Annotated in this window: 28 protein-coding genes, 1 tRNA gene and 3 pseudogenes (1 of these 32 running past the window's edge); 14 read left to right on the top strand and 18 right to left on the bottom strand. The window is 62.0% G+C overall.

Annotation, left to right across the window (positions count from 1 at the left end; genetic code table 11):
- Together KIH75_RS03045 and KIH75_RS03040 are read right to left on the bottom strand one after the other, a co-directional pair.
- Positions 1 to 1,439, bottom strand: a pseudogene (locus tag KIH75_RS03045) (acyl-CoA dehydratase activase-related protein); its annotated part reaches 1,807 nt to the left of the window's first position; the annotation flags it as partial.
- 351 nt (positions 1,440 to 1,790) lie between these two features.
- Positions 1,791 to 2,159, bottom strand: a complete 369-nt coding sequence (locus KIH75_RS03040; protein WP_219055338.1) for a metallopeptidase family protein — start codon at positions 2,157 to 2,159, stop codon at positions 1,791 to 1,793.
- Between the two features lie 167 nt (positions 2,160 to 2,326).
- On the opposite strand from KIH75_RS03040, the gene KIH75_RS10065 reads away from it, so the two are divergent.
- Complete coding sequence (locus KIH75_RS10065; protein ID WP_236027988.1) at positions 2,327 to 3,544, top strand: hypothetical protein; 1,218 nt, start codon at positions 2,327 to 2,329, stop codon at positions 3,542 to 3,544.
- 194 nt (positions 3,545 to 3,738) lie between these two features.
- Here the strand turns inward: KIH75_RS10065 and nrdG are convergent, their stop codons facing one another.
- Positions 3,739 to 4,539 (bottom strand): anaerobic ribonucleoside-triphosphate reductase activating protein, encoded by an 801-nt coding sequence (gene nrdG, locus KIH75_RS03030; RefSeq protein WP_236027987.1) that lies wholly within the window; start codon positions 4,537 to 4,539, stop codon positions 3,739 to 3,741.
- 211 nt (positions 4,540 to 4,750) lie between these two features.
- Positions 4,751 to 7,141, bottom strand: coding sequence for an anaerobic ribonucleoside-triphosphate reductase (nrdD, locus tag KIH75_RS03025; protein WP_219055337.1), 2,391 nt, complete (start codon positions 7,139 to 7,141; stop codon positions 4,751 to 4,753).
- A gap of 471 nt (positions 7,142 to 7,612) precedes the next feature.
- Here nrdD and xseA point away from each other — a divergent pair, with 471 nt between their 5' ends.
- Both xseA and KIH75_RS03015 read left to right on the top strand, forming a co-directional pair.
- On the top strand, positions 7,613 to 8,905 hold the full coding sequence (xseA, locus tag KIH75_RS03020; protein WP_219055336.1) for an exodeoxyribonuclease VII large subunit: 1,293 nt from the start codon (positions 7,613 to 7,615) through the stop codon (positions 8,903 to 8,905).
- A gap of 91 nt (positions 8,906 to 8,996) precedes the next feature.
- Entirely contained in the window at positions 8,997 to 9,281 is a 285-nt protein-coding gene (locus KIH75_RS03015) for an exodeoxyribonuclease VII small subunit (RefSeq protein ID WP_219055335.1), read from the top strand.
- 869 nt (positions 9,282 to 10,150) lie between these two features.
- Here KIH75_RS03015 and KIH75_RS03010 read toward each other — a convergent pair.
- The gene (locus KIH75_RS03010; RefSeq protein WP_219055349.1) at positions 10,151 to 11,107 is read right to left on the bottom strand and encodes an endonuclease/exonuclease/phosphatase family protein; all 957 of its coding nucleotides are present in this window, start codon (positions 11,105 to 11,107) and stop codon (positions 10,151 to 10,153) included.
- A gap of 508 nt (positions 11,108 to 11,615) precedes the next feature.
- On the opposite strand from KIH75_RS03010, the gene KIH75_RS03005 reads away from it, so the two are divergent.
- A tRNA-Arg gene (locus KIH75_RS03005) sits at positions 11,616 to 11,688 on the top strand.
- A gap of 676 nt (positions 11,689 to 12,364) precedes the next feature.
- Here KIH75_RS03005 and KIH75_RS03000 read toward each other — a convergent pair.
- Entirely contained in the window at positions 12,365 to 13,408 is a 1,044-nt protein-coding gene (locus tag KIH75_RS03000) for a LacI family DNA-binding transcriptional regulator (RefSeq protein ID WP_219055334.1), read from the bottom strand.
- A 240-nt stretch (positions 13,409 to 13,648) separates the two neighbouring features.
- On the opposite strand from KIH75_RS03000, the gene KIH75_RS02995 reads away from it, so the two are divergent.
- Both KIH75_RS02995 and KIH75_RS02990 read left to right on the top strand, forming a co-directional pair.
- Positions 13,649 to 15,439: a glycoside hydrolase family 13 protein gene (locus KIH75_RS02995; protein WP_219055333.1), complete on the top strand. Its 1,791-nt coding sequence runs from the start codon at positions 13,649 to 13,651 to the stop codon at positions 15,437 to 15,439.
- A gap of 196 nt (positions 15,440 to 15,635) precedes the next feature.
- Entirely contained in the window at positions 15,636 to 16,997 is a 1,362-nt protein-coding gene (locus tag KIH75_RS02990; RefSeq protein WP_219055332.1) for an ABC transporter substrate-binding protein, read from the top strand.
- 717 nt (positions 16,998 to 17,714) lie between these two features.
- Here the strand turns inward: KIH75_RS02990 and KIH75_RS02985 are convergent.
- The 3 genes from KIH75_RS02985 to KIH75_RS02975 all read right to left on the bottom strand — a co-directional run bounded on the left by KIH75_RS02985 (position 17,715) and on the right by KIH75_RS02975 (position 20,369).
- A complete protein-coding gene (locus KIH75_RS02985; protein ID WP_219055331.1) occupies positions 17,715 to 18,095 on the bottom strand; it encodes a YxeA family protein in 381 nt (126 codons plus the stop codon).
- Between the two features lie 503 nt (positions 18,096 to 18,598).
- Entirely contained in the window at positions 18,599 to 19,009 is a 411-nt protein-coding gene (locus tag KIH75_RS02980) for a YxeA family protein (protein ID WP_219055330.1), read from the bottom strand.
- Positions 19,010 to 19,196: 187 nt separating this feature from the next.
- Complete coding sequence (locus KIH75_RS02975) at positions 19,197 to 20,369, bottom strand: pyridoxal phosphate-dependent aminotransferase (protein WP_219055348.1); 1,173 nt, start codon at positions 20,367 to 20,369, stop codon at positions 19,197 to 19,199.
- 349 nt (positions 20,370 to 20,718) lie between these two features.
- Here KIH75_RS02975 and KIH75_RS02970 point away from each other — a divergent pair, with 349 nt between their 5' ends.
- On the top strand, positions 20,719 to 21,795 hold the full coding sequence (locus KIH75_RS02970) for a Gfo/Idh/MocA family protein (RefSeq protein ID WP_219055329.1): 1,077 nt from the start codon (positions 20,719 to 20,721) through the stop codon (positions 21,793 to 21,795).
- A gap of 871 nt (positions 21,796 to 22,666) precedes the next feature.
- Here KIH75_RS02970 and KIH75_RS02965 read toward each other — a convergent pair.
- Together KIH75_RS02965 and KIH75_RS02960 are read right to left on the bottom strand one after the other, a co-directional pair.
- The gene (locus KIH75_RS02965; RefSeq protein ID WP_219055347.1) at positions 22,667 to 26,494 is read right to left on the bottom strand and encodes an ATP-dependent DNA helicase; all 3,828 of its coding nucleotides are present in this window, start codon (positions 26,492 to 26,494) and stop codon (positions 22,667 to 22,669) included.
- Between the two features lie 5 nt (positions 26,495 to 26,499).
- Positions 26,500 to 30,834 carry a PD-(D/E)XK nuclease family protein gene (locus KIH75_RS02960; protein WP_338024274.1) on the bottom strand — a complete coding sequence of 1,445 codons (4,335 nt, stop codon included), beginning with the start codon at positions 30,832 to 30,834 and terminating at the stop codon, positions 26,500 to 26,502.
- A gap of 7 nt (positions 30,835 to 30,841) precedes the next feature.
- On the opposite strand from KIH75_RS02960, the gene KIH75_RS02955 reads away from it, so the two are divergent.
- The 5 genes from KIH75_RS02955 to KIH75_RS10290 all read left to right on the top strand — a co-directional run bounded on the left by KIH75_RS02955 (position 30,842) and on the right by KIH75_RS10290 (position 44,065).
- Complete coding sequence (locus KIH75_RS02955) at positions 30,842 to 32,176, top strand: serine/threonine-protein kinase (protein ID WP_219055327.1); 1,335 nt, start codon at positions 30,842 to 30,844, stop codon at positions 32,174 to 32,176.
- Between the two features lie 568 nt (positions 32,177 to 32,744).
- Positions 32,745 to 38,621: an Ig-like domain-containing protein gene (locus tag KIH75_RS02950; protein ID WP_219055326.1), complete on the top strand. Its 5,877-nt coding sequence runs from the start codon at positions 32,745 to 32,747 to the stop codon at positions 38,619 to 38,621.
- The gene (locus KIH75_RS02945; RefSeq protein ID WP_219055325.1) at positions 38,596 to 39,867 is read left to right on the top strand and encodes an AAA family ATPase; all 1,272 of its coding nucleotides are present in this window, start codon (positions 38,596 to 38,598) and stop codon (positions 39,865 to 39,867) included. The genes KIH75_RS02950 and KIH75_RS02945 overlap by 26 nt, the downstream gene beginning before the upstream one ends.
- A 131-nt stretch (positions 39,868 to 39,998) precedes the next feature.
- On the top strand, positions 39,999 to 41,276 hold the full coding sequence (locus tag KIH75_RS02940) for a DUF58 domain-containing protein (RefSeq protein WP_219055324.1): 1,278 nt from the start codon (positions 39,999 to 40,001) through the stop codon (positions 41,274 to 41,276).
- A 329-nt stretch (positions 41,277 to 41,605) separates the two neighbouring features.
- Positions 41,606 to 44,065, top strand: a complete 2,460-nt coding sequence (locus KIH75_RS10290) for a transglutaminase-like domain-containing protein (protein WP_219055323.1) — start codon at positions 41,606 to 41,608, stop codon at positions 44,063 to 44,065.
- A gap of 1,017 nt (positions 44,066 to 45,082) precedes the next feature.
- Here KIH75_RS10290 and KIH75_RS02930 read toward each other — a convergent pair.
- The 4 genes from KIH75_RS02930 to KIH75_RS02915 form a co-directional block, all read right to left on the bottom strand.
- Positions 45,083 to 49,129, bottom strand: coding sequence for a DNA-directed RNA polymerase subunit beta' (locus KIH75_RS02930; protein ID WP_219055322.1), 4,047 nt, complete (start codon positions 49,127 to 49,129; stop codon positions 45,083 to 45,085).
- 26 nt (positions 49,130 to 49,155) lie between these two features.
- Positions 49,156 to 52,722: a DNA-directed RNA polymerase subunit beta gene (gene rpoB / locus KIH75_RS02925; RefSeq protein WP_219055321.1), complete on the bottom strand. Its 3,567-nt coding sequence runs from the start codon at positions 52,720 to 52,722 to the stop codon at positions 49,156 to 49,158.
- A 199-nt stretch (positions 52,723 to 52,921) separates the two neighbouring features.
- A complete protein-coding gene (locus tag KIH75_RS02920; RefSeq protein WP_219055320.1) occupies positions 52,922 to 53,554 on the bottom strand; it encodes a hypothetical protein in 633 nt (210 codons plus the stop codon).
- Between the two features lie 17 nt (positions 53,555 to 53,571).
- On the bottom strand, positions 53,572 to 54,465 hold the full coding sequence (locus KIH75_RS02915) for an HhH-GPD family protein (protein ID WP_420829167.1): 894 nt from the start codon (positions 54,463 to 54,465) through the stop codon (positions 53,572 to 53,574).
- 17 nt (positions 54,466 to 54,482) lie between these two features.
- Between KIH75_RS02915 and KIH75_RS02910 the strand changes: the two genes are divergently transcribed.
- Positions 54,483 to 55,124 carry a tRNA (cytidine(34)-2'-O)-methyltransferase gene (locus KIH75_RS02910; protein WP_219055319.1) on the top strand — a complete coding sequence of 214 codons (642 nt, stop codon included), beginning with the start codon at positions 54,483 to 54,485 and terminating at the stop codon, positions 55,122 to 55,124.
- Positions 55,125 to 55,543: 419 nt separating this feature from the next.
- Here the strand turns inward: KIH75_RS02910 and KIH75_RS02905 are convergent, their stop codons facing one another.
- Both KIH75_RS02905 and relB read right to left on the bottom strand, forming a co-directional pair.
- On the bottom strand, positions 55,544 to 55,813 hold the full coding sequence (locus tag KIH75_RS02905) for a type II toxin-antitoxin system RelE family toxin (protein WP_169080545.1): 270 nt from the start codon (positions 55,811 to 55,813) through the stop codon (positions 55,544 to 55,546).
- Complete coding sequence (gene relB / locus KIH75_RS02900) at positions 55,797 to 56,033, bottom strand: type II toxin-antitoxin system RelB family antitoxin (RefSeq protein ID WP_044280333.1); 237 nt, start codon at positions 56,031 to 56,033, stop codon at positions 55,797 to 55,799. The genes KIH75_RS02905 and relB overlap by 17 nt, the downstream gene beginning before the upstream one ends.
- A gap of 143 nt (positions 56,034 to 56,176) precedes the next feature.
- Between relB and KIH75_RS02895 the strand changes: the two are divergent.
- Positions 56,177 to 57,254, top strand: a pseudogene (locus tag KIH75_RS02895) (IS30 family transposase).
- Positions 57,255 to 57,488: 234 nt separating this feature from the next.
- On the opposite strand, the pseudogene KIH75_RS02890 reads toward KIH75_RS02895, so the two are convergent.
- Positions 57,489 to 57,671, bottom strand: a pseudogene (locus KIH75_RS02890) (hypothetical protein); the annotation flags it as partial.

The raw sequence follows: 57,671 nt of genomic DNA, 5'->3' as shown, positions 1-57,671 counted from the left end.
CAACCGGAGGAACATGCCTCGTTCACGGCGATGGAGTCGATCACGCCATCGGTGATGGCAAGGTACTTCATGTCCTGGCCGCCGATGTCGATGACGGCGGTGACGCCAGGGCTGACCATTTCGGCGCCACGGTAGTGGGCCATGGTTTCGACCACGCCCTCGTCGAGGTGCAGGCCGGTGGCGATCAGGCCTTCGCCGTAACCGGTGGCGCAGGATCGCGCGATCCACGCTCCTTCGGGCAGGTCGGCCTGGATGCGTTTGGCGATGTTGATGGCCGCGGTGAGTGGGCTGCCCTCATTGTTGGCATAGCTGGACCAGACGATTTCGCGGTCGTCGTTCACCAGCGTGGCCTTGATGGTGGTCGAACCGGCGTCGATGCCGAGGAAGTGCGGGCCCTTCGCGCCTTCGAGCGTGCCGATGTGCACATGCTCGCGATGGTGACGCTCGTTGAACGCCTTGCGATCCTCCTCGGTGGGGAACAGCGGAGGCATGGTGGGCGTGTTGGACGGCAGGTTCTCCAGCTCCTCCAAACGCTTGAGGATGACGTTCACCGGCTTGGCTTCGAAATGGTTGCCTTCGTCGTCAACGTCCTGTTCGGCCTGCAACGCCGCGCCGTACGCCACGTACAGGTGGGCGTCGGTGGGGACGATGAACTCGTCGACCTTGCCGTCGAGCGCACGCTTGAACGCCGCACGCAGTTCGGACATGAAGAACAGCGGACCGCCGAGGAAGATGACGGTGCCGTGGATCGGGCGGCCGGATGCGAGACCGGCGATGGTCTGGGTGGCGACGGCGGTGAAGATGGAGGCCGCCAGATCGGGTTTCGCCGCGCCGTCGTTGATCAGCGGCTGCAGATCGGTTTTGGCGAACACGCCGCATCGCGACGCGATCGGGTACAGGTTCTCGTAATCCTTCGCCAGCTCGTTCAGACCGGAGGGGTCGGTGTCGAGCAGCGTGGACATCTGGTCGATGAACGCGCCGGTGCCGCCCGCGCACGAACCGTTCATGCGCTGTTCCGGCGTGGGCTTCAGATAGGTGATCTTGGCGTCCTCGCCGCCGAGCTCGATGATCACGTCGGCCTGCGGGTATTCCTTGTCGATGGCTTCGGTTTCGGCGATGACCTCCTGCACGAACGGCACATGCAGGCTGTCGGCGAGCGCAAGGCCGCCGGAACCGGTGATGGCGAGACGGATCGGCTCGTCGCCGCGCCCCTGCTCTTCGAGCATCGTGTGGATGTCGGCGAGCAGTCCGGCCACGGTGGCGCGGACGTTGGCGTGGTGGCGACGGTAGTCGGAGAACAACGTTTCCGACAGCGTGTCGGACTGGTCGAGGACAACGGCCTTGACGGTGGTCGATCCGATATCCAATCCGACGCGCAACGGTTTCGCATCTGGGTTCGCGGACTGCGGTGTGCTCACGATGGGTGCGGTGTCAGCCATGTATTCCTCTACAACTCGGTTTTCGGCTCCATGCCGCCCTTCGTTCCCTTCAATCACCCGTCCGAATGCGCGGGTGCCGGTGACGGCGGCGCCGACTTGCTGGAGAACTAGCTTAGTCCGACCACTCACCTAACACATTCGGCGTCAAGTGATTTTGCTCACGGAATACCCGCCCGGCAATGTCGGCACCATTTGGCCCATAGCGAATTCCGCGGCAGGCGAACGGCCCGCCATGGGCGCGACACACGGCGCGATTCTCCGGGTATACGTACTACATCCAAGAAGGTGGCGTGGCGGCCGTACCTGCTGCTCCCGCTTCTCCCCGCTTCTCCCCACGGTCCGCTTTCCCGCTCAGTACCCGTGCGCGTGGAGGTAGTCGTCGTCGAAACCGAAGTAGTGGCCGATCTCGTGGATGACGGTTTTGCCGATCTGGTCGACCATCTCCTGATGCGTGGCGCAGACGCGCTCGTGCGGTCCTTTGAAAATGGTGATGATGTCGGGCATAACGCCGCTGTATGACGTGGTGCGTTGCGTGATGGGCACGCCCGTGTACAGGCCGAGCAGTTCGCCGTCCGAACAGTGCAGTCCGCCGAGTTCGCCTGCGGTGGGCTCGTAGTCCCAGGCGATGGCGATATTGTGCAACGCTTCGGTAAACCGCGCGGGAATCGCGGCCAAGGCCTCTTCGATGACGCCTTCGAATTCCTGATCGCTCATATGCATGGTTCGAGACTACCTGATTGTTCCGGCATCGCGGCGCGAAACGAACTTGCGAACAGCGGGCGTGCGGCGGATGGGGCGATACGCAGGCGCGGAATATGGCCGCATAGGTAGGATGGACGGTACGGCACGGGAAGCCGGGAACACATACAGGTAAGGAGAGCCAGCCCATGGACGAGCAGGACGATCAGAGGACGCAGCCGTTGGAGACGCCCGCCCCCGCATCGGAACCTTCGTGGGGAACCACAGGCGGCGGATGGGGCGACATGCAGGCGCAGGATGATGCGCGGACGATAGCGGATACCCAGGCGATACCGACCACGCAGGCGATGCCCGCCGCGCAACCCACACAACCCGCGCAGCCCGCACCGACGCAGCGGGTCGTGTACGGCGACACCCGCAGAGCCTCGGGGTATAACGGCACGCAGCAGGACGCGCAATACCCGACCGAACAGTACGCGACCGAACAGTACGCAGCCGCGCAATACCGGACCTCGCAATACGCCGATACCCCGCAACCGCAGTATGGCGATACCCCGCAATACGCGCAATACGGCGGTGATTCCAACCAATACCCGCCTTATCAGGGCGATTCCGGCAATCCCCGGAAACGCCCCCGGCGCTGGCCCATCGTGGTCGCGATCATCGCGGTGATCGCCATCGTCGCCGGCGCGGTCGGCATCTACGTCTACCACGACCGCCATGAGCAGGCGCTCACCGCATGCCGCGACGCCGTCAGCTCATTCTCCGAAGCCCGCAAGGAACTGCTGGACACCGGAAGCTCCTCGTCGCAGATCCAGAAACTGCTGCGCGAAGTGCTGGGCGTGGACGGCATTCTGGACGCCGCGGCCGACGCCTCATCCGAGGCCGAGAAAACGGTGAGTTCCGAAGGATGCTCGGCGAAGGCGACGATCACGCAGCTCAATCTGGTCAAGGACACGCTGAACAGCGCCACCGCGTCGTTGCGCAAATCCGTTGCCAAGATCAAGAAGGATGCGGCGAAACTCGAACAGGACGGCAGCTCGTCAAGCAACGGCAGCTCGTCGGAGAACGACAGTTCGTCGGGCAATGATTCCACCAACGGCAACGATTCGGAGAACAGCGGCGATTCCACGAACGGCGACACGTTGGAACAGCAGAAGCAGGAACTGCAGAACACCATCGATTCCGCACGCGGACTGCTCGACCAGCTCAAGAACAGCGAAACGACCAACACGTTGAAACAGCTCGCCGGCAATGCGCTCGAGCAGGCCATCGACGGCGCACAGAAGCTCGCCGACAACCCCGATATCAAGAATTCGCAGACCCTTGAAGCCGCCAAGAACGCGCTGGCGCAGGCGATCGACACGGCCCAGCAATGGTTCAGCGAACAGTCCAACGGGCAGTGACCGGTGCCGGACGGCAGCGGTTAGCAATGGTTGGCAATGGTTGGCAATGGTTAGCAACGATTAGACAGCCCACCTAGCCACACTCCCCCATCCGCCGAACACGGCATATGACGAGCGGGCGGTGGCTCCCGGTTTCCCGGAACCACCGCCCGCTCATCGTATTTGTCTGAACGAAACGCGCCCGGCGCAACGAATCAGGATGCCTGCGCACCCTCACCCGCGCCGCGATCCTTGAGATAGATCTCGGACACCTGACGTTCCTGATCGTGCAGCCTGGCCCATATCACCGGCCCGCCCGCGGCAAGCGATTTCGGCACGTCGAGAATGCGCTGGTTACGCGACCCGCGGAACTGCAGCAGCGAATCATGCTGATCCTTGAGATACCGCCCGTCCACAAGCACATCAATCAGTTCCAGCAGCTCACGCTTGTCGGGCGTCTCCCCCGGCCGCATAAGCTCCTCCCACGTGTAGCCTGTCCAGCTCCAAATATCCTTGCTATGCCCGAATTCGCGCCTGATGCGCTGCGCCAGGGGAATCAGCACCGGCGTGGCGAGCATCGGTTCGCCGCCCAGAAACGTGATGCCCTGCACCCACGGCGCGCGCAGATCATCGATGATCTTGTCCTCCAAACGCTGCGTGTACTCGTGGCCCGCCTGGAAATCCCAGATGGAGGAGTTGAAGCATTCGACGCAATGGAACGGGCAGCCGGATACGTAAATGGAATTGCGTACGCCCTCGCCGTCGGTGACGATGAAGGTCTTATAGTCGGCGATCATCCGCTTGGACATCCGCCTGCCGTCCCACTGGCCGGCACGCGGATCGTTGGCCAAGCCATGCGAAGGGATCGACGGGCCGCGCCCGGTCTCCCCCGCGGCGAAATCATGACGTTTGGGCTCGTTTGCCGCCTTGGAACCGGTTGCGGTCTCCGCTTTGGTCTCCGCTTTGACTTCCGCCTGAGGCTCCGCCTTGCGAAATCCGCCCATATCCTCTGCCATATCCACTCCGAACATTCCCTACCGGCCACTTACGGCCCTCGGCACAGCTACCGCCGCCCGATATCAACCACCACACGCATGAGGGCGGTCGGCGATGCACAACCGACCGCCCTCATCCCGCGATCACAGGCAACCATGCGCATCCACACGTTCACGCGCACCGCATGGCACCCGGTTGGCCGCCAAGGCACAGCCCGGACGGCGGCTCATACTACCTGGTCTCCTCGAACCATTCGCGCTCGGAACCATCCTTCAGCGTCACATGACCGGTCTCGCCGCTCATATGCTTCACGCGATGCGCGATCTCCTCATGACGGCCATGCACCATCGGGCGCTGCACCGGATTACCCAGATAGCCGCAGGTACGCTTGGTCACATTACACTTATCCGGATCGGAATTACCGCACTCCGGGCACTTGAAGCCCTCGTCGGTCGGCTCGAAATCGCCCTGGAAACCGCACACGAAGCAGTGGTCGATCGGCGTGTTCGTACCGAGATAGCCAATGCCGATGTTGTAGGCGTAATCCCACACCGCTTCCAGCGCCTTCGGATTGTCCTGCAGGCACGGGTACTCGCAGTAGTTGATGAAACCGCCGGACGCGTAGTACGGGAAGTCCTTCTCGAAGGTGAGCTTCTCCATCGGCGTCGGCTGCAGCCACACCGGGTAGTGGAAGGAGTTGGTGTAGAAGTCGTGGTCGGTCACGCCGTCGACCTTGCCGAACTTCTCACGATCCATGCGGTTGAAACGATCCGTCAACGACTCGGCAGGCGTGGAATACACCGAATAATGGTAGCCTTCGGCCTTGCTCCACTGCTTGCACAGCTCGTTCATGCGCTTGACGATGGACAGGGCGAATTCCTTGCCCTCCGGGTCCCAGCCGTGGTCGCGGATCCAGTTCTTGCCGTAGAACACGGCGGTCGCCTCGGCCAGGCCGATGTAGCCCAGCGACACGGTGGCACGCTCGTTCTTGAACAGCGCGTCGACGTTATCGTTGGCACCCAAGCGGCCGAACGCGCCGTAGCGGAACAGCGTGGGGGCGTTCACCGGCGTGGCCTGCTTGCAGCGCATGATGCGGAACTGCAGCGCCTGATGGGCCACTTCCATACGCTCGTCGAACAGCTTCCAGAAACGATTCTTATCGCCATGCGATTCCAGCGCGATACGCGGAACGTTGACGGAGACGACGCCGAGATTCATACGGCCGTCCTCCTCGTCCTTGCCGGTCTCCGGGTTGACCCAGCCCTGCAGGAAGGAACGGCAGCCCATCGGCGCCTTGAAGGAACCGGTGATTTTGACGATGTTCTCGTAGAACACCACGTCCGGGTACATGCGCTTGGTGGCGCATTCCAACGCAAGCTGCTTGAGATCGTAGTTCGGATCCTCCGGATCGCAGTTCACGCCATGCTTGATGGTGAACACGAGCTTCGGGAAGATGGCCGTGTGATGATCCTTGCCGAGGCCACGAATACGATTCAGCAGAATCGCACGCTGCACCTCACGGGCGAACCAGTCGGTACCCAAGCCGAAGCCGACCGTGACGAACGGCGTCTGGCCGTTGGACACACGGTTCGAATTGATCTGGTATTCCATGGTCTGCATGGCGTCGTAAATGGCCTTACGCGTACGGATCTTGGCCAGGATCTCACGCTCCTGCTCCAGCTCATCCACATCGTCATGGAACGGGGTATCCATGGGCAACGGCTCGCGGGAGCCGAAATGCAGCTTGCTCGGCTCGTTCTTCTTGGCGTTCTCCACCTGGCGGCGGGCGAATTCCACCGGCATGCCGTCGGGGATGTTCTCGCGCGCCTCCTCAAGGAACTTCTCGTAATCCTTACGCGCATAACGGGCGAGATGCTCGTCGGCGCGGTTCGCGGTCTGGCCGCCGTACTGGCTGGACGCCACGTCCTTCATGATCTGGGTGATCTGCGTGGCCGCGATGGCGATGGACTTCGGGGACGCCATCGGCGCGTTGCCCAGGGTGAAGCCGTTCGCCAGCATGTCCCAGAAGTTCGGCAGGGAACAGTTCGACTGCGCGGTGAACGGCGAATAATCGGCGTCGTGGAAGTGGATATCGCCCTTCATATGGGCGTTGGCGACCGCCGGGGGCAGCATGTTCAGCGCCGCCGCCTTGCTGACGGCACCCGCGAGCAGATCACGCTGGGTGGCGTAGACGTTGGAATCCTTGTTGGCGTTCTCGTGGATCAGCGTGGGATCGTTGTTGATGAAACGGGACACCGCCTCGTTCACATCCGTGGCCTTGGCGCGCTGGATGTCCTTGTCGAGACGGTAGTTCGTGTAGTTACGGGCCACGTCGTACAGATGATCCTCGATAAGCGCATGCTCGACGAGATTCTGAATATCCTCGATCTTGGCCGGGCCCGCGTAACGCTCCTTGATCTCGCCCTCCACCTGATTGGCGAGGTCACGGATCAGCGCTTCCTCCTCGGGGCCGATCTTCTTGTCAAGGTCGGCGAACGCGGACTTCACTGCGGCGATGATGTTGATCGGATCGAAATCCACGATACGACCGTCGCGCTTCTCCACCTGCACCGTGCTGGTGGAGGTTTTGTGCGTTGTCGTGCCGACTGTTTCCATCGTCATCTTTCTGCCTCTTCCTGGGCGCCCAAGCGCCGGTTCCACGCCTTGCTCACAAGGGTTTCGTTTTTGTTGCCTCATGTACTGTACCCCTACATATAGTTTCGCCACGCCGACCAAACACTAGGGGTAGTGTTTTTTGGCGTAATACCGCCGAAAAAGAGGATTGTGTGATTCACGTAACAATCCGCCGTCGAACCCCTCCGACAGCCCCAATCGCAAGGCGCCGGAACGCGACACGCGGTACGGCGGCGGAGCGTCGTCGGCATGTCGGGCGACGTGCCGACCCGGCTGGGCGACCCGGCTGGGCGACCCGGCACATATCCGGCTCACATCCGACTCATATCCGACATGCCAATCGGCACACCAATCCGGTTCGCCAGCAGGCAAGCCAACCCGGCATAATACTCCTTCCCGACCCAACACAGCCACCCCGCACGCCCCATCCGATTCGACCCAGCACCTATAGTGGAGCCCATGAGCGAAGACCAGAACACGACGGGTATGCAAATACCGCGCCCATTCGACCAACTGCCGCGGCTGGCACGCGAAACCACCGCAGACAACCCCTGGCCGGTAAGCGTACTCAGCCAGAAATTCCACACAGCCGTGGAAAAATGGCCGGCAGCATGGATCTGCGGCCAAATCACCGAAATCAACACGCGCCGCGCCGGATCCGCCTACCTCACCGTGCGCGACGACTTCGAAGACATCGCCATCTCTGTCTCCGGATGGCGCGCATTCGCAGCCGCAGCCTCGCAATTCCGCCAAGGCGACCGCGTCGTCATCCACGGACACGCCGACATCTGGGTCAAACAGACACGACTCAGCTTCATCGGCGACGACATCCGCAAAATCGGCGCCGGCGGACTCAAAGAACAAATCGACGAACTGCGCAAGAAGCTCAAAGGCGAAGGGCTCTTCGACGCCGACCGCAAAAAACCGCTCCCCGAATTCCCCGCATGCATCGGCCTCATCTGCGCACCCCAAGCACGCGCCGAAGGCGACATCATCACCAACGTCAACCTACGCTGGCCGGCCGTGCGCTTCAAAGTCCTCCACGCACACGTGCAAGGCACGCAATGCCCACCCGACATCATCGCCGCCATCCGCCAACTCGACGCCGACCCCGAAGTGGACGTGATCATCGTGGCCCGCGGCGGCGGCGCATTCGAAGACCTCGTCGGATTCTCGGACGAAGGCGTAGTACGCGCGGCCGCAGCATGCCGCACGCCGCTCATCTCCGCCATCGGACACGAAGACGACTGGACGCTCATCGACCTGGCAGCCGACCTGCGCGCCTCCACGCCAACCGACGCCGCCAAAAAAGTCGTTCCGGACGTGCGCGAACAATGGCAGCTCATCAGCAACGCCATCCGGCAAATGCGCATGCGCATCTCCGGACGCGTCGACGCCGAACTCCGCCTCGTCGAAGGCTATGCGAACCGCCCCAGCCTCACCCAGCCGCACACCATGCTCGAACCGCACCAGCGACTGATCGACGAAGCGCGCAACCGCATGGACATCGGCATGCGCCGCATCATCGACGACGCCTCCCTCACCATCGAAAAAGCGCACGCCTCCCTCACCGCGCTCAGCCCGCAATCCACCCTGAACCGCGGCTACGCCGTCATACAGGACGCGGACGGGCACGTGCTCGACGACGCCTCGCGCATCGCCACCGGAGACAAGCTCACCCTCACCCTGAAGAAGGGCGTGGTCACCGCCACCGCGGATGAAATTCTGCCGGGCGGAGGCGAAAGCGCATAGCGGGCGCAGCCAGCCGGACACAGCCGGACACAGCCAAAACAGCCAAAACAGCCAAAAACACAGCCAGGACAACACAGCAAAGGAACACACCATGGCAGACCAGAACACCGCAGCATCCACCCTCACCGACGACGAGCGCAAGGCCATCGCGCAGATGCCCTATGAGGAGGCGCGCGACAAGCTCATCGAAGCCGTGCAGGCGCTCGAAGCCGGCGGCCTGAACCTCGACCAGTCCATGAGGCAGTGGGAAATCGGCGAAGCGCTGGCCCAGCGTGCGCAGACGCTGCTGAACGAAGTGCGAGCCAAGCTCGACGCCGCCCAGAACGCGCAGGCCGCCACGGCGGACACCGCCGGCACGCAGTCCAACCTGGACTAAGGACCGAAGCTCGCCCCGGCGTAGGCAAACGGCGATGGGATTACCGTTTGTCTACGCCAAGCGCCCGCCAGCGTGGACAAACGGAGACGACATCGTCATCTGTCTACGCCGAGCGCCCGCCAGCGTAGACAGATGGCGACAGCCCCCCCCAACTTCCCAATCCCCCATTACCGGAATCAGACAAAATCCGCCCCATTCTGTCCGATTCCGGTAAAGCGCATCCGGTTCCCGTGAAGCATGCCAGACCCCGTCTCCCCCCATTACCGTTTTCAGACAAAAACGGCCCAATTCTGTCCGATTCCGGTAAAGCGCGTCCGGTTCCAGCGGAGCATGCCGGACCCCCATTACCGTTTTCAGACAAAATCCGCCCCATTCTGTCCGATTCCGGACACAGACTCCCCAATCCCCGACAGTGGCCGGACGGCATGGAGCGCGTTCGACACACTCAAGGCCGTTTGGCCAAGCTTACAGTCTCACACGCCCCACGCCGTCCTCTCAATCCCGGCCCAGCGCAGCTTGGCAGAGACGGCATCGCCATCCCCATTCCCATCCCCCATTACCGAAATCAGACAAAATCCCGCCAATTCTGTCCGATTCCGGTAAAGCGCACCCGGTTCCAGCGAAGCGTGCCAGACCCCGTCTCCCCCATTACCGTTTTCAGACAAAATCCGCCCCATTCTGTCCGATTCCGGTAAAGCGCATCCGGTTCCAGCGGAGCATGCCGGACTCCTGTCTCCCCCATTACCGAAATCAGACAAAAACGGCCCAATTCTGTCCGATTCCGGTAAAGAAACTCACAAACCCGATAGCAGCCGGGCGGCGTAAAACTGTTTGGGGACCGCGCTGCGGGCGCGAAGGGACGGATAAGGTCAGCGACCTACGTCGATGGTGGCGAGAAGGGCGGCGTGATCGGAGCCGCTGATGCGTTTAATCTGCACCTGACCGGCGGTCATATCGGAATCGACCACCACATGATCGACGGCAGCCGCAGCCGGTACTGCGAACAGGTTCGTCGGACTGGTGAACGCGAACCCATGCCCGGACCCGTAGGCGGCGTCACGGAACCTTGATCCCAAAAACTCACGCATCGACGCGTGATCCATCGTCGCATTGAAATCGCCCATAAACACGTACCGCGTGCCCTCGTCGCCCCGCTTCAACCCCAGCTCATCCAGCGAGCGCTTCCACTGCCGCCAATCGCCTTGCCTTGGCGACGTGGTGTGCACGGAAACGAACCGCACCTCGCGCTGCCCGTCGGAGAACCGCACCGTGCCGCCCGGCATGAACGACGCGCTCGAATTCACCGCATCATCCACCGGATTGCCCAACGGGGTCGCCGACCACAATCCGTTCCCATACGCACCATCCATCGTGGAAACCTGCGAATACGGCAAATACGTTTCGATATGCGCGTTCTTCAGCTCCTCCACGAAATCGTTCGTCGTCTCCTGCAACGCCAACACTTCGACACGCTCCTCGCGCACCAGGTCGACGATGGACTGCGCGTCGGCCTCGCCCTTATACACGTTCAACGTCATCACGCGCGCATACTGATCATCCGTATCCGCAATGGAATGCGCCACCGCGGAAGTCGCCGCCACCGGCAGCGGATGCGTGGGCGAAAAGAACGGGTACTGCCACCAGCAGTTCACGCACAGGCAGGCGAGCGCAAGCAGCGACACCACAAGCCGTCGCGAGAACACCGCGAGACCGAACGCGAGCGCACCGACGAGAATGAACCAGGGGACGAACAGCAGAATAATCGGAATATACGGCAGCGCCTGCAGGTCGGCGGGCAGCAGACGCAACACGATTTCGACCATCATGGCGACCGTCAGCAATCCAGCCAACGCGCCGGTCAGCCTGCGCTTCTTCCGCAACGTTTTGGCACTCACACTCCCGGCCTTGCCTCCGCCACCACCGGCGCTCCTTGTTTTGCCGCCTGCGCTCTTCCCCTTTTTGACGCTTGTGCCCTTCGGCCTGGATCCGGCACTCCCCGTTTTGGCACCGGTTTTCCGCCCGGTCGGCTTTCCGCCACTTTTCCTGCTGTTCTGAGAGGAGGCCATGCTTCCCTTTCGCTCCGACGCTGCTCATCCTTCGTCCGGTACGCGCGTAGCGCCCCGCACCGCGTAGACACTTTACCCGCGCCAACGGTCGGGAACCGCGCCACGCCGGTCATTCCCACCAACGATTCACGCGCGCCCATCGCCCCATTACGCCCTGAGCGCAATGATTTCGCACCGATTTTCGCGGGAACGGTTTTGGGAACCGCCCGAAGAAAAACACGAAACGGCACCGAACCCGCCGCGATGCGTGTACAATGTAAACGCTGTTGCCCCAGTAGCTCAGTGGATAGAGCACTTCTCTCCTAAAGAAGGTGTCGTAGGTTCGATTCCTATCTGGGGCACTTTTTATGCCCGTTTGCGCCCTGTTCCTATCTCCTGTTTGCGCCCTGTTCCTATCTCCTGTTTGCGCCCTGTTCCTATCTATTTGCACCCGTTCTCGCCTATTCGTATCTCTTTATCTCTCGCACTCTTCACAATCGGCCGGGCCGAACCGAAATCAGACAAAATAGGCCGGATTCTGTCCGATTCCGGTAGCGGGGAATCGAAGGGAATCTATGTTCGAAATCGGACAGAATAGGCCGGAATTTGTCCGATTCCGGTAATGAAGGTCGAGGGAATCTATGTTCGAAATCGGACAGAATAGGCCGGAATTTGTCCGATTCCGGTAATAGGAGGTCGAGGGAATCTATGTTCGGAATCGGACAGAATAGGCCGGAATTTGTCCGATTCCGGTAATAGGAGGTCGGGTGCCCTCGACCGTTTTCAGACAAAATAGGCCGGAAAATGTCTGATTTCGGTAGTGAGGATCGAGGGAATCTATGTTCGAAATCGGACAGAATAGGCGGGAATTTGTCTGAAAACGGAGATGGGGATGGCGCGGCCATGACCGCTGCGCTCCACCGGAAACGGACACATTTCACCGGAATCGGACAGAATTGGCGGGAATTTGTCTGGAAACGGGGACAGAGAGGACCAAGGGAAGAGAGTCCGATGCGCTTCTCTGGAACCGGCCAGGGGCTATGGCTCGATCTGCGGGGCCCTGCCGGTGGTGTCGCGCAGTACGAGCACCGGTTCCTGCGATTCGTGCCGATCGTCCAGCGGCTCGCCCTTCAGCAGCTGCAACGTTTTGCGCGCGGCGGACCGACCGAGTTCGAGCGGATTCTGACGGATGGTCGTCAGATCGGCGACTTCGGCGATCTCCGCATCATCAAAGCCGATAACCGACATATCCTCCGGCACGCGCAGATGTTGACGCTTCAATTCCTTGATGAGTGCGATTGCCACCTGATCGGTCTCCACGCACACGGCGGTCGGACGTTGCGGCAGCGACAGCAGTTTGGCGACCAGTTCGGCGGCGAGCTGCGGTCTGGCCATCGATTCCGGATGCTCGTCGGCGGAGACGATGGTGACCTCATCCTCGCCGTACCCGTTCTGTTCGACGGCTTCAAGGAACGCTTCGGTACGCTGGCTCGTGTTGTAGACCATGTCCTGCGGAATGTAGTCGATGGCGAACGCGATGCGCTCGTGCCCCAGTGATTTCAGTAGTCGCACGGCTTTGGACATGCCGTCGAAGTTGTCGATGCCGACGGACGCGTCGCAGGAGGATTCCGAGGGGATGTTCACGCCGATGGTGGGCATGTCGATGGCTTTGAGTTGTTCGCGCATGGCTCCGTCGAGCTGGAAGGACGAAATGATGATCGCGTCCGCATTGCGGTTCTTGGGCAGTTCGGCGAAGTAGCGGTCCACCTGTTCCTTGCCGATGATGAACGCCGGGGAAACGTCGTAGCCTTCGGGGGTCAGCACCTCGTACGCGCCTTGCAGCACGTTGGCGTTGAACCATTCGTTGAGCCTGCCGGAGCTGAGCAGGATGATGCGCATGGTTTTGCCGGAGGCCAGAGCCGAAGCGCTTTTGAGCAGCGTGAAGTTGAGACGGTCCGCCGCGTCCAGCACTTTCCTGCGCGTCGCCGGCGTCACCTTGTCGACCCCACGCAGCGCGCGGGATACCGTCGCCTGGGACACTCCCGCCAGTTTGGCCACATCCGCGATCGTAGCCCGTGCCATACTGTCACCTCCTGCAAAATTGTTTACCGCTTCCATAATAACGGAAACGTTGATTTCATTGGAAAACACGCCGAGCGAGGAACGAATTGCATGCAAAAATGTAAGCGCTATCATTTATACCATCAAGAAAAACGCAACGGCGCATCACTTAACCACCAGCATGCACCGATTCAACAAGTTCGCAACACGAATGTAAGCGTTGTCATAAACATGCATCGAAGCATGGGAAAGGAACCGACGATGGCAAACACCGATCAGAGAGTCCAAAGCGCGGCCGATCCGTCACTGTGGTGGAAGCAGGCCGTGGTCTACCAGGTCTACCCGCGTTCCTTCAAGGACACCACCGGTTCCGGTCTCGGCGATATCGCCGGCGTGACCGAGAAGGTCCCCTACCTGAAGAAGCTCGGCGTGGACGCCATCTGGCTGAGCCCCTTCTACCCCTCCCAGCTCGCCGACGGCGGCTACGATGTGGACGACTACCGCAACGTGGATCCCAAGCTCGGCACCATGGATGATTTCGACAAGCTCGCCCGCACCGCGCACGCCCACGGCATCAAGGTCGTCGTCGACATCGTCCCCAACCACTCCTCGAACCAGCATGAATGGTTCAAAGCCGCCCTGGCCGCCGGGCCCGGTTCCCCCGAACGCGACCGCTACATCTTCCGCGACGGCAAGGGCCCGAACGGCGACCAGCCGCCGACCGATTGGATCGCGAGCTTCGGCGGTTCCGCCTGGACCCGCGTGCCCGACGGCCAGTGGTACCTGCACATGTTCACCGTCGAGCAGCCGGATTGGAACTGGAAGAACCCCGACGTGCGCGCCGACTTCATCAAGACCCTGCGCTTCTGGCTCGACCACGGCGCGGACGGCTTCCGTGTGGACGTGGCGCACGGTCTGGCCAAGGATCTCGACCGCGACGACCTCGACGATTTCAAAATCATCGGCGACGAAATGTCCGTGACGAACGGCACCCACCCGCTGTACGACCGCAACGAGGTGCACGACATCTACCGCGAATGGCGCAAGGTCTTCAACGAGTACAACCCGCCGGCATTCGCCGTGGCCGAAGCTTGGGTGCATCCGGACCGCCAGTACCTGTACGCTTCGCCGGACGAGCTCGGTCAGGTGTTCAACTTCGAGTTCGCGAAGAAGGATTGGATCCGCGACGACATGCACCTCGCCATCGAGGAGGGTCTCGCCGCCGCCGAACGTTCCGGCTCCACCTCGACGTGGGTGATGAGCAACCATGATGTTCCCCGCCATGCGTCCCGTTACGGCCTGCCGCAGGTGCCCGCATCGTCGCACCACCAGCTTGCCAAGGACTGGCTGCTGCGCGACGGCACGAGCTACACCGAGGACAGGGAGAGGGGTTCTCGTCGTGCGCGCGCCGCGATCCTGATGGAGCTCGCGCTGCCCGGATCCGCCTACGTGTATCAGGGCGAGGAACTCGGACTCCCCGAAGTGGCCGACATTCCGTGGGATCAGCTGGAGGACCCGACCGCGTTCCACCGCGTCCGCAATCAGACGGAGAAGGGCCGTGACGGCTGCCGCGTCCCGCTGCCGTGGGTCGCCGCGGACAAGGCCGAGGATGGCGGATCCTTCGGATTCTCCCCCGCGACCAAGCGCATCGGTGCTGGCGTGCCGGAATCCGACGCCGGCTCCCCCGCCGAAAAGCCGCATCTGCCGCAGCCCGCATGGTTCGCCGATTATGCCGCCGACGTGGAGGACGCCGACCCGAACTCCATGCTCAACCTGTACCGCGAGGCACTGGAACTGCGCCACAAGCTGATGCCCGCCGACACGACGCTGACCTGGCTTGACGAGGATCGCCCCTCCGGCCTTCCAGACGGCGCCGACGGCCAGCATGGCGGCGTGATCGCCTACCGTCGTTCCAACGGTTGGGCGTCCATCACCAACTTCGGCGCGGAGCCCATCGACCTGCCGAACGGCGACATCCTGCTCATGTCCGCACCGCTCACCGAAGACGGCAAGCTGCCTCAGGACGCCACCGTCTGGCTGATGCTCGACTGACGTTCGACTGACGTTCGACTGACGTTCGACCGACTCACCATCTGACTTACCATCCCCGCCCCGCAACCCTCCGCGCGGGGCGGCCACACAACCCCACAGGAGGGAACCGAGGTCGAGGCATCGCAATGATGCGAACCCCGATCTCACCCGAAAGGGACGCACCCGCATCCCATCCGGAAAGGAAAAGGAGACAACAATGAACCGCAACATCACCAGGATCGTCGCCGTGGCGGCATCCCTCGCCATGGGCTTCTCGCTCGCCGGATGCGGCAGCAACAGCGCCGACTCCGACAAAGGCCACGTGTACTTCATGAACAACAAGGCCGAAGTCGTGGACCAGTACAAGGAACTCGCCTCGATGTACACCAAGAAGACCGGCGTGAAGGTCGACATCCAGACCGGCGCGGCGGGCACCTACGACGCGACCATGACCTCCGAACTGGCCAAGTCCAACGCCCCGACCATGTTCAACGTGTCCGGCTTCGACCAGTTCGCCAAGTATCAGAAGTACGTCGAGCCGCTGCAGGACACCGAAGTATTCAAAATGCTCAACGATGAAGGCAAGGCCTACTCCTACACCATCGACGGCAACTCCTACACGCTGCCGTACGCGGCCGAATGGTACGGCATCATCTACAACAAGAAGATCATCAACGATTACGCCTCCAAGGATTACGCGGTGATCAAGAGCGCCGACGACATCAAGGATTACAAGACCCTGAAGGCCGTCGCCCAGTCCATCCAGCAGCATAAGGACGATCTCGGCCTCGACGGCGCCTTCGCCACCCCCGGTCTCGACTCGTCCGACACCTACCGTTTCACCGCGCACATGGGCCGCATTCCGCTGTACTACGAGTACAAGGACATGAACACCACGTTCTCCAAGACCATCAAGGGCAAGTATCTCGACCAGTACAAGGACCTGTTCGACCTTGAACTGAACAACAGCCCGACCGACGCCGGCCTGATCAGCTCCAAGACCTACGACGACGTCACCTCCGAATTCGCGCTCGGCAAGGTCGCCTTCTACCCGAACGGCGTGTGGGCGTACTCGCAGATCAAGGGCAATGATGTGGCCGACGACGATCTCGGTATGCTCCCCTACTACATGGGCATCAAGGGCGAGGAGAACAGCGGCCCCGCAGGCGTGTATGACGCCAGCTGGGCGGTGAACAAGAACGCCTCCGAGAAGGACAAGAAGGCCACGCTCGACTTCATCAAGTGGATGGTGACCGACGATTCCGCCAAGAAGATCCTCTCCCAGGACATGGGCTTCTCCGTTCCGTTCACCACCTTCACCGACAAGTACCAGCCGGACAACCCGCTGACCGCCGCGGCCCGCGCCTACTCCGAGGCCGGCAAGACCGAGGTTCGCAGCTTCACGATCCCGGACCAGCAGTGGCAGGACGATCTCTCCTCCGCGCTCATCGAATACGCGCAGGGCACCGGCAAGTGGGACAAGGTCAAGTCCGCGTTCGTGGACGGCTGGGCCACCGAATGGGCGAACAACGAATCCTCGCTGGGATCCGTGCCCGAAGCGCAGAAGTTCGATGCGTGAGGCCGGGGTTCGCTGAGTGGCTGGGATTCGCTGAGTGGCCGGGATTCGCTGAACGGCTGAACGGCTGAACGGCTGAACGGCTTGGCAGCTTGGCGACGCGACTTAGCCGCTGTTGCAGCCGTGACGACTGCAACAGCAATCGCAACCACAACCGCACAACCGCAACCGCCGTGGGGCGTGTGATGGGAAACCGTCACACGCCCCGCGGCGTTTTGCGTAAGCAGGACCATGTTCTTGTTCACCGAAATCAGACAAAATAGGCCCGAATTTGTCTGAAAACGGTAATGGAGTAACGGAACCCCATGCCGTCCCCATCCTTGCCGCCCCTTTTACCGAAATCAGACAAAAATGGCCCAGATTTGTCCGAAAACGGTAATGGGGTGACGGAAATCCCTGCCACCCCCACCCATACCTTCCCCTTTCATACCTTCCCCTTTACCGGAATCAGACAAAAATGGCCCAAATTTGTCTGAAAACGGTAACAGAGACCGCCCAGCTTTACCGGAATCAGACAAAATAAGCCGGAATTTGTCTGAAAACGGTTGGGGAGGGTACCGGCGAGTGGGCGAAAACGCAAGAAAAGGCTCCCGATGAGGTGATGCATCGGGAGCCTCTGATGTGGGCGGCGGGACCAAGGCTGTGGCGCCACCCGAATCCGCTGGGCGGACGGCCAAGCGGACGACTGAACGAACAGCTGTCCGCCCGCACTGGAACCGACTACTTACCGGAGTCGGCGTTCAGTTTCTGCACGGCGGTGGCGGGAATGTCGCTCTTCTGCACTTCCTGCCACGACACGACGCCACGGTTCTTGTTGTAGGTCACGGCGATGTACCTGTCCTTGGTCATCGGGCTGTCGACCTTCATCAGGTCGTATTCCTTCCGGTTGCCGTCCTTGTCATAACCGTGGAAGGTGTACTCGTATTCCGTGATCTGACTGCCGTCATTGGTTTTCACGACCTTCTTCTTGCCGTCGCCCTGGGTGTGCGTGTAGTAGACGGTACCGCCGAAACGGTCCTGCACCACCAGGTAGCCGATGCCGCCCAGCGCGGCGATGATCGCGAAGATGATGATCAGGATGAACGTCGTTTTCTTCTGCATAGCAACCTCAATTCGGTTCACGTGTATTCGTGTGTATCGGTGTATTCGTTGTCGTCTTGTTCGGCCTATGGTCGCGGATCGAACGCCGCGCGGCCTGATACTTGCATGCTATGGGAATACGATTCGGCTTTTCATCGGCCCATGGGACGATTTGGGATGGATGATAGGGCGCGTTTGCCATCCTTGGGGATGATGGGGGGATTGAGCGGGATGCGAGGAGTCGTCGTTCGACCGCATCGCCGACCGCATCATCGACCGCACGTCGATCACATCGTCGACCGGCAGCAACCGATCGTACCAACTACGCCAATCGCACCCGATCGCACCCGGCTGCGCGAAGAATCGCGAACCCACAGGTCGAAACAGCGAGGGCCGCGCACCCATATCAGGTGCACGGCCCTCACAACCCACAAAACCCGCAAAACACAACAACGGCATATCAGCCGAGTGCAGCTAGACACAACTAGACACAACTAAACACAGCCAGCCCCAATCAGCCCCAATCAGACGCGCAGCCTACGCAACGCCTCCTGCGGCACGGCGTTCTTCTGCACGCTCCTCAGAATCAGCCCGTGACGGCTCTTCACCAAGGAAATATAGCTGCCCTTCCGCAACACCTTGTTCGCCCTGAGATTCATCTGAATCGTGCAGACCTCCTTACGGCCGTTCTTATCGTAGGCGACCAGATCGCGCACGGGCGCGGGCTTGCCGGCAGCGGAATCGGACGCCGCGTTCCCCGGCTTCCCTGGCTTCCCCGGCTTCCCTGGCTGCGCGGCCGCCTCGGCCTTGCCCTCACCGACCACGGCGTAATACGTTTCGCCGCCATACTGGTATTTCACCCACTGGTACCCGGCGATCGTGACGCCCAGGATAATCGTCAAAGCGATCAACAGCGCGGAAAGAGCCTTCTTCATGATGCCTCAGTTCGTCCATGGGAGCGCCGGAAGCACTCCCCTACCATCGTTACCGCCGTTTCCGGCGTTCTGATGTGAACATTACCGAGGCGACAAAGCACACATCATCGGTCAACGGGACGATTCGCCATACGCATATCATCCCGCGGAACGATACCCGCGCGGCGATACCCGTATACCGCCACGTTCACAAGGTCCGCAGCCAGCGCCCCAAACGGTCGAGGCCCTCCGTCAACGCCTCCCGGGACGCCGCATAGCTCAGGCGCACATGCGTATCCGCGGTCGCCGCACCGAAATCACGCCCCGGCGTCAACGCCACATGCGCTTCATCCAGCGCGCGCTCGCAGAACGTCCACGCATCCAAACCGGTGGATTCGATGTTGAAATACGCGTAGAACGCACCGTTCGGCTCCACTTCCACCGGCAGGCCGATACGCGCCAAACCGTCAAGCACGATATTGCGACGGGCCAGCAGCTCCTGACGACGACGCTCGCATTCGGCAAGGCTTTCCGGGGTGAAGCAGGCGAGCGCGGCATGCTGCGTCGGCGTGTGCGCGCACAGGTAATAGTTGGTGGCCAGCTTATCCACCGCCTTGAGCACGTCGTCATCGTCGGGCATGACAGCCCAGCCGAGTCTCCAGCCGGTCATGCCGAAGAATTTGGAGAAGCTGTTGCAGACAATCGCGCCGTCATCGCATTCGAGCACGGACCGGACCTCGCTGCCGTCCGGTTCGCGGTCGGCCAGATCGATGTAGGTTTCGTCCACGATGCGCCACATGCCATGGTCGCGCGCATACTCGCATACGCCGTTGAGCACGTCGAAGCTGATGGTGGTGCCAGTGGGATTGCACGGCGAGGTGATCATGACCGCCTTGGTGCGGTCGGTGCAGTATTCGCTGACGAGTTCGGGGGTGAGGTGGAAGCGGGTGGCCACGGTTGTGGGCACGTCCACCACGGTTCCGCCGAAGGTTTTCACCAGTTCGCGATTGCACGGGTATGAGGGGTCGGCGACGATCACCTCATCGCCCGGATCGACGGCGAGCGCGGTGGCGAGCAGCAACGCCGCGGAACCGCCTGACGTGATGACGATGCGCTTGGGATCGATGTCCAGATGATGGCGTTCCCGGTAGAAGCCGGCGATGGCGGCGCGCAGCTCGGGCAGACCCATGGCCGCGGTGTAGGGCAGGGCGCGGCCGTCGCACTGTTCGCGCATGGCGTCGCGTACTGCGGGCGGGGCGCCGAAGTCGGGTTCGCCGAGGCTGAGTTTGACGACATCGATGCCTTCGGCGATCATCCGGTCGGCTTGCTCGCCGAACACCATGGCGCGGAACGGTTGCACCTCGCGGGCACGACGGGACATAACAGGCTGCGTTGCTTCGTTCATACTCTCGTTGTATCCACACCATCAGACACCATTGCCTGCCCCTTTGCGTCCTTTCCGATTCCGTTCCATGCTCCTTGTTCCGCGGTTTTCCGCGCCTCATGGCTTCCCGTGCCGCTTCTGCATTTCCCCGTTTCGCCCCCGTATCACCCCCGTATCGTTCTCGCGCCGTTCCCTGTTTCACCACGTGCTACCCCCGTTTCGCCCCCGTTTCGCCCCCGTTTCGCTGATTCGCCACGGGGGAACTCGCCGTGCGGAAGTCGCCTCTACAATGAGACGAACATCGAATCGCATTCGAACGAATCATCCATTCGCTGGAGGAGAAGCAATGAGCAGACTCAACGGCAGACGCGCCGAAGCATTATCCAATGGGGAAATCAATGGGCTGGCCAATGGGGAGAAGGTGAACGTCGCCATTCTGGGCGCCGGTTCCATCGCCAACACCATGGCACGAACGCTGGTGGCTATGGCCGCCGACGAGCGGTATGCCGGTCTGATTCATCCTTATGCCGTGGCTGCGCGTGACGGCGATCGCGCCGAGGCGTTCGCCGCGAAGTACGGTTTCGACAAGGCGTACGGTTCCTATGAGGATATGGTGGCCGACGAGAACGTCGACCTTGTGTATATCGCCACGCCGCACAGTTTCCACGCCGAGCAGGCGATCATGTGCCTCAAGGCCGGCAGGAACGTGCTGGTGGAGAAGTCGTTCACGGCGAATGCCGCACAGGCGTGGCAGCTGTTGAACGTCGCCGCGGAGACGAAACTGTTGGCGACCGAGGCGATCTGGATACGCTACCAGCCGAGTCGCGATCTCATCAACGAGCTGGTGAGCGGCGGCGAGCTGGGCACGATCAGGTCGGTGCGCGCCGATCTGAGTTATGAGCCGCACGGGCGCGACCGTATCACGAATCCTGATCTGGCCGGCGGCGCGCTGCTTGACGTGGGCGTGTATGCGTTGAACTTCATCGATATGGCCGTGGGGGCCGATCATGGGCGTACCGTCACGGATTTCGTCACCACGATGGTGCCGTACAGCACCGGCGTGGATGCGACGAACGCGATCGTGCTGACGTATGACGATGGCTTGTTGGCCACCGCGACGAGCTCCAGGGCCGTGGCGTCGGAGCGTTCCAGCGTGATCTGCGGCGATAAGGGGTATGCGGTTGTGACGAATATCAACAATCCGGAACGCATCGACGTGTTCAACCTGGATCATTCGTTGCGGTACAGCATCGCCGTACCCGATCAGCTGACCGGGTACGAATATGAGGTGGCTGCGGCGGCGAACGCGATTCTCGACGGCAGGACGGAATGCCCGGAGATGCCTCATGCCGACACGTTGCGCATGATGGAGCTGATGGATGGGATTCGCGCCCGCTGGGGCTTGCGGTATCCGTTCGAATGATGGTCGTCCGGTCAGCGGTTATGTTGGTCGCGTTGGTTGCGCTGACCGGATCGGCGGAATCGGTTGAGCGGATCGAATGAGTTGGATGAGCGGCCAACTGACCGCCCGATCACCCGCCAAAACGCGAATCCGAGGGCGGCGGCCCGGAATGTTCGTCTCATTCCGGACTGCCGCCCTCATTGCTTTGCCCTCATTGCTTTGCCCTCATTGCTTTGCCCTCATGTTTTGCCCTCATTGCCTTTAATGGGCCGTCGGTCACCCAGCCCCTCGCTTTCGACTCCCCTTCTCCGAAATCGGACAAAACAGGCCGGAATCTGTCCGAAAACGGTAATGAGGGACGCTCGGCTTTACCGAAATCAGACAAAATACGCCTAATTCTGTCTGAAAACGGTAATGGGGAATGCTCGGCTTTACCGAAATCAGACAAAACAGGCCGGATTCCGTCCGAAAACGGTAATGAGGGACGCTCGGCTTTACCGAAATCAGACAAAATACGCCTAATTCTGTCCGAAAACGGTAATGAGGGACGCTCGGCTTTACCGAAATCAGACAAAATACGCCTAATTCTGTCCGAAAACGGTAATGAGGGACGCCCAGCATTACCGAAATCAGACAAAACAGGCCGGATTCTGTCTGAAAACGGTAACGGGAGACGCCCCGCCTTACCGAAATCAGACAGAATAAGCCGGATTCTGTCCGAAAACGGTAATGAGGGACGCTCGGCTTTACCGAAATCAGACAAAACAGGCCGGATTCCGTCCGAAAACGGTAATGGGGATTGCTTTGCTTTATCGAAATCAGGTGGGACTCAAGCGACTCAAGCGACTCAAGCGCCCCAGTCGAATCAGTCGAATCCGCCGGCTCAAGCGGCTCAGTCGTCGTCGGAATGATCGGGGATGCCGACGCTCAGTTCGGCGATGATATCCTCCCTGCTTTTCGCTTCGGCTCGCAGCTCGCGTCTCGTCTCATCGGCTTCGCTCACGTAATACAGCTCGGCGTCGATCGACTCCAGCGGTATGCCTTCGACTTCGGCGAGCAGCAACCGGTACAAGTCGAGCTGGATGAGCTTGCGTGCCACTTCCTCCCGCTTGTAAGGCCTGTGCCCGGTTTTCCAATCGACGATGGTGAACCGCTTCGACTCGTCCTGCGGGTCGAATCCGCCGAAGAACACGGCATCCAATTTGCCGTTCACCACCTGACCACCCAAGTCACGAACCGACACGACGATCTGGCGTTCCGCCCACGCGGGCGCACGCTTGGCCCACGGCGATTCGGCGAGGCGACGCTCCCATTCGAGAACAGCCGCCGTATCGGCATCCTGCGTTCCCGAGGCAAGACCGTCGCGCAACGCATCGAGCATGCCGTCTCGCGATTCGCCGCTTTCTTCCGGGTGCAGGGCGTTCATGAACCGTTCCGCCCACGCATGGAATCGCGTACCGGTGGACGCCGCCGGCGACGCCACGGACGGAATCGGGCGTATCACGCCACGCCAATACTTGGCCTCGTCACGCTTGTTCAAGCCTCCCGCAATCGCCTGCAATCCGGTCACGCTCTGGCGGGAACCTGCCATAATGCGCTGGGCTTTCCGTTTCACCGCGGTATCCAACGCATCGCCGGTGAGCGCACCGGTCATCAGATCGCCATCCGACACCAACATGCGAGCCTTGTTGTACAGCACACCGGTTCCGGCATCCACGTCGGTTTCACCACGTTCCGCAGCTGCGATGGCGCGACGCACCTGATCCGCGCCCAGCCTGAGTCTGGTGGCGATATCATCACTCAGATGCGCAGGCCAAGCGAACCCGGCACCCTCATCATCATTAGCCTCCGGCTCGTCGAGCCATGCCTGACCGACCACCGCATCCTCGTATTCGCGGGCATGATCGCCCACGAAATACCCGTCCGGCAGCGGAATATCCAGCTCGTCGACATCGGGAAGATTGGACGGCGTGTCCGCGATATCGTTGTGGACGCGCAGAGACTCACGCACCTCCTGCCAGAACACCGAAGGCTTGTTTTTCCGGGCATTGCCCGCTGCGCGCGGGTCACGGCTTTCCACGCCGGTCTGACTGTAGGTGAGCAGCAGATCGGTGCGGGCCCGCGTCAACGCCACATAGGCCAGACGACGTTCGTCGGCATGGTAGCGCCTGCCGTATTCCTCGCTTTGCGTGAGATACAGTGTGTCCGGATCGATGCTGTTGGTTTCGTCGTCGAACGCGCGCAGCGTACCGAATGCCTCATCGTCGACGGTTTCCGGCGCGTCCAGCAGTTCCAGCGATGCGATGGGGTCGGCATCGACCGGGGCGTCATGCGGGAACCTCGGCAGAATGCCCGCGTCCGCACGCACCGGCGCCGGCACCGCACCACTGTTCGACAGCCAGGATCTGGCGTTCTCCTGGTATTCCGGGGCACGCCACACGCCGTCTTCCCAACCGCCTTCATGCCTTTCGTCGGGGCTGATTTTCAGCAAATCGCCCTGCTTGCTGGGGAACTTGCCTTCCTCCAAACCGACCACGGCCACCGCATCCCATTCCAAACCCTTGGACTGGTGGATCGTCATAAGCTCCACATCGGCTTCGCCGCTGACGTTCAGCGTGGAGGTTTCGTCCTCGATGCTGCGCAGATCGTCGACCCATGCCATGAAACCGCGCACCGTGGGGGTCTGCCCGGCTGAAATCTCCGACGTATAGGTGTCGACCAGATCGATGACCGCTTCCATTGGAATGCGGGCGATGGTCGGATTCACGTCCATGTTGCCGCGCATCCCCTGCGCGACCACGGTATCGACGTCCAGTTCCAACGCCTGCACCGCCGCACGCACCACGTCGGGCAATGGCCTGCCGACCGCCCCGCACACCGCGTGCAGCAGTCCGCCGGCACGCAGGATGATCCGCGCATCCGTGTCGTCGATGCCGTCGCATTGCGCCAGCTGTTCGTCCAAATCGTCACGCAGCAGCAGGTCGGCCAGGAATACGGAGCTGCCCACCTTGTCGCGATGCTGCCTGACCAGCGCATCCCAGTTTTCGCGCGGTTCGTCGATCGGCACCAAACCGGCTGCGGCCAGCGCACGATATTGGGTTTCCAGGTTCAGGCCGTTCGCAATGCCGGCGAGCGCCGTCAACGTTTTGCTGCCAAGGCCGAATCGCGGGGTGGCCAGCAGTCGCATGAGTGACTTGCTGTCGCTGTGGTCGCAGGCCACGCGCAGCAGTGCGAACATGTCGCGCACTTCCGGGCGTTCGAGCATGGCGGAGTAGCCGACCGTCACGCAGGAGAGCCCGCATTGTTCCAACGCTTGTTGGAATAACGGCATGAGGTTTTTCGCGCGGAATAGGATGGCGACGCTTCCCTTATGCCCGTCGCTCGTACGGGTGTTGCGTTCGATCGCTTCGCGGCAGAATCGTGCGACGCCGTCGATTTCCTGCCCGAGCGTGTCGTATCCGAGCACGCCCACGGTGCCGGCGGGCGCGGTTTCCAACGGTTCCAGTTCGTTCACGTCCACTTCGCGCATTGGCGAACTGCCTGGGCGGCTGGGGGCGTTGCGCAGCAGCATGGTGAGATTGTTCGCGGCTTCGAGCACCAGCTTCGAGTTGCGTCGGGTGACGCTCAACGAATACGGCTTGTATTCGGCGGGCATGTGGAAGTCCTGCTGGAACATACGGAACGCGCCCGGACTGGCGCCTCGCCATGCGTAGATCGACTGGAACGGATCACCCACGGCGCTCACCACGGTGCCATCGCCGTTGAACAGGGTGGCGATGAGCGCCGCCTGCGTGGTGGAGGTGTCCTGATATTCGTCGAGCAGCACATGGCTGAACCGATTGCGATACCGGGCTCCGATGGAGGGGAAGCGTGTGACGAGCTGGTAGGCCGCGATGGTGAAATCGCTGAATTCCGCCATGTTGAGCCGTCGTTTCTCCGCGTCGTATGCTTCGACCAGGTCGAGCAGGAGGTTACGGCGTTCGGCCGTGTCGGCGAGCGACGCGCACGTGTATACGCAGGCGTCGTGCGCGGCTTGCTGGAATTCCTCCAGTTTCCGCTCCCAGATGTCGTCCGTGTCCTTTTTGGTGCGTTTCGGAGGCTTGAGTTTTATCGCGTTTTCGGGAATGTTCTCCCCTTCGATGAGGCGACGGGTTCGTTCGATGAAGGCATCATCCCATTCGCGCACTCTCGCGATGGCCGTATGCATGTCGGTGACGTCGCCGCCGATCATGGAACTGGCGATGGCGTCGCTGAGTTCGAGCACGCTTGTCGTGGCGTTCGAGAACGATTCGAATCCTTGGCCTCGCAGCGAATCCATATGCTGTTCGACCGTGTTGGCCGCCAGTTGCCGTGCGCCGGCCTCGCTCAACGGCTGCGTGTTCTGATCGAAGCCGACCAGCAGACCGTATTGGCGCACGATGGATTGGAAGAACGCATCGTAGGTGAAGACCGCGGGTTTGAGGAACATGCGATCCGCGTCCCCTTTCCCTTCGCCGATCACCGCCGCGGAGACCCTGGAAAGCAGTTCGCCGGCGGCCTTGCGCGTGAAGGTGAGGCCGAGGATGCGCTCGGGCGCCACGCCGTGTTCGATCAGCGATACGATGCGGCGGGTCATGGTGTAGGTTTTGCCGGAACCTGCGCCCGCTACGACGAGCACGTTATCGCCGACCGGCGCGTTGATGACCTTGGCCTGTTCCGGGCTGTCCGTGAATGTGCTCATGGTGCTCATGCCTGCCTCGTTTCGTATACGGTGACAATCTGCCCCGCGCATGCCGGGCATACGTCCTTCATGCGGCATTTGTCCTTATGCTGACTGTTGGGATGCGCGACGAGTACACGCGACCGGCTTGCGGCGGCCGCGTAGAACACGCGCGCGATCATGACCAGCGACCACATGGCTTGCGTGCCGTTCCAGTGCAGGAAGTCCTGCCATGCCTCGTCGTCGACCTGGTCCAGCGCGTGCGGCCTGTCCTGTGGGAATGCCGGAATGTCGATGAATCTGGCGAGTTTCGGGTAATGGTCGCGAGGCTCGAACCCTTCGGGATTGAGCACCCCGTCGACGAACAGCGGCGGCTGGAAAGCGCCTTCCGGTGAAAAACTGAGTGCCGGCGCGGCATCATCCTGCACGTAGAACAGTCCGCTTTGCGCGATATGCACCGGCTTGCGGCGCCTGCCACGTTCGGGGAACACGAGTCCCAGCTGGTAGCAGACCAGCTGCAGGTCGCTGAAAATCTCGCCGAGATGACGTTTCGCACCCGTCTTGTAATCGATGAGACGGATGGTCGTGCTGCCGTCCGGTAGCACGCGCGTCTCCTTGCGGTCGATTCTGCCGGTCAGCCGGACCGTCATATCCTCACGCATGCCTTCCGGCCATCCGCCGACCAGTGCGCCCATGAGCTGCATGAGCGTCGCCCTGCCGATGGGTTTCATGCCGGGCAACGCATTGTATGCGGCGAGAATGTCGTCGAGGGTGAAACGTGCGGAGAATTCCGTTTCGCATTCGGCGGACCGCAACGTGCCGATGCTGAATTTTCCGGCGTTCTTGCCGAGATAATCGCTTTCGTTGCTGGTCGCGAAATATGACGCCAGATTGCGCAACAACGTCTCGGCCTTCTCGTCCTTGCACATGGCGGCGTACCGTTCCTGGGCTTTGGTGATGTCCGCAATGTCGGGCTTGAGTTCGTCATAGATGTCGATGAGTCGTTTGGCGACCGTGTCGGTGCGCGTTTGCGCCGACGTTCCGGCCACCGCGCCCGGCATGTCGAGGCCTTCCTCACTGCCGCGTTGCGCGACGGCGTGGATGAGCGTGCCGAATCGCGTGGATGCCGAACCAAGGCGCGGTCCGGCGAACCGGTTCTCCATCAGCCAGCACACCGGGCAGGCCCACAGGTTGTCCACTGCGGAAGGCGACAGGGTGACGATGGGCGCGCCTTCGGCGTCCTCGTCGAATTCGATGCCGCGACGGCTCAGTTCCTTCGGATCCGCGACGGTACGGGTCACGGTCGCGTTGTCGCGCTCCGATCCGGGCTCGCCGTCTCGGTCTTCCTTTTCCGGACACTCCGCGTTCTCCGTGGATTCCACGCCTTCCGAGGCCGCGTCGATTTCGAGGAACGGCCAATCATCCGGATCGGCGATGTCGACGCCGTTGCGTGCCAGCAGAGCCAGGGTCGCCGCGGCGTCCCGCGCCTGCGGCGAGCCTTCAGGGTGGCGTGCGAGCATCACGCGGGCTTGGGCCACCAATCCGCGCGGGTCGGCGTCAAGGCCTGCGAATTCGTCGCTTTCCCCGGCAGAACCGACCGCGGTGAATTCCATCGCCTCGATATCACGCGGGCAGTGTTCGGGCATGTAGCCGTACATGAAATCGGATGGTGTGGCGTCGTCGCTGAGTACCGCACTGACCATCGCGGTTTCCGTGGCTCGGGTGAGCGCCACGAGGAAGCTTTTCTTCTCGCTCGACAGCACCGCTTCGAGACGTTCGTCATGCGTGGAATCGCCATGCTTCGTATGTCCGTCCCCGTGCAGGACCACGTCGGCCAGATCCTCGCCGCCGAACAATGTCGCGCGTTCCGCGAGATTCGGCCACACATCCTGCTGCATCTGCGGTATCCACACATGCCTCCAATGCCGACCCGCGGCACCGGCCGGCGTGGTCAGCTCCACGGCCTGTTCCACCGGTCCGACCTTCGCCAGGGAATCCGCTTCGATCTCCATGGACCGCACCTGTTCGATGAAGTCCACGATGTCCGCTCCCCCGGCACCGCCCTGCGCGTATTGGAACAGTCGCATGGCCGTATCGAGCCGATCGTTGGCGGCACGCCCTTCCGGAGTGTTCGCCAAGGCCATGCGCTGCCAGGTTTCGGCCACATCGACGGTATCCCAGGCGAGCGCCAGCACGAACTGCGGCTCCTTCGACGGCAAGGCGCGCAACCCTTGCGCCACGCCGTCGATCAGACGGAACACGCGCTGGAACGCGTTGAGCTGACGTCCGCCGCCGACCACGCTTCCGATCACGGCCAGCACGTCGGCGGCCGGGGCGTCGGCTTCATCAAGCGCCAGCATGGCGTATTGCGACAGCACGCCGAAGGCTTCGGGGGTTCCTGCGACGCCGACGGTCGCCTCGTCCACCTGCGCGTGGGCTGATTCCTTGCGCCGTCGTTCGGTTTCGACCAGCATCTTCCATGCGCGCACGATCCGGGCAAGGTCGCTGCCGTTACCGCCTTCGTCGGATTCCGACGAAGCGTCGGTGATGTTCGTGGCATCCTTGGCGTTCTCGGTATCCGCGGCAATCCTCGCATGTGAAGCATCCGAGGTATCCGCGGCGTCTCCCGCGATGTCATCGAGCCCGGCCAACGATTCCAGCGCCGACATGGCCGATTCGATGGGCTCGATGCGGGCTGGCGCCCCTTCACCGGGTTTCGCGCCGACGGTGACCAGCGGGCTTTCCATCAGCGCCACGACCCGCGCCCTGGAGAACGCCCCGATCTGTTCCAAGGTCATGTCCGTCTGTTCGAGTCCGCGCACGCGCAGGTTCGCCAGTTCGATGAGTGCGAACAATCCCCGCACGAAAGGCTCGCTTTTCAACGGTCGCGTAACCGACGAGTATCGTACCGGCACGCCGTCGCGTCTGAGCCGTTCGCCGAACCGACGAACCGTGGCGTTGTCATGCGCGATGACGGCCATGTCGTTCCATTCGGTTCCATGGTCGAGGTGGGCTCGTTTGATACGCCACACCACGTCGTCGAGCTCCTCACGCGGGCTGCGGTAGATGGCGCAGGCCAGCGAATCGTCGGTGAGCTTGGTTTTGGCGATTGGCCATGCTCCCGGCCGGACGGGCATTTTACCTGGTCGCAGTTGCACCGGCAACGGCGAGGGTTCGGTGGAGGTGATGGACAACGATACGCGTGAGGCGACGAGATCGAGATAGTCGTGTTTTCTCGCGGATGTTGCGGATTCCAAGGTTCCGGAGGATGCCGTGGACGCTGCGGATTCGGCGGGCTGCGGGTCTTCCGTCTCGTCCACGCCGGAACCGATGTCGATCAGACGGGCTTGCAGTGCGCCCTGAATCGCCCGGTCGAACAGGTATTCGGGGTAGGATCCGCGGAAGGTCTGCACGGATTCATCGGGATTGCCGTCGAGCACGACGGCGACGCCATGCCCATGCAACGCTTCGATGAAGCGCAATCCGGCGAGCGTGGTGTCCTGGTAATCGTCGACGAGCAGCATGCGCGGCAGCACACCAGCGAATCGTGCATCATCCGCGTCATTGCCGCCCTCGCCCAATACTGCGGCGCCTTCGACCAGCAGTCTGGACGCGTCCAGACGGTATTCACCCGGGTATGCGGCGGCGAGCGCCTGCTCGTATTCGCCACGCAACGCGAAGACGAGCCGCCATTGCACGGTCAGACGTTCGGCGTCACGCCAATCATCGTGTTCCGCACGCCGTAGCGTGCCGATGAGCTCCTGCTCCCTGCCGGGCGTCGCGCCAAGCTCGTCCATACGTGCCAGCATGTCTCGCAACTGGCTTACGAACGAGGCGGATATACCGTTCTCCAGCATTGCCGCGGTGGTGGTTGCCGCGTCGCCGCCGTCTGCATCCAGCGAGGGGATCACCGCGCCCGCCCAATCATCCTGCGCGAAATACAGGCGCAGCAGCTTGCAGGTGTCGCACAGGTCGCCGCCCACCGCATGGTTCAGATGCACGGCGAGCACTTGCCGGAGCAGCGAGTCCTGTTCGGCGCCGTTGAGCAGTTTCGGCATGGGGAGTTTGAGGAAGGATCTGCTGGCGGCTATGACGCGGAATGCGAGCGCCGACAGCGTGGTGACGGGTCTTGCCTGTGCGAGCGCCCCGAGTTCGCGTATGGCGTTGTCGGAAAGCATGCTGCCGAGGTTTCGGTTGGGCACGCACATGATCGCGCCGTTGTCGCCGTGCGCGCGCAACGCCGACACGAGGGACCGGTATGCGAGCCCGGTTTTCCCGCTGCCCGGCATACCTACGATCAGCAGCGGTTCCGCTGCTTCGCCCTTGATCAGCCGTTCTATCGCCTTTGATGCATTCCCCAAACCAGTCATGCATTCCAGACTAGCCGCTCTTCGAGCACGTCGGCATGCCGGTCCCACATTCCCCCCTCCTGTCCCGTCGCGTGTTCCAAAGGGTGAGGCACGACTCGCCGTACCCCCTTCACGAACCCCGTCCACGCCGTCACGCAGAATGCTTACACCCTCAACGTGGAAGGAGCGAATCATGATCAAGAACACCTCTCCCCCATTGGCGTGCCGGCCTCCGAGCATCGACGGTCTCACGTTCGTCCGTCATGTCGGTTCCGGTTCGACCGCGAACGTGCACCTGTATCGGGAATCGGATCCCGACCGTCTGTTGGCCGTCAAAGTGGGCGATGATGCCCGCGCTCATGCCCCGGCGTGTATTCTCCGCGAAGCCGACATGATGGCCCGGCTGCCGGAGCATCCGAACATTCTTCCCCTGCTCGCATTGGGGACCGCGAGCGACGGATCGGATTATCTTGTTTTCGAATACGCTTCGGGCGGCAACTACCGTGAGCTGCTGCGAAAGCGAGCGCTTTCCTACGGGGAGGCACTTGATCTTGGCATCAAACTGGCGGGTGCATTGTGCGCGGCGCATCGGGCCGGCGTGCTGCACCGTGATATCAAACCGTCGAACGTGCTGATCCGCGCCGACGGCGAGCCTGCGCTGGCTGATTTCGGTATTGCCTGCAGCGTCTATGGGGATGGGCGCGTAGGCTATTCGATTCCTTGGGCCGCGCCCGAAACGCTTTCCGGCGGGCGCGGGCGGGAATGCGCCGACTTGTATTCCCTCGCCTCGCTGTTGTATGCCGCATTGGCTGGCTCATCGCCGTTCGAACACGGGTATCATCCGCAGTCCCATGCCGAATTGCGGCACGCGATGCTGCATTTGCCTCTGCCTCCGATTGGCCGGGATGATGTGCCGGAGGATTTCGAACGCTTGCTGGGCCGCGCGATGGCGAGGGATCCCGATAAGCGGTTCCCTTCCGTAGCCGATTTCGCCGAAAGTATTCGCATGTTGCGCGATGATGCGCAAGCGGCCAGCGTTTCGGTGGATTCGCCGTCCACCGGTGATTCGGCGTCCGCGCCTGCGCCTATGACTGCGTCTGCACCTGTGCGCATGGCACGTGTACGGTTCCCGCGCCGATGCGCGACGGCGATCCCGATTGTGGCGGCGGTTCTGTTGGCGATTCTGCCCGTGCTGATGTTCGCCGTTCAACATGCGGATGCTTGGGTTCCCAGTGAGCGGATACGTGTTCCCGATGGCGGAAGCGCGTTCGATTTCAACGTTTCCGGGGATTCCCATGTTCCCGGCACGGGTTCGCGCTCCGGCGCCGAGGCCGGCTCGGCGCGGCGATCCTGACGGGCTGGCGTTTCAGGCTCACGACGTTTCCTGCTCACGACGTTTCCTGCTTACGACGTTCCCGATATTCGGCGCACGTCGAGCGGTCGCATCATCGGATCGTTGAACCGTTGAATCCATTGAACCGTTGATCCATCGAGCATTGCGGTCCATCGCATACCCGTGTGCCTTTCCCAAGGCGCCTATGCCCCGTCCGTATGTTCCGCGCGCTTCTCCGGACGGCATGGTGTACGCCAGTACCCTACGTCCGCATACCCGCATCCGAATATCCGCATATCCACACGCGTACCACACGCGTCCACACACATACCCGCATACCCGTAATAGCAGCATCGCTTCGAGGCCGTTGCCTTAAGCCCGGCAGAATCGGATTACGATCATGACCGCTTCCACACCTATCCCCCCGTTTCCTTTCCCATTCCGCCACGTTCCAAGGCGTGCCGGAGGTCGGGCGGCGTGGCTTCATCGCCGCTTGGAACTTCACGGGCCGAACTCCCGCAAACCAAACTCCCGCAAACCGAATTCCCGCAGACCGCCCGGTTGGCGGCTTCCGGTATCGCCGCTCGCGGTGGTCGCCCTGCTGGCGTTCGTCGTCTGCGTGATTGCGGTGAACTCCGTTGTCCGTCAACAGGTGCATTGCGATGACGGTACGGTATGGATCATCTCGCTTGACCGCGGCAAGGCCTTGCGGTTCAACGCGGATATCGACGAGCCGACCGCCGTGGCCGCCGCGCAGGGCACGCGCTTCGACGTCGCGCAATCCGGCGACCACACGCTGCTTGTCGAAAACGGCGGATTGGCTTCCATCACGGCTTCGACTTTGGAGATATCGAAACTCGACGCCGCGCATGGCGACGTCATGCTGGGTGGCGGCACCGTCGCGGCTCTCGACACCCGTGGCGGCAATCTGCGGGTCGGGAACGCCGAGCGCATGGGGGAGACGTTTTCCGCGAACAGCTCACCTGTGCTGCGCTTGTGGACCGGCGGCAAGGCGGTTGTGGACCGGAACGGTACCGTCTGGGCGTACCGTCCACGTGACGGCATGGTGTTTGCCGTCACGTCCCGCGGGTCGGTGCGGGAGGTGGGGTCGTTGAGCGACGGCGAGCGCCTGCAGGTTTCCTCGTTCACCGTGGTCGATGGCATTCCGGTCGTCTTGGCCGATGAACGTCTTATATTCCCCGGAGGCGAAGCCCGGCTTGATGATGGTACACACGCCCGTTTGCAGGCGCCGCCCACCGACGATCGCCAGTCAGGATGGGTGGCCGTCGCTATGCCTGGCGGTATCACGATGGTGAAATTGCATGGTTCCAACCCGAAACCGGTGGCGGTCACATCCCTGGGCGATGGGTTGCCTGCGCAACCGGTGTCGTCCGGCGGTTGTGTCCATGCGGCGTTCAGTCAGAGCGCGGACAACTATATCCGCGTATGTTCGTCTTCCGCCGATGGGGCGGCGTTCTCCTCGCTTGATGCCGTAACTTCGGCTTCCGAATTGACGTTCCGCACGAACCACCGTCATGTCGTGTTGAACGATGTGCGCGACGGTACCGTTTGGAATCCGCAACGTTCGACGGATGCGATCGATGTCAGTTGGGATACCGTGCAGGTGGCGCAACGTGAGGAGGATGACGATACGGACGCCGACGCCGACAATCACGCCCCCACTGGGAACGATTGCGAGGCCGATGCCACGCAATCGGAGCGGTTGATGGCTGTGGATGACGAGTTCGGCGTCCGCCCATCGAGCCGTATGATCCTCGACGTGCTGCGCAATGATGAGCGTTCCGGCTGTTCGGCGCTTCGCATCGACCGTGTCGGCGCTCCTTCCGGAGGTTCGGTTCGCGTGACGCCGATCCAGCATGGCAGGTATCTGCAGCTTGACGCCTCGGAACTGCAAGGTGGTTCGGTACGGTTCTCCTATGAGGTCTCCGATGGGCATGGGCGGACGTCGACGGCGCAGGTGCGGTTGGATGCCGTCAACCCGGATGTCAATCATGCGCCGTTGCAGGTTTTGGGTCAACCGGAGTACAGCGTCGAACAAGGTGGCGCATATACGACGAATGTTCTGGATTCGTTCACCGACCCGGATGGCGATCCGTTGACCTTGGTCCGTGCCGAGCCGCGCGATGATGCCGATGCGCGTGTCCACGCCCGCGCCGACGGACGGCTGACGTTCAGCCCCGGTTCGTCGCCTTCCGGAAGGGTGGTCGTCGAAATAACCGTTTCCGATGGGAAGGCAACGGGAACGGGATTGGTGTCGTTCTCCATACGCCCGGCCGGTTCCCTGCCCGCGGATCTCGATTCCGCAGCCCATGGCACCGTGCCCGGGGAGACGGTAGACATCGATCTCGCACCGTATATCCATGCCACCGGCGCGCAGCGGCCGGAATTGGTCGATGTCGAACAGCCGGAGAACACGAGCGTATCGTTCAGCGCTTCCGGTACGACGTTGTCGTTCACCGCGGCGATTCCCGGTACCTATCATGTGCCGTACACGGTACGGCAGGGGCGGGCGGCATCGACCGGCATGGTTCGTGTCGACGTGGAGCCCGCCTCGCGTGAGGCGTCGGCGCCCGTCACTTCGGATGACGTGGCCATGTTGGTCGCCGAAGGCACCGCCTTGGTGGAACCGTTGGCCAACGATACGGATCCGACCGGCGGCGTGCTGTCGGTCACCTCCGTTTCCGTACCGGCGAATAGCGGTGTTTCCGCGGTGGTGGTGGATCGAGGGCGCGTCCGGGTGACGGCCAGGCAAGCCCTGTCGGCGCCTGTCGGCATCACCTATACCGCGGCCAACACGAGCGGATCATCAATCGGAAGCATCATCGTGCATCCTGCGCGAGCCGTTTCCGGTTCCTCGCTGATTCGGGCCGACGATTTCACGGTCGGAGTGCGATGCGGTGGCACCCGTACGGTTGCCGTGCTCGATCATGTTCTGTATGACGCGGATGATGGCGCGATGTTGCAAGGCACGCCGAACACCGATGGGGATTTCCGGGGTGAGATATTCGCGTCCGACGATTCGTTGCGTTACCGGGCACCAGAGCGCCCCGGCGAATATTCGGCCGTTTATACGGTGGTGAACGATGCCGGCGAATCGGTTTCCGCAACCGTCACGTTTTCGGTGCATCGCCGTGATGCGGAGGGGAAGAGGCCACCGAACCCACGCACGGTGGAGGCTCGGACCACGCCGGGCGGCAAGGTCCGCATTCCCATTCCGCTCACGGGCATCGATGAGGATGGCGATGACGTGCTGCTGCTCGGATTGGGCAATGAGGTGCCGCAATCGGGCAGGATCACGGAAACCGGGGCGGATTATCTGGTGTATGAGGCGTTCGCCGATGCGAACGGCACCGATTCCTTCACCTATGCGGTGGAGGATTGGTCCGGCCGGCGATCCCAGGCGAAGGTACGGGTCGGTGTGGCTTCCGCGTCTCCGAACGCCGGGGTTACGGCCCGTGATGATGCGATCGCCTTGCGCCCGGGAGCCGATGCGATGGTGCCTGTTCTGGCCAATGATGTCGCCTGCGGCGGCGGTGATCTGACGTTGTCATCCGAACTGGAGATCAGTGGTCTGCCCGGCGCGCGAGTGGTCGATAATCATATCGCTTTCACCGCTCCCACCGAGGAGGGAACCGGGTACGCCGTGTACACCGTGCGCGATGAGGCAGGTATGGAGGGCAAGGCCACGCTGACCGTGCGCGTGGATCGTGACGCGCGGATCCTGGCACCTCGAACCCATGATTATCGCGTGCCCGCGCAAGCCACTGTCGATAGACGTGTCGTGGAGGTGGATCTCAGCGACTGGATATCCAATCCTTCGGGAACACCTGATGAACTTGCCATGAAAGTGGCCTCGCCAGCAAAAGGCATGGCACGGCTTACCGCACCTCGGACCGTTGCCGTGGAACTCGCCGACGAACCGTACGCCGTACCGTACACGGTGACGAACACCACGCATGGCGTATCGTCCACCGCATTCATCCACGTGCCCGCCTATGGTTCCTTCCCGCCGACGGCGCGACCGGACGCTCCCGAACTCAGCGTGGCGGCCGGGCAAAGCATCACCATCACCGTCGCCGATCATGTGCGCGTGGGGGCCGGCAAGAAGGCGTATGCCGATCGCCGCGAATCCGTTGTGGCGACCAAGGGCGCCTCCGCCGTGATTCTCGATGACGGCGAAACGTTACGGTTCACCGCCCCATCCGGGTATGCCGGTTTGGCCTCCATGGCGTTCACCGCCGTGGACGCCAAGCCCAGTAACGGTTCCGGCAACAACTCCGATGGCACCTCCGGCAGCAGCTCCACAGGTGACGCGGCGGTTATCATGCTGACCGTCATGGTGACAGGGCGAAGCCAGTCACCACCGGCATTCCCCTCGACGACCATCGATATGGCGCCCGGCGACCCGACGCGTACCATCGACCTGAACGCTTTGACGACGATTCCCTACGCCACGGAATCGGCTGATGCCCTAACGTATTCGGGCGGATTGGACTCGTCGGATCTGCAGGCCACCGTCTCCAAAAATGGTCGGTTGAAGTTGCAGGTTGCCATGACCGCCAGAACCGGTACGACCGTCAGCGTGCCGTTGCGCATTCATGCCGGCGATACGACGGTGGACGCCGGATTGAACGTGCGCATCGTGACCTCGTCTCGCCCGCTGGCCCGCATTCCGGAACGGAATCTGCGCCTTCATGCGGGCGATTCGCAACACGTCGACATGTTGGCCGACGCCTACAATCCCTTCCCCGATACCCCGCTTACGGTAACCGCCTGTTCCGGTGCTGGAGACGGTGTCACCGTGACCTGCGGCAAGTCGGGAACCATCGAGATCACGGCCGCACGCGGCATCGCCACGGCATCGCAGGATATCACCGTCACAGTCGAGGATGCGACCGGCTCTTCGGAACGCACGGTCAGCGGCATATTGCATGTTCGGATAGCCGATGCGCCCGCCGCACCGGCGCTGCTCCCCACACGGACAGCGGCGGAGAACGGAGCCGTCACCTTGTTCTGGGAGGCGAGCCGAAGCGGCGGCGTGCTCGAATATGAAGCGGAAGTACGCGCCGCTGCCGGAGTCGGCGGTACCGGAAGTCGTTCATGCGGAATCGCCACGACCTGCACGATCGGCGGATTGTCCAACGGCAACCGGTACGAGTTCAGGGTGAGGGCCAGGAACGACGTCGGCTGGTCATCCTATTCCAATACCGTTTTCGGTACACCGGACGCGCCGCCCGGGAAACCAACGCAACTGCACGCCGTCGGCGGACGCAACACGTTGACGGTCAGTTGGCGGGCTCCTTCCGGCAGCGGGAGTGCCTTCAGCGCACCCACTTCGTATCTCGTCTCGCTGACCGGTTCCGACGGCGTCACCTATGAGCAGACGGAAACCACCGGCATGCAGGTCGCGTTCGGCATCACGGATGCCCGACTATCCGCGTCATCATCGTTCGGCGTGGAGGTCAGAGCCGTGAACGGGGCCGGGGTCGGAGAGCGTGAAACGGTGAATGTCGCGCGGGGCGAGGTGTATGGCGAACCGGAACGCCCGGTTCTCGCCCTGCGCCAGGATGCTTCGGAGCCGAATCTCATCAGAGGTTCGATCGTTTCCGGTGATATGCGCGGCAACCGTTGCGCCGCCATATCGATCGACCGTGATACGGGCGCAGGGCCTTCCTGCGCGGAATCCTCGTTCTCGTTCATGATCGATGATGGGGAGTTCTTCTCCACGATCACCGTCACGGCGACCATACGTACGGACCATGGGGAGAGTATCCGCTCGCTTCCCGTTTCGATTACGCCCGTCACCGCCATAGGCCGGGCGGAGTTCCTCGATGTCGACGGTTCGGACGGTGTGTGCACGATGCGCTGGCGAATCAACGGCAAAGCCGATGGCGTGAAAGCGAACCTACATGGGGTGAGCTCGTCGCGAAGAAGCGGCGTATTGGAGTACACGCCAGAGCCTTGGACCCCGTGCGAGACGGGAACCGTCACACCCACGTTGAACGGCGAGTCCGGAGCCACGATGATCAGCCCGACCGATGCCAGCATGAACAGGCCGCCCGCCCACATCACCACGCCCGCGTCCGTCCGGTGGGATGGGCCCGATCATGTGATCGTACGGTCCGGAAACGTCGATACGTATGGCCAGTCCGCCACCGTGCAACTGGTCATCAACGACATCCCGTTCGATTGGATGCCCGCCGCCGCACGCCGCATCGACGTTTCCGCATTACCCGCAGCCGACTCGTACCGGTGGAGCATACGGGTCGTCGCCGGTGACGCGCGGCTCAACGCGAGAGCCGAACCTCCGGGGAACACCGTGGAGGGTACTCGAACCGCCACACCTTCCAGGGTGTCCGCACCGATCGAACCATTCACGCCAACCAAATCAACCACCATCCATAAGTCAGGAGATGCCAATGCCAGCCTTGTTTTCCCTCGATGACGCCACTTGCGTTTCGGATGCCACGCATATTTCCGACGCGACGCATGTTTCCAACATGCCGTCTATCTCCAATGCGACGCAAATTCCCGATATGACGCATGTTTCCGATGCCACACGCGTTTCCAACATGCCGCATGTTTCCGACGCGACGCGCGTATCCGATGCGACGCGCGTATCCGGCATCGCACGTCCGTCCAACGATGATTCCGCGCAGCCGCCATCGTCCGCCGATATCGCCATGTTCCGGCATGGATTCGCCGAGGCTTCGGCATGCGTCTCCTCCGAGATCATCGGCAAACCCGAGGCGGTCCGCCGCCTGCTTGTCGCATTGTTCGCCGGCGGGCATGTGCTGTTGGAGGATGAGCCCGGCACCGGTAAAACCCGGCTGGCCAGGGCCGTGGCGCGGGCCATCGACGCGGATTTCGGCCGCATCCAATTCACGCCGGATCTGCTGCCTTCCGATGTTGTGGGAGCCGTCCTGTTCGACCAGCGGCATGGTGTGTTCTCGCTGCGCAAAGGCCCGGTATTCGCTTCCCTCGTGTTGGGCGACGAAATCAACCGCGCGTCGCCGAAGACGCAGTCGGCCCTGTTGGAGGTGATGGAGGAAGGCCATGTCACCATCGATGGCACCACTCATGATGTGCCCAACCCGTTCATGGTGATCGCCACGCAGAATCCGACCGGCCACCTTGGCACTTACGCACTGCCGGAGGCGCAGATGGACCGGTTCATGATGCGAGTCTCGCTGGGGCATCCGAATAGGGATTCCTCAGTGGAGATTCTTCGTCGCGCCGACCGGCCGGATGCGCCCGAATCATCCGCTCCCGCATCACAGGCCGGAAATCATGGCGATACCGGCGGAAAGCCGCGGAACATCGCGGTGATGACACCGCCGCAGGTTGCCGCGATGCGTTCCGTGGCGAACGGGATTCATGTGGATGACGGGTTGCTCGAATACATCATCCGGCTGGTTGAGGAGACACGGCGTGACGAACAGGTGCGGGCCGGCGCGTCCATGCGTGGCGCGTTGGCGTTGCTGCGTTGCGCGCGCGTCGCCGCGGCCGCCGATGGGCGCGGGTATGCGCTGCCGGATGATGTCATGGAGTTCGCGATCCCCGTGCTTGCGCATCGTCTCGCGCTCACCGATGATGCGACGTTCGTCGGCGTGACGCAGCAGGATGTCGTTCAACGGATCGTCGAGCATGTTCCCGTACCGTTCATTGGCCGTGAGGGGAATCTGCCATGATGCCGCCCGCCATTGTTCATCATGTACGTACCGTATTTCCCGCTTTCCCGTCAACGGCACGGCTCTCAACGGCACGGCTCTTAACGGTTTGGCGGCGATTGCGCTCTTCGCGATTCCGATCATGCGAGCGCGTGGTCGATCACGCAGCCGCCGCCCTGCGGGCCCTGCTCCATTGGTATCCAAAGCGTCTGCATGTCACGTCGCGAGGCTGGGGGCTGCTCGCCTGCGGAGCGGTATCGCTGCCGGTGTTTTTGGCGACCGGCTGGCATGAGTTCCTGCTGTTCGCCGTGGCAAGTCCGGTCATCATGGGCCTGTGTGCGATGTTCGCGTTGCAACGGGTCGGTGTGGATGCCGATCTGGAAATCGACACGTCTCGCGTGACCATGGGTGAGGATGTCGATTTCCGGCTGGTATTGCGTGCACCGACCGGCACGCCCTGGGGTTCTCTTGAGATGACGCTGCCCGTCCGCGGCGCCTTGCAACGGATTCCGCTGCCGGTACCGTTGCCGAAGCGGGGCGACCGAATCGACATCACGTTGCACACGCCACCCCGGTCATGCTTCGTCGTCGGCCCGGCATCGATACGCCACGGCGACCCGTTTGGCTTCCTCTATTATGAGCGCGAGGCTTCGCATAGTGCCATCGTGCATGTCCATCCGCGTATCGTGCGGTTGCCGTTCGCCCCTATCGGCTCGGTGCGCGATCCGGACGGTTGCGTTTCGGGTGCCGTCGTGGATGATGATTTCGATTTCCATGGGTTGCGCCCTTATGTTCCCGGCGATGATTTGCGCGGCGTGCACTGGTTGACTTCCGCAAGAAGCGGGAATCTGATGGTCCGTCGTTACGAGTCGACGGTTCAGGCCGTGCCCATGGTGCATTTCGTACCTTCGATTTCCGATTTCTCGGACTTGGAGGAATTCGAGCTCGCCGTATCCGTATTCGCATCAATCGGCGTGCACTGCGTGCGACGGCATCGCATGGTGTTTGCCGAAGTCCATCCCGAGCTTTGTCCCGACGACCGTTCCAGTATTCGTCCCGATATTCGTCCTGGTATTCGTCCCGACGTTCGTTCCGACGTCATGTCGGCGAGCGCCATTACCCCATTCCTTGACTTGTGCAGTGGTATCACGCCGGTTGACGTCCAAATACCGCAGCACAGGCGGAATGCCGTTCCTCATGGCTTGCCACGGAATATTTCTCTGCATTGCCATGTGGTGGGGTCGCGCCATGATGCCGTGGCGTTGCGCCGCCGATGCGCGGCCTCTTCAGAAGCTTCGGATGCCGTTATGAGCATTATCGTCAGGGTGGAACGGGGCGCTGCGGCTTCGATGGAAACCCATGGCATGGTCATGCTGCTCACCGTCGGCGATCTCGACGGGCTTCGCAGCCTCTGGAAGGCGGTGGCGTGATGCGTATGCGCTGGTTTTCTTTCTCGCGCTGGCGGTCGAGCCGCATTCCCATGGACCGGAGTGTCACGCCCGACCGAACCGTTTCGCCGGACTCCGGTTCGGTAGCTCTCGGTTCGGCAGCTTTCGGTTCGGCAGCCTCCACCGCGTTTCCCCTCACAATCCGGTTGAACGGCCTCACCACAAACGCTTCCGATTCAAACAGTCCTGTTCCAAGCAATCACGTTCCAAGCGGCTCCGATTCGAAAGACCCTGCACATTCCAAGCATCTCGAGCGTCTCAGCCATCTCATCTCCCCGGCTTATGCCCGGCTACTCGCCGATCAGAGTCGCGTGATCGTCGTGACCATGCTGGCCTGCGCCAATCTCATCGGCGTGTACGGCGATGTTCCAGCATGGGCGAAAACCACTGCAGTCGCAGCCCTGTATGGTTGCGCGGCTTCCCTGACCGCCCATATCGTATGGCCGCGCCGCAGAAGAATGGTCGCCTTCCTGCTGACGGCGATCGGTCAGCTTGCTGCCGGTCCCATAATGGTCGCCGGATCGGCAGTCATACCATCCGTCGGAACCGTCATCCAAGGTTGGAACCGTTCCCTCGCCTCGTTCAAGTATTTGATTTCGGCGGCGGTTCCAATCGGCGCGGATTCCACGGCGCTGCTGGCCGTATGGACTCTTGCCTTGTGGTGCGCGTTCCTCACTTCCCAAGCGGTTCTGCCGGCCACGTTACCCGTAGCCGCACATCGTTCACCTAGCGATGAACGAACAGGCACCAAACAATCTCACACCGAGCCAGCCGCCACCAGTCCAACCGAAAAGCCAGCTGCCGCCAGATGGAACGTCACCGCCAGACGGAACGTCACCGCGCAGGGCACGGCCTCCCCGCCCGACTTCCCGCCATCCGCTCCCCTGCTCACCATCCCACCCGTACTCCTCACCTTCGCAGTCTCCGCACTGCTGGGAACCGTGGAAGGTTGGCATAACGCGATCGTCGGAGCCATGGCGTTGACGGTTCTGTTCCCTTGGTTTTCGATTCGTGGCCTTCGATGGAATCCTCGCCGTTGCCTGTCGGCGGTTCTGGTGCTCGCCCTGGCCGTCAACGCGGGATGGTGCGCGTGCACCGTTTCGTCACGGCATCGCTTCGCTTTGCGCGATTATTACGAGCCGCCCATCATGCTGCGCGACCATACCAGCCCGTTGTCCACAATGCGCTCGTATGTCAAGAACCATCGCGACGATACCGTGCTCACGGCCCGGGGGTTGCCCACCGGCACACCGGTGCGTATGGCGGTGATGACCTGTTTCGACGGCAACGTGTGGAATATCGCCGGTTGCACGGATGGCGGCGCACCCGTCACCTATCGCGGTTTGGCCGCCGGCGACGGCAGGCCGCGCGACGGCGAGCGCAGTATCACGTTCACCGTCGATAAGGCGCTTGCCGGTTCCAACTGGCTGCCGATCGCGGGCATTCCGCGTTCCGCAACGGTACATGGCAACATTGCCGGGACCAACACGGCCTCCAACATCGATTCCAATACCAGCACAGGTTCCAACACCAACGCCGATTACGGCGTGTTCTACAATGCCGACACGAATTCGGCGGTGTACCCGGCAGGTATGCCCGACCGGCTGACCTATACCGTCACCGGCCGGCTGACCGCCGCACCTTCCGATACCGTAATCGCCTCGGCGAAAGCCGTCACACCAGCGTCGGCATCGGCGGCGTCTCCGGACGTTCCCGGCAAGGTCGGCACGCTGGCCGCGGCCATCGCGGGCGGTCAGGAAACGGGCGGCGCAACCGCGCAGGCTTTGGCCGCATGGCTGAGTTCCGAAGGCTGGTTCTCGCATGGTTCGCCCGGCGAACATTCTTCCCTCGCCGGTCACGGCAGTCATCGTATTGCGGCGCTATTGTCCGGCGAAGGCATGGTGGGCGATTCGGAACAGTACGCTTCGGCGATGGCGTTGATGGCGCAGGAGCTTGGACTGAACAGCCGTGTGGTGCTCGGGTTCGTTCCCAAAGGCGGCGATGGGACGATATCGGCCGCGCGGTCGGCGCACGTGGACGGCCAACCGGTGACCGAATTCACCGGTAATGATGTCGAAGCTTGGACGGAAATCGAGTTCGAGAAGCTTGGTTGGGTGGCGTTCTTTCCCACACCGCCGGAAACGAAAACCGCCGACGATACGAACATCGGTTCGCCATCCAATGCCGATCGTTCCGCACGGCAGCCTCCGGGACCGCTCACCGAACCGCCGCGGGAGGAACCGCCTCGACCAGGCGGCGCTCCAACGTCCGGTGTTGATGAGCGCAGCGACGAAGACGAACGATCCTGGCGATCGGCTCTGCGAATAGCGGGAATCGTAATGCTCTGGCTCAGCCCGATCTGGCTGCTCATCATCGTTGCCGCAATGCTGTTCCTCCATGCCAGGCTGCGGCTGCGCATGGTCAGGAACCGTGGTACGCCGCGGGATCGTCTGATTGCCGGATGGCGGTCGCTTTCCGATCTCGCACGGTACGGCGGACTGCTTAGTCCGGTCCCGTGCGCCACGAGACGTATGCAAGCGGCGCGACTATGCGATAGGTTCCCCGATCATGCGAACGTCATCCGATCGTTGGCCGAACAGGCCGATCATGCGGCATTCTCCGGCGAACAGGTCAGCATGGAGACGGTGCAACCGTATTGGCGTGACGTCGACCGCGTACGCGCATGTCTGCTGGCATCATTGCCACGCCGTATCCGATGGCTCATACCGTTCATACCGATCGGCGCCCGCCGCCATCGTACCGGCGCATAACGCGCAACAGCCAACCCAATCATCCGAAAACAGCAACACCCAAGCCCCCGCTACCGTTTTCAGACAGAAACAGGGCCAAACTGTCCGAAAACGGTAACAGGACACCCCAAACCCCCGCTACCGGTTTCAGACAGAATCAAGCCAAATCTGTCCGAAAACGGTAACGAGACGCCCAACACCCCCATTACCGTTTTCAGACAGAATCAGGGCAAATTTGTCCGAAAACGGTAGCAGGACACCACCCCCCACTACCGTTTTCAGACAGAATCAGGGCAAAACTGTCCGAAAACGGTAACAGGACACCCCCACTACCGTTTTCAGACAGAAACAGGGCCAAACTGTCCGAAAACGGTAACAGGACACCCAACACCCCATTACCGTTTTCAGACAGAATCAGGGCCAAACTGTCCGAAAACGGTAACGAAACACCCAACACCTCCATTACCGTTTTCAGACAGAAACAGGGCCAAACTGTCCGAAAACGGTAACAAGACACCCCAAACCCCCGCTACCGGTTTCAGACAGAATCAGGGCAAATTTGTCCGAAAACAGCAACGAGACTCCAGCATCCCCACTACCGTTTTCAGACAGAATCAGGGCAAAACTGTCCGAAAACGGTAACGAGACACCCAGCATCCCCCTTACCGGTTTCAGACAAAACCAAGCCAAATTCGTCCGAAAACGGTACCAGGCCCCCCATTACCGGTTTCAGACAGAAACAGGCCAAACTGTCCGAAAACGGTAGCAGGACACCAGCACCCCGCTACCGGTTTCAGACAAAACCAAGCCAAATTTGTCCGAAAACGGTAACAAGACACCAGCACCCCCGTCACCACTTTCAGACAAAACCAGGCAAAACCAAGCAAAACCAAGCCGAACCTGCCCAAGGCCGAAAACAGAAGCGGCCCGAAACCGTCGCCGGTTCCGGGCCGCCCCATGTAAGGCCCCGCGGCCTGCCTAACCTGGCAAACCGCGGAACCACTGCTCGGTATCAGAGCTCCGAGCCACTCACACGTCTCAGACGGTTTCCCCGCCGAAGTCGCCGAGGTCACCCTCGTCGTTCAGGAAATCATCCGGGTTGAAGTCCTCGCCGAGCTTGAGATCGCCGAAGTCGATGTTGGAGAAGTCCACATCGGACATGTCGCTCTCGCCGAAGTCGACGCCTTCACCCATGTCGCCACCCAGACCGAAGTTCGGGTAGATGGTGTCGCGGATGGCCTTGTCGGGCTCCACCACCGCGTTGCGGTAGCGGGCCAGACCGGTGCCGGCCGGGATGAGCTTACCGATGATGACGTTCTCCTTGAGGCCCTTAAGGTCATCGACCTTCTCGTTCAAGGCGGCATCGGTGAGCACGCGGGTGGTCTCCTGGAAGGAGGCTGCGGACAGCCAGGAATCGGTGGCCAGCGAAGCCTTGGTGATGCCCATGAGCTCCGGACGACCGGAAGCCGGCTTCTTGCCAGCCTTCACGGCGGCCTTGTTGACCTCGCGGAAGCGCTGCTGGTCGACGAGCTCGCCGGGCAGCAGATCGGTTTCGCCGGAGTCGACCACGGTGATGCGGCGGCTCATCTGGTGCACGATGACCTCGATGTGCTTGTCGTGGATATCCACACCCTGGGAGCGGTACACGTTGTGCACTTCCTCCACGATGTTCATCTGGGCGGCACGCTTGCCGATGATGCGCAGGATCTTCTTCGGGTCGACGGAGCCTTCGATCAGCTGGGTGCCGGTCTCGACATGCTCGCCGTCCTGCACCAGCGCCTTCACGCGGCGGGACACGGAGTAGACGATCGGCTTGATCGCGCCATCCTCGGTCGGAGCGCCGGAATCGGAGTCCGGGGTGAGGATGATCTGGCGGCCACGGTCGGTGTCCGTGATCTTGATCGTGCCGGCGAACTCGGTGATCGGGGATTCGCCCTTCGGGGTACGAGCCTCGAACAACTCGGTAACACGCGGAAGACCCTGGGTGATATCGGAAGCCGAAGCGACGCCACCGGAGTGGAAGGAACGCAGCGTCAGCTGGGTACCAGGCTCGCCGATGGACTGGGCGGCCACGATACCAACGGTCTCGCCGACGTCGACGAGCTTGTTGGTGGCCATGGACCAGCCGTAGCACTTGGCGCACACGCCACGCTTGGACTCGCAGGACAGCACGGAACGGCACTTGACGTATTCCACGCCGTGCGCGACCAGGTCGTTGAGCACGTCCATGGACAGGGCGTCGTTGCGCTTGTACAGCACGGTCTCGCCGTCGGCCGGGTCGATGACGTCGGCCGCGAGCAGACGGGAGTACGGGCCACCGTCGGCGTTCTTGACGAGCACGAGTTCGCCGTTCGCGTTGCGCTCGGCGACCTGCACGTCGATGCCGGCCTTGGTGCCGCAATCCTCTTCGCGCACGATGACATCCTGGGAGACGTCCACCAGACGACGGGTGAGGTAACCGGATTCTGCGGTACGCAGTGCGGTATCGGCCAGACCCTTACGTGCACCGTGCTGGGAGATGAAGTACTCCAGCACGGACAGGCCGTCGCGGTAGTTGGACTTCACAGGACGGGGGATGATCTCGCCCTTCGGGTTCGCCACGAGGCCTCGCATACCTGCGATCTGGTTGATCTGCATCATGTTTCCTCGTGCACCGGACTGCACGATGATGGCGAGGTTGTTCTTGGCGTCGAAGTGCTTCTCGACGGCCTTCGAAACTTCGGCGGTGCACTCGGTCCAGAGCTTGATGAGCTCGTTGCGGCGCTCCTCCTCGGTCATCAGACCCATTTCGAAGTTCTCGTTGACCTGTGCGGCCTCGTCCTCGTACTTGGCGATGTACTCCTCGCGCTCCGGCGGTTCGATAACGTCGGAGAAGGCGAAGGAGACGCCGGACCACGGTGCGCGGGTGAAGCCCATGTCCTTCAGGGCATCCAGGGATGCCGCGACCTGGGCGGTGGTGTAGCGCGTCGCGATGTCGTCGACGATCTTGGACAGCTGCTTCTTGCCGACCGGCACGTTCACGAACGGGTAGTCGACCGGCAGGGTCTCGTTGAACAGCACGCGGCCATAGGAGGTGGCGAACAGCGTGGTGCCGTCGTGGAAGCGCTCTTCCTTGACGGTTTCGAGATCGTCATGGCCGTCCTTGTCGACGACCTTGATCTCGCGCGGCTCCCAGCCTTCCGGCAGCACGAAGTCGGCGGGCATACGGATCAGCACTTCGGCCTGCATGTCGATCTCGTGCAGGTCGAGCGCCATTTCGGCTTCGGCCAGCGAGGAGAACACGCGGCCCTGACCCTTGGCGCCGTCCATCACGGTGGACAGGTAGTACAGACCGAGGATCATATCCTGGGACGGCATGGTCACGGTGTGGCCGTCGGCCGGCTTCAGGATGTTGTCGGATGCCATCATCAGCGAACGGGCTTCGGCCTGGGCTTCGGCGCTCAGCGGCAGGTGGACTGCCATCTGATCACCATCGAAGTCGGCGTTGAAGGCGGCGCAGGCCAGCGGCGGCAGGTGGATGGCCTTGCCTTCGACCAGGATCGGTTCGAAGGCCTGGATGCCCAGACGGTGCAGCGTAGGTGCACGGTTCAGGAGCACGGGATGCTCGGAGATGACTTCCTCGAGCACGCCCCACACCGCGGAATCGCCGCGGTCCACGAGACGCTTGGCGCTCTTCATGTTCTGGGCGAAGCCCTGATCCACGAGACGCTTGATGACGAACGGCTTGAACAGCTCCAGAGCCATCGGCTTCGGCAGACCGCACTGGTGCATGCGCAGTTCCGGACCGACGACGATCACGGAACGGCCGGAGTAATCCACACGCTTACCCAGCAGGTTCTGACGGAAGCGGCCCTGCTTACCCTTGAGCATGTCGCTCAGGGACTTCAGCGGGCGGTTGGAGGCGCCGGTGACCGGACGGCCGCGACGGCCGTTGTCGAACAGGGAGTCGACGGCTTCCTGCAGCATGCGCTTCTCGTTGTTGAGCATGATCTCCGGGGCGCCGAGCTCGATGAGTCGCTTCAGACGGTTGTTACGGTTGATCACGCGGCGGTACAGATCGTTCAGATCGGAGGTGGCGAAACGGCCGCCGTCGAGCTGGACCATCGGGCGCAGATCCGGCGGGATGACCGGGATCACGTCGAGCACCATGGCCTCCGGCTTGTTGCCGGTGGTCAGGAAGGCGTTGACGACCTTGAGACGCTTGAGCGCCTTGGTCTTCTTCTGCTCGGAGGCGTCCTTGATCTCCTCCTTGAGCTGCGCGGCGATCGCTTCGAGGTCGAGGGACTGCAGACGCTTCTTCACGGCTTCCGCACCCATGGAACCTTCGAAGTAATCCTCGTAACGGTCCTGCATTTCGCGCCACAGGTCCACGTCATCGATGATGTCGCCGGGCTTGAGCTTCTTGAACTTGTCGAACACGGCGTTCAGACGGGCGATCTGCTCGTCGTAACGCTGGCGGATGGCCGCCATTTCGCGTTCGGCGGAGTTGCGCAGCTTGGTCCTTGCCGGGCCCTTGGCTTCGCCGATGGCTTCGAGTTCGGCCAGATCGGATTCGACCTTCTTGGCACGCTCCTCGATCTCGTTGTTGCGACGCTTTTCGAGGTTCGCGACCTCATGGTCGAACTCGTCCTGCAGGTCGGGCAGGTCCTGGTGACGCTGCTCCTCGTTGACGGCGGTGACCATGTAGGAGGCGAAGTAGATGACCTTCTCCAGGTCCTTCGGGGTCACGTTGAGCATGTAGCCCAAACGGGACGGCACACCCTTGAAGAACCAGATGTGGGTCACCGGAGCGGCGAGCTCGATGTGGCCCATGCGCTCACGGCGCACACGGCTCTTGGTGACTTCGACGCCGCATCGTTCGCACACGATGCCCTTGAAGCGCACGCGCTTGTACTTGCCGCAGGCGCACTCCCAGTCGCGGGTCGGACCGAAGATCTGTTCGCCGAACAGACCGTCCTTCTCGGGCTTGAGGGTACGGTAATTGATGGTTTCAGGCTTCTTGACCTCGCCGTGGCTCCAGCCGCGAATATCGTCCGCGGTGGCCAGGCCGATCTTCAGCTTGTCAAATGCGTTGACATCCAGCACTGTGTTTCCTTATCTTCCGTTCGCTATCACTGATATTCGGGCTCGGCGGCTGCCTGGTCTTCCTTGGCTGCCGCGTCGGGGCGGGCGCCGATGTTGAAACCGAGATCGTCGGATGCACCGGCCGGGTCGTCGTCCTCATCCTTCATGTCGATGGCAACGCCGTCGGCGTTGAGCACTTCGACGTTCAGGGACAGGGACTGCATTTCCTTCAGGAGCACCTTGAAGGATTCGGGGATGCCCGCGGGCGGCAGGTTCTCGCCCTTGACGATGGCGCCGTAGACGCGCACGCGGCCGTCGACGTCATCGGACTTGGTGGTCATCATCTCGTGCAGCGTGTAGGCGGCACCGTAGGCCTCGAGGGCCCACACTTCCATTTCGCCGAAGCGCTGGCCGCCGAACTGGGCCTTACCGCCCAGAGGCTGCTGCGTGATCATGGAGTACGGGCCGGTGGAGCGTGCATGGATCTTGTCGTCGACAAGGTGGTGCAGCTTCAGCATGTACATGTAGCCCACGGAGATCGGACGGGAGAACGGTTCGCCGGTGCGGCCGTCGTACAGGGTCGCCTTGCCGTCGGGGCCGACGAGACGATCGCCGTCGCGGTTCGGCAGGGTGGTGGACAGCAGGCCCTTGAGCACGTCCGGCTTGACGCCGTCGAACACCGGGGTCGCGACCGGGGTGCCCGGTTCGGCCTTTTCGGCGCCCTGCGGGATGAGCTTCTTCCACTCGGCTTCCATGTTCGGATCCAGGGAGATGTCCCAACCGCAGTGGGCGATCCAGCCGAGGTGCAGTTCCAGCACCTGACCGAGGTTCATTCGGGAAGGCACGCCCAGCGGGTTCAGCATGATGTCGACCGGGGTACCGTCGGCCAGGAACGGCATATCCTCTTCCGGCAGGATGCGGGAGATGCAGCCCTTGTTGCCGTGGCGGCCGGAGAGCTTATCGCCGACCGTGATCTTACGGTGCTGGGCGATGTAGACGCGGATCATCTGGTTCACGCCATTGGGCAGCTCGTCGCCGTCCTCCTCGGCATCCTCACGGGTGATTTCCTTGATGCCGATGACGGTACCGGTCTCGCCGTGGGGCACGCGCAGCGAGGTGTCGCGCACCTCGCGGCTCTTCTCGCCGAAGATGGCGCGCAGCAGGCGCTCTTCCGGGGTGAGCTCGGTTTCGCCCTTCGGGGTGACCTTGCCGACCAGGATGTCGCCGGCTTCGACCTCGGCGCCGATGCGGATGATGCCGCGCTCGTCGAGGTTGGCCACCGCGTCCTCGCCGACGTTCGGCAGGTCGCGGGTGATCTCTTCGGCGCCCAGCTTGGTTTCGCGGGCGTCGATCTCGTACTCCTCGATGTGGATGGAGCTCAGGGTGTCGTCCTGCACGAGGCGCTGCGACAGGATCACGGCGTCCTCGTAGTTGTAGCCGTTCCACGGCATGAAGGCGATGAGCAGGTTCTTACCCAGTGCCAGTTCGCCGTTCTGGATGGCGGGGCCGTCGGCCAGCACGGAGCCGGCTTCGACTCGCTCACCGTCGTGGATCAGCGGACGCTGGTTGTAGCAGGTGGTCTGGTTGGAACGCTGGAACTTGGCCAGCTTGTAGGAGCTGGTGGTGCCATCGTCGTTCATCACGCGGATCATGTCGGCGGACACGTAGCTGACCACGCCGTCCTTGTCGGCCTTGATCACGTCGCCGGAATCGTTGGCGGCGCGCCATTCGGAACCGGTACCCACCAGCGGGCGCTCGGATTCGATCAGCGGCACGGCCTGACGCTGCATGTTGGTACCCATCAGCGCTCGGTGGCCCTCATCGTGCTCCAGGAACGGGATCAGGGAGGCGCCCAGCGAGGTCATCTGACGCGGGGAGACATCCATGTAGTCGACCTGGCTGACGGGCACATCGACCGCTTCTTCCTCGCCGACTCGGGCAAGGGCGTCGCTGTGGACGAAGTTGTTGTTCTCGTCGAGCTCCTGGTTGGCCTGGGCGATCACGTGGTCGAGATCGCGGTCGGCGGTCATGTATTCGACCTCGTCGGTCACATGGCCGTTGACGACCTTGCGGTACGGGGTCTCGATGAAGCCGAACGGGTTGACGCGGCCGAAGGTCGCGAGGGAGCCGATAAGACCGATGTTCGGGCCTTCAGGGGATTCGATCGGGCACATACGTCCGAAGTGGGACGGGTGCACGTCTCGCACTTCCATGGAGGCGCGGTCGCGGGACAGGCCGCCGGGGCCCAGTGCGGACAGACGACGCTTGTTGGTCACACCGGACAGCGGGTTGTTCTGGTCCATGAACTGGGACAGCTGGGAGGTGCCGAAGAACTCCTTGATGGTGGCGTTCACCGGACGGATGTTGATCAGGGACTGCGGGGTGATGGCCTCGGCGTCCTGGGTGGTCATGCGTTCGCGCACGACGCGCTCCATACGGGACAGACCGGTGCGCAGCTGGTTCTGGATCAGCTCGCCGACCTGGCGGATACGACGGTTGCCGAAGTGGTCGATATCGTCCACGTCGACGCGCAGTTCGACGTCTTCGCCGTTGCGCTTGCCCGGGAAGGTCGCCTTGCCGTCATGCAGGGTGACGAGGTACTTGATCGTGGCGATGATGTCCTCGCGCGACAGGGAACGATCGTTCATGTCGGTTTCGAGGCCGAGCTTGCGGTTGATCTTGTAACGACCAACGCGGGCCAGATCGTAACGCTTGGTGTTGAAGTAGAAGGAGTCGAGCAGGTTCTTGCCGGCTTCCGGGGTGGCGGTGTCGGCCGGGCGAATCTTGCTGTACATGTCCTTCAGGGCTTCGTCCTGGGACTGCAGCTTGGTGGATTCGAGGGCGTCGATCACCAGCGGGTAATCCTGGAAGGCTTCGCGGATCTCCTGCTTGGTCATGCCGATGGCCATGAGGAAGACGATGGCGGACTGCTTGCGCTTGCGGTCCACGCGCACCTGCGGCTGGTCCTTCTTGTCGATCTCGAACTCGAGCCATGCGCCACGGCTCGGGATGATCTTCGCGCCGAAGACTTCCTTATCGGAGTTGCGGTCCTGCTGACGGTCGAAGTAGACGCCCGGGGAACGCACCAGCTGGGACACGATCACACGCTCGGTGCCGCCGATGATGAAGGTGCCGTGCGGGGTCTGCAGCGGGAAATCGCCCATGAACACGGTCTGGGACTTGATTTCGCCCGTTTCGCCGTTCTCGAATTCCGCGTTGACGTACAGCGGTGCGGAGTAGGTGTAATCCTTCTCCTTGCACTCCTGCACGGTGTGACGCGGCTCCTCGAAGTACGGGTCGGAGAAGGTCAGGCTCATGGTCTGGGCGAAGTTCTCGATCGGGGAGATTTCGCTGAAGACCTCGTCGAGGCCGGAGATGTGCGGCGTGGTGATGGTGCCGTTCTTCTCGTCCTCTTCCACGCGCTTCTTCCAGCGGTCGGAGCCGACGAGCCAATCGAAGCTGTCGGTCTGCACGCCCAGCAGGTAGGGCACATCGATCGGTTCCTTGATGGAACCGAAGTTCACGCGATCCGACGCCTTGTGCAGGTCGATGTCATGCTGGTCGGCGCGCGCAATATTGGTATTGGTGTTCGTCTTAGCTGTATTCGTAGCCAATGGACGTTCCTTATCGCTCGCTCATTCGTATCGATACTAAAATTCCCGGGGGAACGCCGGCATGGCCACCATATGCCTATGCGGGCGTCTCATCGTTGTGGCGGTATGCCCGCAATATGACATACCTTACGCAAAATTAAAATATTAGTCCACGGTACGGACGTGGAAACGCATGGGCGGCGCCGATGTGATTGACTCGTCAGTTCACCACAACGGTGACCGGGTCGCTGGTGACATCCTTATCGCCCTTCAGGGAAAGCTGGCCGACGTACGTGCCCGCATCGATTTTGGGCAGTGTATCGTCCTGGGCGCATTCCTGACCGCTGCGGTTGGCGTTCCACGTCACCGTGCGGATCTTCCTGTCGCCTTTCGCCATCAGCAGCAGATCGCTGTCGGCCGGGCAGGAGTCGGACCGCCAGATCGTGTCGTCGCCCGACGTGATGGTGAGCACCAGCGAAGAGTCGGACACGTCGATCAGGCAGGATTTGTCGCCGTCATGCGTGACCGTCTCCGTCCATTCGAGGGAACCGCCCACGGGGATCGAAACCGCTTTCGAAGACAGTTGCAGGTGTACGCTCGACGCATCGCAGTTCCGGATGCCCGTAGTGCGATGCGGCTGCGGTACGACCTTACGGCTGACATCCACCCGGCTCGCCGCACGGTTTTCCATGCTTTGGCTCACCGCGCTGACGCCGCGTCCGATGCTGTACACGCAGAACACGACCAGAACGATCGCCAACGCCAAGGCGACGCCTACGACGATGCGCCTGCGGCGGTACATCGCCCGCTGCTGCTTGCTGAGTTTGCGCTTGCGCTTCTTCCCCTGTGCCATAACGTTCCCCAGTCTACCTATTCGGGTAGGCGCAACGAGCCGTCCGGCAACATCTCGACAAGACCGTCATCATCCAACGACGCCACGCACGCGTCGAGCTGCACCCGATCGTCCCACAACCGTTCGATTCGCGCGCGATCCAACGTGCCGCCCGCAGGAAGCCCGCGCAACGCTTCCAATACGAGCCCGCGCACCTGGCGATCCGTACCCTGGAAGCGTTGACGCGGCCTGGTACGCCGCTCCCCCAATCCGGGCCTGCCATTGCGCAGGAACGCGCACTGCGCCGAAATCGGGCAGACGTCGCATAACGGCGCCTTCGCGGTGCACACCGTCGCGCCAAGCTCCATCACCGCCTGATTCCACACCACGGAGGCCTTGTCGGATTCCGGCAGCAAGCGACGCGCCATCTCACGCTCCAACTGGCTCGCCGAACCGCCCAACGACTCCTCGCCACGGAACGCCCGCGCAAGCACACGGCGGATATTCGTATCGATTACGGCGATACGCTCGCCGAACGCGAAACTCATCACCGCGCTCGCAGTGTAATCGCCCACGCCGGGAAGCTCCAGCAGCTCCTCATAGGTGCGTGGAAGCTCGTTATCGTACCGTTCGGCCACGGTGTACGCGCATTCGCGCAACCGCAACGCGCGACGCGGGTAGCCGAGCCTGCCCCAAGCGGTGATGACGTCGGCTTTCGGAGCGTCGGCGAGCGCACGCGCATCCGGCCAACGTTCCATCCACGCCGTCCAATACGGCACGACGCGGCTCATCTGGGTCTGCTGGCTCATCACTTCGGAAACGAGCACGCCCCAGGCGGTGGCTCGTCCGAAGCGCCAAGGCAGGTCGCGGGCGCTGGCCTCCCACCATGCGGCGAGACGCAATGCGATATCGGTGTCGGTGTCGTTCATCATTCATATTCTTAGCATCTATGACTAACGATGCAGCAAATCCCGAAGACCAAGTCGAGAAGATGTTCGAATACGGTTACCGCAAGTCCAATTACGGACCCGACGAGCTGGTGACCGACGCGCACGGCAACCCGATTTCCGTGGTGGACGCCATGCTGAGCGCGAAGGATGCGGCCAAGGCGGAGACCTCCACGCCGCACCTGTGCTACTACTCTCCGCGCATTCCCGGCAACACGGGCTCCGCGATCCGCCTGTGCGCCGTAACCGGCACGATCCTGCACCTGGTGGAACCGTTGGGCTTCAATCTGCGCGACACCAAGCTGCGCCGCGCGGGGCTTGACTACCACGACATGGCTCATGTGGTGCTGCACCCGAATTTCGAGGATCTGGTGGAATCGATGCCCGATTCGCGCATCATCGCCTTCACCGCGCACGCCACCAAGTTGTACACCGACATCGAGTACAAGCCGACCGACATTCTGCTGTTCGGCCCGGAACCGGGCAATATTCCCGATCCGATGGACATTATGGCCGGCCCGCATGTGGCTGAGCAGGTGCGTCTGCCGATGCGCCCGAGCCTGCGCAGTCTGAATCTCACCAACTGCGCCTCCATCGCCATCTACGAAGCCTGGCGCCAAATGGGATTCAAGGGCGGAGCGTGAGGAGGAAGCCCTGTGGGCTTCCGAGTAGCTCCGCCGAGTGAAGGCCGACAGGCCTGAACGAGGAAACGTGGCAGTCCGGCCGCAGGCCGGCCCCTAATCCTCACTCCCCGGGGCGTGATGAGGAAGCGCAGTGCGCTTCCGAGTAGCCCCGCCGAGCGAAGGCCGACAGGCCTGAACGAGGAAACAACACAGCCGAGCCGCAAGGCTCGTCCCCAATTGCGACCGGAGCGTGACGTAGAAGCCCAGTGGGCTTCTGCATAGCTCCGCCGAGTGAGACACGATAGGGTCGAGCGAGGAAACATGACGGTCCGTCCGCAAGGCCGGACCGTCATGCTCACCGTTTCTCTTCTTCATATGGCAAATTTATGCTATCCGTTGACTTCTTCATCGACGGAACCAACGAAACCTTGGTACAGCAATCAACGGCGCTTGTACACCTTGCTCCTGTGCGCGACATCAATCACAAGAATCAGTAGAACCTCATCTTCTATATCGCACACGATCCGATAGTCCCCGACACGGTAACGCCACAGCCCTGCCAGATTACCGACAAGGGCTTTGCCGGTGCTTCTCGGATCCTCCAACTGTGAAATTTCCCTAAGCTTTGCGATGATTCTCTTGGCGACATTGCGATCCAGTTTCTTCATCGAACGCTGGACGCCCTTGTCGATCTCAATCTTCCAGGCCAAGGCTTTCCTCCAGCTCGTCGAGCGTCACAGTCTCGAGCCTGCCGGCACGCCAATCCTCAACCTTTTTCATAATGCCGTATTCATACTCAAGCCTATCGATCGACTCGGTAAGGGCTTCGTTCATATAAAACGTCTTCGTACGGCCAGTTGCTTTCGCCAAACGATCGTAACGAGCCGCCAATTCGACAGGCATCCTTAATGCTGCAGTAGCCGTGGCCATAACGCACCTCCCAAAATGTTTACGTGTTATACATGTTAGCATTTTGCGATTCTCGCAGGGAATATCCCGTTGTCTAAATGAAAGTGCAACACCCGTTAGATTGGTAATTGTCCAGAAAACCAGTCCGAAGGGATGTTGCACCTATGGGAGAAGTATATTCGCACCTGTCGGAAGAGGAACGCCAGATCATCCAGATCGAGATCGGCAACGGCACCAGCATCCGCAGGATCGGTCTGATGCTCGGCCGCAACGCCTCGACGGTCAGCCGGGAGGTCAGGCGCAACACGTGGTTCCCGTCCAACGAGAACGGAGTCCTACCGGCCGTACCGGCCGAAACAGCTGAAGACCGGCCCGTGGACGGGCAGATACTACATAGCGGGCCCGGCGCAGCGCAAGGCCGACCGCAGGCGCGCCAGGCCACGCAAGCCGTACCGCCTGTCGTACGACCGCCTGTGGGCGCGGGTGGCCGAATGGCTGGGCCGGGGCTGGTCCCCGCTGCTCATCAGCGGGAGGCTGCGCGTCCTGTGGCCGGACGACCCGCGCATGCGCGTGTGCCCGGAGACCATCTACCGGTGGATCTACTCCAGCAAACCGCTTCGGGAACGCTGGGCGCGGTGCCTTCCACGCGGCCACAGGAGGCGGCGCAGGCGTGGCGGCAGGAGAACGTCGCGTTTCCCGATTCCCGGCCGGGTGCCCATATCCGAACGGCCGGAGTCGGCCGCCGACCGCGGCGAATTCGGCCATTGGGAGGCCGACAGCGTGATCGGCGTGGGATGCAACCTGCACACCGAGGTCGAGAGGAAGACCAGGTTCCTCATGGCGCTGATCGTGCCCGACAAGACGGCCGGGGAGAGCGCCGGGGCGCAGATGGCGATGTTCGGTCCGCTGCCGGCCGGCGCGCGCGTCAGCGTCACGCACGACAACGGCACCGAGTTCGTCCGGCACGCGCGTCTGCGCGACGAGCTGGGCATGGCCACCTATTTCGCCGACCCGTACTCCAGCTGGCAGCGGGGAAGCAACGAGAACCGCAACGGCATGATCCGGCGGTATCTTCCCAAACGGTGCGAGATCCGGATGGACATGGCGAAGGAGGTCAGGGAGATCGTCGACGAGATCAACAATCGTCCCATGCGCGTGCTGGACTACCGCACGCCCGCCGAGGCGTTCGCCGACGAACTGCTAGAATTGCAGGACCAACATGGGCGTTGCACTTCTAAATAGACACCGGGTATTTATCTATACCGAATCCACAGAACCTCCTATCTTCTTTCCGGAAAGCACCGCGAGAAAAACCAGAGGGAAACAAGACGCAGGTCTTCTAATGAAACAATGGCAAATGTTGCATACCAGCGTTTTCAATGCTTTGAACATTCATCATGTAATGCGCCAGCCAGGCATTAGACAGGCAAATCATGCAGCATCCCACAGTCCGAACTCAACAGCAAAACAGAAAAATCACTCGTCTGTTTCCGGTTTGCCGGGTTGGATGGCCGTGGCTCGCGCGATCCGATGGAGCTCTCCCTCCCAGCGTTCCGCGGCCCTGGGGCGCCGGCCGGGCCGGGCCGCGTCCAGGCACAGCATGACGGCCAGCCCGCCCGTCAGGGGCGCGAGCAGCGCGACCGTCAGGCACGAGCCGTT

It is taken from the genome of Bifidobacterium pongonis (assembly GCF_019331805.1).
GTDB lineage: Bacteria > Actinomycetota > Actinomycetes > Actinomycetales > Bifidobacteriaceae > Bifidobacterium > Bifidobacterium pongonis.
Note: the sequence above shows the minus strand (reverse complement) of the source record. Positions and strands in the feature narration are given on the sequence as shown.

Bases quoted from the DNA above. Each gene is read 5' to 3' on its own strand.
- KIH75_RS03040 (WP_219055338.1), bottom strand. From the start codon at position 2,159: ATGCATATGAGCGATCAGGAATTCGAAGGCGTCATCGAAGAGGCCTTG.
- KIH75_RS10065 (WP_236027988.1), top strand. From the start codon at position 2,327: ATGGACGAGCAGGACGATCAGAGGACGCAGCCGTTGGAGACGCCCGCC.
- nrdG (WP_236027987.1), bottom strand. From the start codon at position 4,539: ATGGCAGAGGATATGGGCGGATTTCGCAAGGCGGAGCCTCAGGCGGAA.
- nrdD (WP_219055337.1), bottom strand. From the start codon at position 7,141: ATGACGATGGAAACAGTCGGCACGACAACGCACAAAACCTCCACCAGC.
- xseA (WP_219055336.1), top strand. From the start codon at position 7,613: ATGAGCGAAGACCAGAACACGACGGGTATGCAAATACCGCGCCCATTC.
- KIH75_RS03015 (WP_219055335.1), top strand. From the start codon at position 8,997: ATGGCAGACCAGAACACCGCAGCATCCACCCTCACCGACGACGAGCGC.
- KIH75_RS03010 (WP_219055349.1), bottom strand. From the start codon at position 11,107: ATGATGGTCGAAATCGTGTTGCGTCTGCTGCCCGCCGACCTGCAGGCG.
- KIH75_RS03000 (WP_219055334.1), bottom strand. From the start codon at position 13,408: ATGGCACGGGCTACGATCGCGGATGTGGCCAAACTGGCGGGAGTGTCC.
- KIH75_RS02995 (WP_219055333.1), top strand. From the start codon at position 13,649: ATGGCAAACACCGATCAGAGAGTCCAAAGCGCGGCCGATCCGTCACTG.
- KIH75_RS02990 (WP_219055332.1), top strand. From the start codon at position 15,636: ATGAACCGCAACATCACCAGGATCGTCGCCGTGGCGGCATCCCTCGCC.
- KIH75_RS02985 (WP_219055331.1), bottom strand. From the start codon at position 18,095: ATGCAGAAGAAAACGACGTTCATCCTGATCATCATCTTCGCGATCATC.
- KIH75_RS02980 (WP_219055330.1), bottom strand. From the start codon at position 19,009: ATGAAGAAGGCTCTTTCCGCGCTGTTGATCGCTTTGACGATTATCCTG.
- KIH75_RS02975 (WP_219055348.1), bottom strand. From the start codon at position 20,369: ATGTCCCGTCGTGCCCGCGAGGTGCAACCGTTCCGCGCCATGGTGTTC.
- KIH75_RS02970 (WP_219055329.1), top strand. From the start codon at position 20,719: ATGAGCAGACTCAACGGCAGACGCGCCGAAGCATTATCCAATGGGGAA.
- KIH75_RS02965 (WP_219055347.1), bottom strand. From the start codon at position 26,494: ATGAGCACATTCACGGACAGCCCGGAACAGGCCAAGGTCATCAACGCG.
- KIH75_RS02955 (WP_219055327.1), top strand. From the start codon at position 30,842: ATGCATTCCAGACTAGCCGCTCTTCGAGCACGTCGGCATGCCGGTCCC.
- KIH75_RS02945 (WP_219055325.1), top strand. From the start codon at position 38,596: ATGCCAGCCTTGTTTTCCCTCGATGACGCCACTTGCGTTTCGGATGCC.
- KIH75_RS02920 (WP_219055320.1), bottom strand. From the start codon at position 53,554: ATGGCACAGGGGAAGAAGCGCAAGCGCAAACTCAGCAAGCAGCAGCGG.
- KIH75_RS02915 (WP_420829167.1), bottom strand. From the start codon at position 54,465: ATGATGAACGACACCGACACCGATATCGCATTGCGTCTCGCCGCATGG.
- KIH75_RS02910 (WP_219055319.1), top strand. From the start codon at position 54,483: ATGACTAACGATGCAGCAAATCCCGAAGACCAAGTCGAGAAGATGTTC.
- relB (WP_044280333.1), bottom strand. From the start codon at position 56,033: ATGGCCACGGCTACTGCAGCATTAAGGATGCCTGTCGAATTGGCGGCT.